This is a genomic window from uncultured Tateyamaria sp., from assembly GCF_947497045.1.
Taxonomy (GTDB): domain Bacteria; phylum Pseudomonadota; class Alphaproteobacteria; order Rhodobacterales; family Rhodobacteraceae; genus Tateyamaria.
The window spans coordinates 561,505-617,591 of sequence record NZ_CANMEU010000002.1 but is presented as its reverse complement, the minus strand read 5'-3'; the positions used below and the strand labels follow the sequence as shown (position 1 = coordinate 617,591).

The following is a 56,087-nucleotide window of genomic DNA, read 5'->3' as shown; positions in this document are numbered from 1 at the left end:
GGTCATTGGGACGGCGAGGAAGAGGCGCGCTGGATCGGGGACGAGATCGAGGCCGCGCAGCGGGGCACCCGGGGCATGGACCCGGTGTCGCTGGACGAAATGGCAATTCTGGTCCGCGCCAGCCACCAGATGCGGGCCTTCGAGGATCGGTTTCTGACCATCGGATTGCCCTACCGCGTGATCGGCGGCCCGCGCTTTTACGAGCGGATGGAGATCCGCGATGCGATGGCCTATTTCCGCGTCGTCGTCAGCCCCGAGGATGATCTGGCCTTCGAGCGGATCGTGAACACCCCCAAGCGCGGCCTTGGCGACAAGGCGCAACAAACCATTCAGATCACCGCCCGCGCCAATGGAGTCTCATTGGTCGAGGGTGCGCTCTTGGCGGTCGAGCAGGGTTTGATCAAGGGCAAGGGCGGGACTGAGTTGCGCAGCCTGGCCGAAGGCATTTCCAGATGGCATGCCAAGCTGCGCGGCCCCCGGATCGAGGTGGCAGAGGATGACAGCGTTCTGGATGACGGCGTGGTGCCCTTGCGCAGTGAATACGGCCCGCCCCCTGTCAGCCATGTGGAGCTGGCCGAGATCATTCTGGACGAAAGTGGTTACACCGCCCATTGGCAGAACGACAAGACGCCGGAGGCACCGGGGCGGCTTGAGAACCTCAAGGAGTTGGTTAAAGCGCTTGAGGGGTTCGAGAACCTGCAAGGGTTCCTCGAACATGTGTCGCTGATCATGGACAACGAACAGGATGAGGCCGGGGCCAAGGTGTCGATTATGACGCTGCATGCGGCCAAGGGGCTCGAATTTCCTTGCGTGTTCCTGCCCGGATGGGAGGATGGCCTGTTCCCCTCGCAGCGATCCATGGACGAAAGCGGGATCAAGGGCCTCGAAGAAGAGCGCCGCCTGGCCTATGTCGGCATCACCCGCGCCGAAGAGGTCTGCACAATCTCGTTTGCCGCCAATCGGCGCGTGTTCGGGCAGTGGCAATCGTCGCTGCCGTCCCGCTTTATTGACGAGTTGCCCGAAGCGCATGTGGATGTGCTGACCCCGCCCGGATTATATGGTGGTGGATATGGTGCGGCGGCGCCCTCCATGGGGGAATCCCGGCTGCATCAGGCGGCGGCAGATGCGAATGTTTACAACTCACCCGGCTGGAGGCGTCTGCAAGCGCGTGCGGGCGATCGCCCCATCGGTCAGCCCAAGGAAAGCCGCAACACGGTGATAGACCTTGATGCGGTGTCCAGTTTCACCATGGGCGAGCGGGTGTTCCACCAGAAATTCGGCTATGGTGCGGTTGTGGGGATCGAAGGCGACAAACTGGAGATCGAGTTTGAAAAGGCCGGTCTGAAGAAGGTTATTTCGAAATTTATCACGGGGTGTGATGACATTCCGTTTTAGATTGCTTTCACGAAGGTGAAAGCAATCAGTGGCAAGGACTGCTTTTTGCAAAAAAAAGCTGTCGGCCACTTCCTATCGTTCGACCTCAACCCATCGCGATCACGGGCAGGATTTGCGCCTTGGCAAGTTGGAACGTGGTGATTGGACGCTGCGGAGTGGCTGACAGCTTTCCTTCGAAAGCAGTCCTTGTCACCCTTCGTGTTCACCTTCGTGAACACAACGTAAAAAACGGCGACCCCAGGGAGGAGGGGCCGCCGCTCTGGCAACATCGCACCAGTCAGGGAGGAGGAGGACCGGATCGCGATGTGTCTCGTGATGCACCCTTAAGGGCGCGGAATGAAAAGGTGCGGCGACGTCAGGGAGGAGGAGGACGCCGCCGCAAATTTACAGATGCCCCAGGGAGGAGGAGAGGGACATCTGATCTCGATGTTCAGTGCGCAGCGCTGCCGTAAGCCGATTCCCAGGCGACACGCTTGAGTTCGGAGCGGTGCATGCCCAGATCAGCCAGCTCGCGGTTCGACAAGGCATCCAACTCGCCCAATGTGGTGCGATAGATGCGGTTTTGCGCACGCCGCTCGGCTGCTGTTTCCAGAATGCGCGCGGCTGCACCAAGGATGCGCTCAACCAGATCGCTGCGGGTGTTGATGTCGTTGTAATAGGCCATGTGTGTTGCCTCGTTTTCTAAACTTGCTCAATTTCGTTGACCCAAACATAAGTGAATGCTGCGTCTGCACAATACTTTCTGCGGCAATGCTGCTATGCAGCAATTGCATAGGGTTGCAGTTGAAATCTTGTGCGACCCGCCCAATAAACCGGCGCTGATGTCGCGGCTGTGTCGGCGCCTCTTGTGTGCGCCGCGAAATCTGCCAGTTAATGTGGCACCCGAGCGGAGAAATGCACCATGCCTGTGACCAAAGACGATATCCTCGCCACGTTGGCCCGTATCGGCATGCCCGATGGGGGCGACCTTGTGAGCCGTGATTTGATTCGTGCGGTCTCGGTTGACGGGAATCAGGTGCAATTCGTGATCGAAGCGCCCAGCCCCGAGATTGCGGCCCGGATGGAGCCGATCCGCGCGGCTGCCGAACAGCTGGTGCGCGATATGGACGGTGTGGCGCAGGCTCGTGTGGCCCTGACGGCCCACGGTCCAGCCGCAAAACCGGCTGCACCGCCCAGCCTCAAGATCGGCGGCCACCCCAAGCCGCAAGAGGGGCCGACCAAACCCACCGGCGTACAGCGCATTCTGGCCATCGGGTCGGGCAAGGGGGGGGTGGGCAAATCCACCGTCTCTTCCAACCTTGCCGTGGCGCTTGCCAGACAGGGACGCAAGGTGGGCCTGCTGGATGCAGATATTTATGGTCCAAGCCAGCCGCGCATGATGGGGGTCAACAAGCGCCCCGCATCCCCGGATGGCAAGACGATCATCCCGCTGCATGCCCACGGCGTCACGCTCATGTCCATCGGCTTTATGATGGAAGAGGGCAAAGCGGTCGTTTGGCGCGGCCCAATGCTGATGGGCGCGCTGCAACAGATGCTGGGGCAGGTGGAGTGGGGCGAGTTGGACGTGCTGTTGGTCGATTTGCCGCCCGGGACGGGGGATGTGCAGTTGACGCTGTGCACCAAGTCCGAACTGACGGGTGCCATAGTTGTATCGACGCCGCAGGACGTGGCCCTGATCGACGCGCGCAAGGCGCTGGACATGTTTGCGACGCTCAAGACGCCCGTTCTGGGTCTGATCGAAAACATGTCGATGTTCATTTGCCCTGATTGCGGGTCACAGCATCAGATCTTTGGTCAGGGCGGTGTCGCGGCGGAGGCCGAAAAGATGGGTGTGCCGCTGCTTGGCGCGCTGCCCATTGACCTCGACACCAGGCTGGCCGGAGACGGAGGCACACCGATTGCCGCAGGGGACGGGCCGATGGCGGACGCCTATGCGCAGATCGCGCAGGGGCTGATCAAAGGCGGCGTGGCCTGACCGTGGTTGCCAAGCCCATGGGAATTCATGGGCAATAGGCTGCGTCTGGCCGTTAGATTCGAATCAAATTCGAGTGAATCGCGTGTTTTTGATGAAAATAGCTTAAGAACAAAGCATAAACGTACAAAAAACTGCGCCCTATATCGCATTTTTTTGGGAAAATGTGGGATAAGCTGGGCGTGCAAAGGTGAGCACAACATATAGTGGCTACAGTTTGACCGATAACCTTATAGGCTTAAATAGGCTGAAAATTACAGCCTTTAAGGTGTTGGATATGGCCGACTTCATCCCATTGCACTTCAATGACTCCTCAAAAAACCATTGCGTACCATGTTATCCCATGGCATCCCTAATGCATCAGATGAGAACGAGACACGGGGCAGCAAACGACCCCACGCAGACAACAAAACTCTAGCAGGTTTCATACAGGCACCTCGCTTTCATCAGACCAGAGATCCGGCGCGCGAGCGAGCAGACATCCCCCCAGGTGGCGCGCGCAGCTGGACATCCCGCAAGTCGGGACGAGGGCGGCGGGTTGATCAGTGGCAGCAGATCAACCCGCCGTTTCCATTTCTACAGCACGGATGGGGATCATGTGCTGACGTTAAAAAGGGACGGGCCAAACGGTGGCACGCAGGTTCAGAGGCGAAAGCGACCACAAGGTGGACGCGAAGGGCAGGGTGTCTATCCCGGCCTCGTTTCGTCGTGTGATCGAAGCGGGCGACCCGGACTGGACCGACGGCCTGCCGCCGCGCATCATCATTGTCTATGGCGGCGACACCCGCGCCTTTCTTGAAGGCTTCACCATCGAGGCGATGGACGAGGTCGACGACAAGATTTCCAAACATCCCCGCGGCTCGGCCAAGCGCAAGGCGATGGAGCGGCTGTATAGCGCGCAATCCATCGAGACGGTTGTGGATGACACGGGCCGCATTGTGTTGCCCGCCAAGTTGCGCGACAAGATCGGGCTGGATGGCATGGCCCGCTTCGTCTCTTCCGGGGATACGTTCGAGATCTGGCGGCCCGAAGCCTATGACGCGAGCATCGCAGCCCTCGATGATGACGGGTTCGACCCGGATCTTGATCCATCCGTCTATCTTGACGGGGACATGGGCTGAAATGTCGGCTGGGGGGCCACATATACCGGTACTGATCGACGCGATCCTGTCGCATTGTGCGCCTATTGAGGGGCGTTGGCTGGATGGCACGTTCGGGGCTGGTGGCTATACCCGCGCCTTGCTTGAGGCCGGGGCCGAACAGGTGATCGCCGTGGATCGTGACCCGCTCGCCTTTGACATGGCCGTCGATTGGGCGATCGCATACGGCGACCGGCTGGTCATGCAGCCTGGCGTATTTTCCAACCTTGATGCCTATGCTGATGGTCTGGACGGCGTGGTTCTCGACCTTGGTGTCAGTTCCATGCAACTGGATCAGGCAGGTCGGGGGTTTTCCTTTATGAAGGACGGCCCCCTTGACATGCGGATGAGCCAGGACGGCCCGTCCGCCTCCGATATCGTGAACAGCGCCGAGGAAGAAACCCTCGCCGATATCCTGTTCCACTACGGTGAAGAGCGCGCCAGCCGGCGAATCGCGCGGGCCATCATTGCGGCGCGCCCCGTCACCACCACGCTTGAACTGGCTAGGGTGGTCGAAAAATGCCTGCCGCGCCCCAAGCCCGGACAGTCCCATCCTGCAACGCGGAGTTTTCAGGCGCTGCGCATTGCGGTGAATAATGAATATGGTGAGCTTTATCAGGGGCTTATGGCCGCTGAACGTGCGCTGGCAGAAGGTGGCAAGCTGGCTGTTGTCACCTTTCATTCGGTCGAGGACCGCATGGTCAAACGCTTCCTCACCGCGCGGGCGGGCAAGCAGGCCAATGCCAACCGCTATGCCCCCGAGACCACGAAAACTGCCGCCCAATTCACCGTCAAAAGCCGCAAGGCCATTGGTCCGGATGCGGCCGAACTTGCCGCCAATCCGCGCAGCCGCTCAGCCAAGTTGCGCATCGCGACCCGCACGGACGCCCCGGCGGGGGATATTGACGCAAAATCCATTGGAATGCCGCAGATCAAGGGGACGCTCTGATGCGCACCATACTTTATATATTGACGACACTGGCCGTGATCGGTCTGGCCTTTTGGGCCTACCGCGAGAATTACGCGACGCAAGAGTCGCTTGCCAAAACCGACCAGTTGCACCGCGACATACGCATCACCCATTCCCGTCTGGCTGTGTTGCGCGCTGAATGGGCCTATCTGAACCGCCCCGACCGGCTGCGCGATCTGGCCGACATCAACTTTGATCGCCTTGGCCTGTTGCCCTTCCGCCCCGACCAGTTTGGGCGTGTGGACGAGGTCGCCTATCCAGCCCCACCTGCGCTGATCCTCGAAAACGCAGTCGAGGTGTCCGGTGAGCTTGAGGAAGAGGAGCAGCAGCCATGATCCGCACCCCCTTGCGCCCGCTGGCCCGTATCCTGCCGGCCCGCGAAGCTGGCGAAAATCCGGACGCGATTGAACGCGAAAACATCCGCGCCCGTCACGAGGACATGCGCGATCACGCCCGTCAACGCGCCGAAGGGCGGCTTTTGGTGCTGGGCCTGTTCTTTTTCTGCGCCTTTGGCGTTGTGGGCCTACGCATGGGCATGCTGGCAACATCCGAGCCGGTCGAGCCGCGCACCGCCGCCCAAGGGGCCGCCATTTCGGCCTCGCGCGCCGACATTGTGGATCGCAACGGGCATCTGCTGGCCACGAATTTCGAAACCCACGCGCTGTATGCCCAACCACCCCACATGGTGGACCCGGTGGCCTCGGCCAAGGGGCTGGCAGCCGTGTTTCCCGACCTCAAAGAGGCGGACCTGATCAAACAGTTCACCGGCAAGCGCAAGTTCCTGTGGATCAAGAAGAAAATCAGCCCTGAACAGATGCAATTGGTGCATGAAATCGGCGATCCCGGCCTGTTGTTCGGCCCCCGCGACATGCGCCTTTATCCCAACGGCACGCTGGCCGCCCATGTGCTGGGTGGTGCGTCCTTTGGCAAGGAAGGCGTGAGCGCGGCTGAGGTTATCGGCGTTGCAGGCGTTGAAAAGCAGTTTGACGACTATCTGCGCGATCCCGCCAACGGACAAAACCCGCTTGAGTTGTCGCTGGACCTGACAGTGCAGGCGGCCTCCGAACGCGTGCTTTATGGCGGCATGAAGATTATGAACGCCAAGGGTGCGACCTCCGTTCTGATGGATGTACACACGGGCGAGGTGATTTCAGTCGTGAGCCTGCCCAATTTCGATCCCAACAATCGCCCCCGCCCGGCCACCAAGGGCGATCAAAGCGACAGCCCGCTGTTCAACCGATCAGTGCAGGGGGTGTATGAGTTGGGCTCGACTTTCAAGATATTTGCCGCCGCGCAGGCCATCGAGCTGGGCCTCGTGTCCCCCTCGACCGTCATCGATACCTCTGGTCCGATGCGCGTGGGCGGCTTTCCTATAGGTGAATTCCGCAACAAGAACTACGGCAAGCTGAGCGTCAGTGACATCATCGTCAAATCCTCGAACCGGGGGACGGGTCGCATGGCCTTGCAGATCGGTGTGAAGCGCCAGCAGGAATTTCTGAAATCCCTCGGCTTTTTCGACGCGACCCCGTTCGAGATTTTCGAGGCGCGCACCGGCAAGCCGCTGTTGCCCAAACGCTGGACCGATCTCAGTGCGGTCACGATCAGCTATGGTCACGGGCTGTCCACCTCGCCGATGCATCTGGCGGCGGGCTACGCGGCCATCGCCAATGGCGGCTTCAAGGTGGACCCGACCATCCTCAAACAGACCGGCCCTCAAACCAAGGAACGGGTGATGAGCACGGGTGCTGCCAATGCGGCGCGCGATATGCTGCGTGCGGTAGTGACTTCTGGCACGGCCAGCATGGGCGAAGTGCCCGGCTATGCGGTGGGCGGCAAGACGGGCACCGCCGACAAACCCAAGCCGCGCGGCGGGTATTACGAGGACAAGGTGATTGCCACCTTCGCCACCCTCTTCCCTGCGCATGATCCCAAATACGTGCTCGTGGTGACGCTGGACGAACCGGTCGAGACATCTGGCGACAAGCCGCGCCGCACCGCCGGGTGGACGGCCGTGCCCGTCGCGGCCGAGATGATCGGACGCATCGCCCCGCTCCTGGGTCTGCGGCCAACCGTTGAACCGGGCAGACTGGCTGATATAACGCTCACCAGCAGCAACTGAGGTGCCGTGCGCACCCGAGCCAAAAAAGGCCAAAGCAGATATGGGTGCGCAGACACGATCACTTTCAACCTTGGGTCTGACCGCCCGCGGTGGGGCAAATCCGGACATCACCGGCATTGCCGTGGACAGCCGCGAGGTCAGGGACGGGGTCCTGTTTGCCGCCATGCCCGGTGCGCGGGTGCATGGGGCCGAATTCATCCAATATGCGGTGCGCATGGGGGCCGTGGCCGTGCTGACGGATGCCGAAGGAGCCGAGATCGCCGCTGATGTGCTCGACGGTATCGCAGTGGTGATTGCGGACGCCCCGCGCGAGGCGCTCAGCCGTACCGCCGCGCTTTGGTTTGGCGGCCAGCCCGAAACGATGGTCGCAGTCACCGGCACCAATGGCAAGACGTCGGTGTCCACCTTCGTGCGCCAGATCTGGGTCGAGATGGACCTGGCAGCCGTCAACCTCGGCACCACCGGAGTCGAGGGGGCATGGTCTGCGCCGCTCGCCCACACCACGCCCGAGCCGATCACGCTGCACCGCACGCTGGCGGAGGCCGCCGCCAACGGAATCACTCACGCCGCGATGGAGGCATCCTCCCACGGGCTTGATCAGCGCCGCCTTGACGGGGTGATGCTGAAGGCCGCCGGGTTCACCAATTTCACCCAGGACCATCTTGATTATCACCACACCTTCGAGGCCTATTTCGATGCCAAGGCGGGCCTGTTCGCGCGGGTACTGCCCGAAGACGGTACGGCAGTGATCAATATGGACGATGCGCGCGGTGTGGACATGGCCGCCATCGCGCGTGCGCGGGGCCAGACCGTGTTGAGCGTAGGCCGGGACGGGGGCGATCTGCACCTGTCGGCGCAACGCTTTGATGCGACGGGGCAGGATGTGCGCTTTGAGTACGCAGGCAAGGCTTATACGGCACGCCTGCCTTTGATCGGGGGCTTTCAGGCCGACAACGTGATGCTGGCGTGCGGCCTCGTGATCGCCTGCGGTGCGGAGCCTGCGCGGGTGTTCGAAACATTGCCGTATCTTGATACCGTGCGAGGCCGTATGCAACTTGCCGCACGGCGCGAAAACGGTGCGGCGGTCTTTGTCGATTACGCCCACACGCCTGACGCGGTGGCCACGGCCCTGTCGGCGATGCGCCCGCATGTCATGGGCAAACTTGTGACCATCGTGGGCGCAGGCGGGGACCGCGATGCGGCCAAGCGCCCCTTGATGGGGCAGGCCGCCGCGCAGCACGCCGATGTGGTGTTCGTGACCGACGACAATCCGCGCAGCGAAGACCCTGCGTCGATCCGCGCCGCCGTGATGGAAGGCTGCCCCGATGCCACCGAAGTGGGCGACCGGGCCGAGGCGATCCTGCGCGCGGTTGACATGCTCGAACCCGGCGACGCGCTGCTGATCGCGGGCAAGGGCCATGAAGTCGGGCAGATTGTAGGCGACGATGTGCTGCCTTTTGACGACGCAGAACAGGCAAGCGTGGCCGTCGCTGCGCTGGAGGGACGACTGACATGAGCCTTTGGACCTCGACCGACGCTGCCGCTGCAACAGGCGGACGCAATACCCGAGACTGGAGCGTAACCGGCGTCTCCATCGACACGCGCACCCTGCAACCGGGCGACCTTTTCGTGGCCTTGCAGGCGGCACGCGACGGGCATGATTTCGTTGCCGCAGCGCTCAACGCCGGGGCCGGGGCGGCCCTTGTGAACCATGTGCCTCAAGACGTTGCCGATGATGCGCCCTTGCTGGTCGTGCCTGATGTCCTTGCCGCATTGGAAACGCTCGGTGCTGCGGCTCGTGCTCGCACAGACGCACAGGTGGTGGCGATCACAGGCTCGGTTGGCAAGACCTCGACCAAGGAAATGATGCGCGCGATCCTGTCGGATCAGGGGCGCACCCACGCCTCTGTGGCCAGCTACAACAACCACTGGGGGGTGCCGCTGACGTTGGCGCGGATGCCCGCCGATACCGAATATGCGGTGATCGAGATCGGGATGAACCACCCCGGCGAAATCGCACCATTGGCCAAGCTTGCGCGGCCTCATGTGGCGATGGTCACCACCGTGGCCGCCGCCCATCTTGAGGCGTTCGACAACATCGAAGGGATCGCGCTGGAAAAGGCGTCGATCATCGAAGGGCTCGAATATGGGGGCACGGCGGTGCTGAACAACGACTGCTCGACGGCTGCGATCCTTCAGGCCAAGGCCCATGATGCGAAACGTCGCGACATCGGGTTCGGGGAACACGGCTTTGATTTCGTTCTGAAATCCGTCGATCTGCAACAGGATACCACAATCGTGAGGGCCGAAGCCCATGGCCAGCCGTTGCTGTTCAAGGTCGGCGCGGTGGGCAAACATTTCGCCATGAACGGGCTCGGGGCTTTGGCCGCCGCAGAGGCATTGGGCGCGGATCTGGCGCTGGCTGCGCAATCTCTGGGCCGTTGGACTCCCTATGAGGGACGTGGGGCGCGCGAAATCATCACGCTGGACCCGGTCGAAACCCACCTCACGCTGGAGCTGATCGACGACAGCTACAACGCCAACCCGACCTCCATGGCGGCCTCGCTCGACGTTCTGGCGGCGGCCCAGGTGACCCATGATATCGGGCGGGTCAGCAAGGGGCGACGCATCGCATTTGTGGGCGATATGAAAGAACTTGGCCCCGACGGGCCGGACATGCACGCCGAACTGGCCGAATTGGACGCGGTCGCGGCGCTCGATACGATCCACTGCATCGGCCCGCTCATGCAAAACCTGCACGAAGCCCTTCCGGCGCAAAAACAGGGGATGTGGGCCGAAACCGCAGCCGAGATGGCACCCCGCGTGGCCCGTCGCCTCGACAGCGGCGATGTTGTGCTGGTCAAGGGCTCGCTCAGCATGAAACTCGCGCAGATCGTTGACGCGATCCGCAAAATGGGCCATCCGGGGGCAACGGGCGCAGACCCACAAGATAATGAGTAGGGACAGCAGCAATGCTCTATTGGTTGACGGCACTTTCCGATGGCGGGGATTTTTTCAACCTGTTCCGCTATATCACGTTCCGCGCCGGGGGCGCGTTTCTGACGGCACTTTTGTTCGGGTTCATCTTTGGGCGACCCCTGATCAACGTGCTGCGTCGGCGTCAGGGCAAAGGCCAGCCGATCCGCGATGATGGCCCCGAGGGGCACTTTGCCAAGGCCGGCACGCCGACCATGGGCGGGCTGCTGATCGTGGGCGCGCTGGTCACATCCACCTTGCTTTGGGCGCGGCTGGACAATCCATTTGTGTGGATCGTTCTGGGGGTCACGCTGTCTTTCGCCCTCATCGGATTTGCGGATGATTATGCCAAAGTGTCCAAACAGACGACGGCGGGCGTGTCTGGCCGGGTGCGTCTGCTTCTGGGCTTTCTGATTGCGGCGATTGCGGCCTACCTCTCCACTCTGGCGCACCCTGATGGGCTGCAAAGCCAATTGGCCGTACCGGTGTTCAAGGATGTGCTGATCAATCTCGGCCTCATGTTCATCCCCTTCTCGATCATCGTGATCGTGGGCTCGGCCAATGCGGTGAACCTGACGGACGGGCTGGATGGATTGGCGATCATGCCGGTGATGATCGCGGCGGGCACGCTTGGGGTGATCGCCTATGTGGTGGGGCGTGTGGACTTTACCGAAGACCTTGGGCTGCACTATGTGCCCGGCACAGGCGAGTTGCTGGTGTTCACGATGGGGATCATCGGTGGGGGGCTCGGGTTCCTGTGGTACAACGCCCCTCCGGCGGCTGTGTTCATGGGGGATACAGGCTCACTGGCCCTTGGGGGCGCGCTTGGCGCAATCGCAGTGGCCGCCAAACATGAAATCGTATTCGCCATCGTTGGTGGCGTATTCGTGGCCGAAGCGCTCAGCGTGATGATCCAGGTGATCTATTTCAAACGGACCGGAAAGCGCGCCTTCCTCATGGCTCCGATCCACCATCACTACGAAAAAAAGGGCTGGGCCGAGCCGCAGATCGTGATCCGGTTCTGGATCATCGCACTTATCCTCGCCATGATCGGCCTTGCCACACTCAAGGTGCGGTAATGCGCGCCTCGCCCCTTCTTTTGACCAAAAATACCGCGGGGAGCGCGAGGGGCTGGCCCCTCGTTTCCACCCGGACCAAAGGCGCGCCCTTATGATCCCGGTGCGAGGCCTCACAGGCGCACGCGTCGCCGTATTGGGGCTCGGGCGCTCAGGGCTGTCGGCGGCACGCGCGCTCGCCGCAGGCGGGGCGCAGCCCATTTGCTGGGATGACAATCCGGACGCGCGGGCGGTGGCGGAAGCCGAAGGGTTCGCCTGCACCGACCTCAAAAAACAAAACGCCTTCGATGACATCGCCCGGCTGATCGTCAGCCCCGGCATCCCGCACCTTTACCCCACACCCAACCAGGTGGTGGCTGCGGCCCTCGCCGCCGGTGTCCCGGTCGACAACGACATCGGGCTGTTCTTTCAATCCTTTGCCACCCCGGAATCGAGCGCGCTCGACACGCCCCCGCGCGTGATCGCGGTCACCGGATCGAACGGCAAATCCACTACGTCCGCGTTGCTCCATCACATCATGGAGGTCGCGGGCCGGCCCAGCCAACTGGCTGGCAATATCGGGCGTGGGGTGCTTGATCTGGATACGCCCCATGACGGTGAAATTATCGTGCTGGAGCTGTCGAGCTATCAGACCGATCTGGCCCGTGCGCTGACGCCGGATGTGGCGGTCTTCACCAACCTCAGCCCGGATCATCTGGACCGACATGCAGGCATGGGGGGGTATTTCGCAGCCAAGCGCCGCCTTTTTTCCGAAGGTGGACCCGACCGCGCCGTGATTGGCGTGGACGAGGCCGAAGGGCGCTATCTCGCCAACCAACTGAGCGAAGGGTGCGGCGATGATCGGGTGATCCGCGTTTCGGTCGAGGCCAAGCTGAACGGCCCCGGCTGGCAGGTTTTTGCGCGCAAGGGGTTTCTGTCGGAAACCCGCAAAGGGCGGCAGGTGGCTTCGATTGATCTGCGCGAGGTCCCCGGATTGCCGGGTGCGCACAACCACCAGAACGCGTGCGCGGCCTATGCGGCGGCGCGCGCGGTGGGCGTGGCCCCGAAGGTGATCGAGGGCGCGTTCCGCACCTTTGCCGGGTTGCCACATCGCAGCCAGCTGATCGCCGAGGCGGACGGCGTGCGCTATGTCAATGACAGCAAGGCCACGAACATGGACAGCGCGGCCAAGGCGCTGGCCGCCTTTCAGAATGTGCGCTGGATTTGCGGCGGGTTGCAGAAAGAGGGCGGGCTTGGCGGGCTGGCTGAGGCGGCGGCAGGGTCGGTGCGCAAGGCCTATGTGATCGGACGCGAGGCGGCGCAGTTCGCCATGCAACTGGATGTCGAAGCGCAAGTGTGTGGTACGATGAAGGCGGCCGTCGAGGCCGCCATGGCGGATGCGGAACCCGGCGACGTGGTGCTGCTGGCCCCTGCGGCGGCGAGCTTTGATCAATATGACAGCTTCGAGCGACGGGGCGAGGATTTCGTGGCTGAAGTCACCAGCCGCCTCTGATCCAGCGGAGCGCGCTGACGCGCACACGACATTCTTGATCTGGGATAGTCAGCTGCTGGCTCACCAAGACAGAAATCTGTCTCGCATCCACCCTTGCCTGATCCCGTGCCTGCCAGATGACGTCCCGCCCCTCAAGGAAAATAGCCGTCTCCCCGTTCCGGGGGCCCTCGGCGATTTGCCTTGATGCGCGCGCCTTCATCTGACCGTTCGGGTGCAGGCAACGGCGGCTCCGAGACAGAGATCAGTCCTCAAGCGCGCTCGCACAGGCCATGGCCGAGGACCAGGCCCATTGGAAGTTGTACCCGCCGAGCCAGCCCGTCACATCCACCGCCTCGCCAATGAAATAGAGGCCCGGTGTGGTCCTGGACTCCATCGTCTTGGAACTCAGCCCGTCCGTGTCCACACCGCCGCGTGTGACTTCAGCGGTGCGATACCCTTCGGTGCCGTCAGGCGTGAGCGCCCAATGGGACAGATCATGCACCAGCGCGTCAATCCGTGCATCCGAGACATCGCCCAAGCGCCCCGACAGGTCCATCTGTGTGCTCAGGTGATCGACGAGCCGGGTCGGCAAATGCCGCGCCAATTCGGTGGTCAGTGCCTTTTTCCCTTCCGTGCGCCGCTTGTCGCGTAAGGCGGACCCAAGGTCCGCCTCGGGCACCAGATGCAGGCGGATCGACTGGCCTGCATCCCAATAACTCGACGCTTGCAGGATCGCAGGGCCGGACAGGCCGCGATGGGTGAACAGCACTGCCTCGTCAAAGGCGGGGCCATTGGCTGTCACTCGGGCCGGGCAGGCGACACCCGAAATGTCAGCGAACCGGCGATCAGCGAAGGTGAAGGGCACCAATGCGGGTTCAAGCGGGGTCAGTGCATGCCCAAACTGGCGCGCGATGTCATAGGCAAAACTGCTTGCGCCCATTTTGGGGATGGATTTCCCGCCCGTGGCGACCACCACATTGCGAGCGGTGATTGGCTTTGCCTTATCGTCCTGCGTCACGGTGGCGGTGAACCCGTCCGCCGTCTTTGCAAGATCGCTGACAGAGGTGCGCAAGCGCAGCTCCGCACCCGCGCCTCGCATCAGCCCGTGTAGCATGGCGATGATCTCTTTGGCCGATACATCGCAGAATAACTGCCCGAGCGTCTTTTCATGCCACGCGATCCCGTGGGCATCCACAAGCGCAACAAAATCCCACTGCGTGTAGCGCGCCAATGCGGATTTTGCGAAATGCGGGTTTTGCGACAGGAACGCCGCAGGTTCACAATACATGTTGGTGAAATTGCACCGCCCACCGCCTGAAATGCGGATCTTTTCTCCGGCCGCTTTGGCGTGGTCCACGACCAGTACACGCCCGCCAGCGTGGGCGGCGCACATCATGCCAGCCGCGCCAGCCCCGATGACAAGTGTATCGTAGTCCATGACCCGTGCGTGCAGGATTGCACAGAAAGGGTCAAGGCGCAGGGGTTGCGGCGCGGCGGCGCAGGCTTACGTCCTGAAGCAGCAAAAAACCCGAAAGGAATTCGAGATGACCGCATTGGCCGCAGGCAGCGTCTTTCCCAGGACCGAAGTTCACACCCTTGCCGGGGACACCACGACATTGGGCGACCCGCAGGGCGGGCACGACTGGCAGTTGGTGATTGTGTATCGCGGCCTGCATTGTCCGCTGTGCAAACGCTACCTCGCGGAATTGGAAGGGATGCAGACCAAATTCCACGACCTTGGCGTTGATGTGGTTGTCGTGTCGGGCGATCCCAAGGACAAGGCCCAGACCATGGCGGATGAGCAAAGCCTCACAATGCCAGTGGGTTACGGCCTGACACTCAAGCAGATGGATGCTCTTGGCCTGTATGTGTCGGATCCGCGCGGCCCGCAGGAAACCGACCGCCCCTTTGCCGAGCCGGGGCTGTTCGTGATCAACGCTGATGGCGTCATCCAGATGGTGGATGTGTCGAACGCCCCCTTCCTGCGCCCGGGGCTTGAGGGGACGCTGAATGGCATCAGGTTCGTCCGCGAAAATGACTACCCCATTCGCGGCACGCATAAAGCCGCCTAACCACCGTGCGGGCCAGCCGAACAAGGGCTAGCCCGCGCCACATTTTGCCGCTATGCTTGCGCGACGGCACTTCGGGGATACACCGAGGGCCAGAGGCAGTGACAGCAGTGAGGCGGCAGATCATGACAGAAATGGTCTATGGCGCGGTTCCTATCCGGGACGGCGAACCCATTCTTCCAAAATGGTGGCGCACCATCGACAAATGGTCGCTCAGCTGCGTGCTGATCCTGTTTGCGATCGGGCTGTTGCTTGGGCTTGCGGCCTCGGTGCCACTGGCCGAAAAGAACGGCTTTCCCCCCTTTCATTATGTGATCCGACAGGCGGTGTTCGGGGTGGGTGCGCTGATTGCGATGATCCTGACGTCGATGATGACGCCTGTGCTGGTGCGTCGCCTGGCGGTGCTTGGTTTTGTGGTCGCCTTTGTCGCACTGGCGTTGCTGCCCTTCTTTGGCACCGACTTTGGCAAGGGTGCGATGCGGTGGTATTCGCTTGGCTTTGCCTCAATCCAACCCTCAGAGTTCCTCAAGCCCGGCTTTGTCGTGGCCGCCGCCTGGATGATGGCCGCAAGTCAGGACATCAACGGCCCGCCGGGCAAGGTTTGGTCGTTCGCGCTGTGTATTTCCATCGTTCTGATGCTCGCCCTGCAACCCGATTTTGGTCAGGCCTGTCTTGTCCTGTTTGGTTGGGGTGTGATGTATTTCGTGGCGGGCGCGCCCATGGTCCTGCTTGTCGGCATGGCCGGCATGGTCGTGTTTGCGGGCACCATCGCCTATTCCAATTCCGAGCACTTTGCGCGCCGCATTGACGGCTTTCTGAGCCCGGATGTCGATCCGCGCACACAGCTTGGCTATGCCACCAACGCCATCCAGGAAGGTGGGTTGTTTGGTGTGGGCGTGGGCGAGGGGCAAGTGAAATGGTCGCTGCCCGATGCGCATACGGATTTCATCATTGCCGTGGCGGCGGAAGAATACGGGCTGATCCTCGTTTTGTGTATCATCGCGCTTTATACTGGCATCGTCGTGCGTTCGCTCTTGCGCCTTGTGCGCGAGCGGGATCCGTTCATTCGCCTTGCGGGCACGGGGCTGGCCTGCATGTTCGGGGTGCAGGCCATGATCAACATGGGTGTGGCTGTGCGCCTGTTGCCCGCCAAGGGCATGACCTTGCCCTTCGTGTCCTACGGGGGCAGTTCGGTGATCGCCTCGGGCATCGCGGTGGGCATGCTGCTCGCCTTCACCCGTACCCGCCCACAGGGCGAGATTTCGGACCTTCTGGGGCGGCGCAGATGAGCCAGCCCTTGCTCCTCATCGCGGCGGGCGGCACGGGCGGGCACATGTTCCCGGCCCAAGCCTTGGCCGAAGCGATGCTGGCGCGTGGCTGGCGGGTCAAGCTGAGCACGGATGCGCGCGGCGCGCGCTATACCGGTGGCTTCCCCCACACGACCGAGATCGAACAGATATCCTCCAGCACCTTTGCGCGCGGCGGTTTGCCGGCCAAGGCCGCGACCCCGTTTCGGATCGGGGCGGGGGTGGTCAGCGCGGTGTTCAAGATGATGCGGGACAAGCCTGCGGCTGTGGTCGGCTTTGGCGGCTATCCAACGATCCCGGCGATGGCGGCGGCCACCCTGCTGCGCCTGCCGCGCATGATCCATGAACAAAACGGCGTCCTTGGCCGGGTCAACCAGGTCTTTGCGTCCCGCGTGGATGCGGTGGCCTGCGGGACATGGCCGACCGAATTGCCGGAAGGTGTCGAGGGCATCCATGTGGGCAATCCTGTGCGCGGCGCGGTGCTGGAACGGGCAGGGTCTGGGTATATCGCGCCCGGTGATTACCCGATGGAGGTGCTGGTGATCGGCGGCTCCCAAGGGGCTCGCATCCTGTCGGATGTGATCCCGCCCGCGATTGCGAGCCTGCCGGTGGATCGGCTCAAAAATATCCGTGTCAGCCATCAGGCGCGCGGTGAGGATGAAGACCGCGTGCGCGCCTTTTACGACGAACATGGGATTGCCGCAGATGTGCAGCCCTTTTTCAAGGACGTGCCGCGCCGCATGTCCGAGGCGCAACTGGTGATCAGCCGCGCGGGGGCATCTTCGGTCGCGGATATCTCGATCATTGGGCGTCCGTCGATCCTCATCCCCTATGCCGTGGCCACAGGTGATCATCAGACCTTGAATGCGCGCAGCCTTGTCGATGCGGGCGCCGCCATCCTGATCCCCGAAAGTCAGCTCAGCGTGGATGCCGTTGCGGCACAGATTGCAACCGTCCTCGACAACCCCGACGGCGCATTGCAGATGTCGCGCGCCGCACAAAGCGTCGCCAAACCCGACGCCACCGAAACACTGGCCGCCATGGTCGAAATCCTAGCCGAGAAGGGCCAGACATGAATGCTGCCACCAAACTGCCCGGAGACGTGGGCCCCATCCATTTCGTCGGCATCGGCGGTATTGGCATGTCAGGCATTGCCGAGGTGCTGCTGAACCACGGCTACCGCGTGCAGGGTTCTGACCTCAAACGCTCGCCCATCACCGACCGGCTGGCTGAACTGGGCGCGCATATCTTTGTCGGCCAGACGGCCAGGAACGTCGAAGAGGCGGCTGTGGTCGTCATCTCATCCGCTATCAAACCGGGCAACGCGGAACTGGATGCGGCCCGCGCGTTGGGTCTGCCCATTGTGCGCCGTGCCGAAATGCTGGCCGAACTGATGCGCCTGAAATCGAACATCGCGGTGGCCGGAACCCACGGCAAGACGACCACGACCACCATGGTCGCCGCATTGCTGGACGAGGGCAATTTTGACCCCACGGTCGTCAACGGCGGCATCATCCACGCCTATGGTTCCAACGCGCGCAAGGGCGAGGGCGAGTGGATGGTCGTCGAGGCCGACGAGAGCGACGGCACCTTCAACCGCCTGCCCGCCACCATCGCCATCGTGACCAACATCGACCCCGAGCATATGGAACACTGGGGCACCATCGAGAACCTGCGGCAGGGCTTTCTTGATTTCACCTCGAATATCCCGTTTTACGGCGTCGCCGTGTGCTGCACCGATCACCCCGAAGTGCAGGCGCTGGTGGGCAAGATCACCGACCGGCGTGTCATCACCTATGGCTTCAACGCCCAGGCGGACGTGCGCGCAATCAATCTGACTTACAAGGCGGGCGTGGCGCATTTCGATGTCGCGCTTCAGGGCGAGGATATGGTGATCGAAGGCTGCACCCTGCCGATGCCGGGCGATCACAACGTCTCGAACGCGCTGTCGGCCGTTGCCGTTGCCCGCCATCTGGGCATGAAGGGCGAGGAAATCCGCACCGCGCTGGCCAATTTCGGCGGCGTTAACCGCCGCTTTACCCGCGTGGGCGAGATTGAGGGGGTCACGATCATTGATGATTATGGTCACCACCCGGTGGAGATTGCCGCCGTGCTCAAAGCTGCCCGCCAAGCCACGACAGGTCGCGTGATCGCGGTGCATCAGCCGCACCGCTTCACCCGGCTGCACCATCATTTCGATGAGTTCTGTGCCTGTTTCAACGATGCCGACGTGGTCGGGATTACCGACATCTTCTCGGCTGGCGAGGACCCGATTGAGGGTGCATCGCGCGATGATCTGGTTGCGGGCCTGATCCGCCATGGTCACCGCCATGCGCGCGCCGTGATGGGCGAGGACGATCTGGAACGGTTGGTGCGCGAACAGGCACGTCCCGGTGACATGGTGGTCTGCCTTGGGGCTGGAACGATCTCGGCCTGGGCCAATGCCTTGCCGGGCCGCTTGCAGAAAGGGGCCGCATGATCCTTGCGTTCGCCTGTATCGGATGGGTCTTTGCTGCCACTTTGGTCGCAATGCTGCCCATGCGTCGCCAATATATCCCCGGCATCACCCTGTTGATTGCCGCCCCTGTCCTGATCCTCTGGATCGGGATCAGTGTTGCATGGTGGGCGGGCGCGCTGGCGCTGGCCGCATTCGTGTCGATGTTCCGCAATCCGTTGCGCTATTTCTGGGCCAAGGCCCGTGGTCAAAACCCCCAACTTCCGCCGGAGCTGCGCCCATGAGCCTATCCCTGATCCTTGCCTGTCTCTGGGGCCTTGCCGCCAATGTGATGGCGATGTTCCCAAGTCGGGACAATCACTGGACAAACGCCTATGGGTTGATCGCCATCGGCATCCCGATTGTGGGCTATGTCACATGGCAACACGGGCCGTGGGCCGGGCTGCTGGTGCTTGCGGCGGGGATGAGCATCCTGCGCTGGCCCGTCATCTATCTGGGCCGCTGGATCAAGGGACGGATCGTGCGATGACCGGGCTTGCGATCACATCTGTTGCCGTGGGCTGCGTGCTTGCGTTCATACTGGTGCGCCGTGGCCGCCCGCTGCTGGTGCTGGCGGGGTTCCTGATGCTGATCAGTCTGACGCTCTATACCAGCTTTGCGCCAGCGGGCCTCCACCCCGGTGACGGGGTCGGCTTTATTCTGCTGTCCTATCTGATTGCGCCAACGGCTGCGACCGGGCTGGTGGGTGGCGCGATCTTTGCATGGCTGCTGCGGGACCGTACCCGGGCGACTTGACCGCGCCTGCGCAACAGGCCAAGGGTCGCCACATGCGTTATGATCTGCCACAGGTGCGCGGCACCCTGACCCCGAACAAGGACCTCTCGACCCTCACATGGTTGCGCGTGGGCGGACCGGCAGACTGGCTGTTCCAGCCCACTGATGTCGCGGATTTGCAGGCGTTCATGGCCGCACTCCCGCCCGAGGTGCCGGTCTTTCCCATGGGGGTTGGCAGCAATCTGATCGTGCGCGACGGGGGCTTGCGCGCTGTCGTGATCCGGCTTGGGCGCGGGTTCAACGGCATCACCGTCGAGGGTGAGACCGTCACCGCGGGGGCCGCCGCATTGGATGCGCATGTGGCACGCCGGGCGGCGGATGCGGGTGCCGATCTGACCTTTCTGCGCACGATCCCCGGCTCGATTGGAGGGGCGGTGCGGATGAATGCGGGTTGCTATGGCAGCTACACCGCGGACGTATTCGGGGGGGCGGAGGCGGTGCTGCGCGATGGCAGCCTGATCCGCCTTGGCCCCGATGACATGAATTTCCGCTATCGCCAGTCCGATCTGCCCGAGGGTGCGGTGCTGACCTCGGTCACGTTGCGTGCGCCTTTGGCCGAGGCGGCGGTGCTGCATGCGCGGATGGAGGATCAACTGGCCAAGCGCGACGCGACCCAACCCACCAGGGATCGCAGTGCAGGTTCGACCTTCCGCAACCCGGCGGGCTTTTCATCGACGGGCCGCGCGGATGACGTGCATGACCTTAAGGCGTGGAAGGTCATTGACGACGTGGGCCTGCGCGGTGCCATGCGCGGGGGGGCGCAGATGAGCGAGAAACATTCCAACTTCCTGATCAATACCGGAGGTGCCACCGCAGCCGATCTTGAAGGATTGGGCGAAGAGGTGCGGAAAAAGGTTTACGATTCCAGTGGTATCACGCTAGAATGGGAAATTATGCGCATAGGTGAACCGGGGCAGTAAAAAACCGGCACTATGGGCAAGGCGGGCCGAACATAAAAATCAAATATCGGCGATAACCAATGAGGGCCCGAAAACGGGCTCCGAGACGAGAGGCACATGGCGGGTCAGTCGAGCAGGACGTCCCAAAAAGTGGTTGTATTGATGGGTGGCCCCTCGGCTGAACGCGAGGTGTCCCTGTCCAGCGGGAAACCCTGCGCAGCCGCCTTGAGGGACCGGGGATATGAGGTGGTCGAGGTCGATGCAGGCCCCGATCTCGCTTCTGTTCTTGCATCCGAAAAACCAGTCGCGGTTCTGAATTGCCTGCATGGGCGGTGGGGTGAAGACGGCTGCGTGCAGGGCATGCTCGAATGGCTGGGCATTCCGTATTCGCATTCCGGTGTGCTGTCCTCGGCGCTGGCCATGGACAAGCAGCGCACCAAGGACGTCTATATCGCCGCCGGTCTGCCTGTCGTCAAAAGCATCATTGCGCCCGCCTCAGACGTGCGTGCGCGCCACGTGATGCAGCCCCCTTATGTGGTCAAGCCCAACAATGAGGGCTCAAGCGTTGGTGTCTATCTCGTGCATGAGGCGGCCAATGGTCCCCCGCAACTCAGCCTCGACATGCCTGCCGATGTGATGGTCGAAGCCTTTGCGCCGGGGCGCGAGTTGACCACGACCGTGATGGGCACGCGTCCGCTCGGTGTGACCGATATCATCACCAACGGCTGGTATGACTATGATGCCAAGTACAAGATGGGCGGGTCGCGCCATGTGATCCCTGCCGATGTGCCCACCGAAATCACCGAGCTTTGCCTTGATTATGCGGTTCGCGCCCACAACGCCCTGGGTTGTCGCGGTGTCAGCCGCACCGATTTCCGGTGGGATGAGGACAAGGGCGCGGACGGGCTGATCCTGCTGGAAACCAACACGCAGCCGGGCATGACGCCCACATCCCTGACCCCGGAGCAGGCGCTGGCCGCGGGCATTTCCTTTGGTGAGCTGTGCGTGTGGATGGTGGAGGACGCCTCATGCCATCGTTGAACCGCCGCCGTAGCCCCAAGGCCGACCCGGCCCCCTCGCGGTGGTCTTACCGGATGCAGCGGCTGATGTTGACGCCGCTGTTCCGCCTGACCTTGCGGGCAGGCTTGCCCTTTGCGGTCTCACTTGGGGCGGCCACGTGGTTCCTGTCGGATCCGGACACCCAGGCCGCAATCCGCGACACGGTCGCCGAGACGCGGGCCAGCATCGAGCAGCGCCCCGAATTCATGGTCAATCTGATGGCCATTGACGGGGGTGACCCGGAACTGGCCGATGCGATCCGCACCGCGATCCCGCTGGATTTCCCGATTTCGTCTTTTGACCTCGATCCGGCTGCGATGCGGGCGCGGATCCTTGAAATGCCGCCCATCCGCGAGGCGAGCGTGCGCATTCGCCCCGGCGGTGTGCTGCAAATCGATCTGATCCCGCGCGTGCCTGTTGCGATCTGGCGCACGCCCGAGGGTCTGACACTGATCGACGAAAGCGGTGTGCATGTTGGCCCCATCGCGCGCCGTGGTTTGCGGCCCAACCTGCCTGTGATTGCAGGCGACGGTGCCCCGGCCCATGTGCACGAGGCGCTGACGCTGGTGCGGGCCGGGGCCCCGTTGGGCAATCGACTGCGCGGCCTTGTCCGTCTTGGCGATCGGCGGTGGGACGTGGTGCTGGATCGCGACCAGCGCATCATGCTTCCGGTCGAAAACCCGGTGGGGGCGCTTGAACGCGTGATTGCCCTGCACGGTGTGGACGAAGTCCTCAGCCGCGACATCGCCCGCATTGATCTGCGTCTGACAGGCCGCCCGACCGTGCGCATGAACACGACCGCCACCGAAGAATGGTGGCGTATCCGACAGTTGAATTCCGGGACCGAGTGACAGTTATGACCGATCTATATGACAGCCAACGCAGCATGCGGAACATGCGCAAGATCGCGATGCAGCGGGGGGTTGTCGCCATTCTGGACGTGGGCAGTTCCAAGATCGCCTGCCTTGTGCTGCGCTTTGATGGCACCACCAAACTGGGCGAAGAGGGCGAGATCGGGTCATTGGCCGGGCAGTCGGGATTCCGGGTCATCGGCGCGGCCACCACCCGCTCGCGCGGGGTTCGTTTTGGCGAGATCTGCGCGATGCAGGAGACCGAACGTGCCATTCGCACTGCCCTGCAAGCAGCCCAAAAGATGGCAAACATCCGTGTTGATCATGTGATCGCCTGTTTCTCTGGGGCCGAGCCGCGCAGCTATGGTCTGGACGCGCAGGTCGATCTGGAAGGGCAGGTGGTGTCAGAACAGGATGTGGCCCGTGTCTTGTCGCAATGCGATGTGCCGGATTACGGCGAAAACCGCGAGGTGCTGCACGCGCAGCCGGTGAATTTTGCGCTCGATCACCGCTCGGGCCTGTCGGACCCGCGCGGGCAGTTGGGTAATGCGTTGGCCGTGGACATGCACATGCTGACGGTGGATGCGCCCGCGGTGCAGCATCTGGCCCATTGCGTGAAACGCTGTGATCTGGAGCTCGCCGGGATTGCATCCTCGGCCTATGCGTCCGGGATTGCTGCGCTGGTTGAAGATGAGCAAGAGCTTGGCGCGGCCTGTATCGACCTTGGTGGCGGTTCTACCGGCGTGTCGATCTTTATCAAGAAACACATGATCTATGCGGATGCGGTGCGCATGGGCGGCGATCACGTGACCTCGGATATTTCGATGGGCCTGCAAGTGCCCACGGCCAATGCCGAACGGATCAAGACATTCTACGGCGGCGTTCAGGCCACGGGCATGGATGACCGTGAGATGATCGAGATCGGTGGGGATACCGGTGATTACGAACATGACCGTCGCACAGCCAGCCGCGCCGAGTTGATCGGGATCATGCGTCCTCGGGTCGAGGAAATTCTGGAAGAAGTCCGCGCCCGTCTGGATGCCGCCGGGTTTGACCACCTGCCAAGCCAGCAGATCGTGCTGACGGGCGGGGGCAGCCAGATCCCCGGCCTCGACGGGTTGGCCAGCAAGATTTTGGGCCAGCAGGTGCGCCTGGGCCGTCCGCTTCGGGTGCACGGACTGCCGCAAGCCGCCACGGGGCCGGGATTTGCCAGCGCCGTGGGCCTTGCGCTGTTTGCGGCCCATCCACAGGACGAATGGTGGGATTTCGATATCCCGCATGATCGCTATCCGGCGCGGTCGCTGCGCCGGGCTGTAAAATGGTTCCGGGACAACTGGTGAGCGCAATATCTGGATGTTCGGTGGACATAGAGTGAACGACAGCAAGAATTTGCCCATATTTTGCGGTAAATCCGCGTTTTAAGGGTGACGTTGGGGCCACAAAACAGTAGGATTGTGGGAATTTAGGCACAAAAACACCCGCGAATGCGGCAAACCAGACAGGCGGACTGATCCATGACCTTGAACCTATCGTTGCCCGGACATGACGAGCTGAAACCACGCATCACCGTGTTTGGCGTCGGTGGGGCAGGCGGGAACGCCGTCAATAACATGATTGAAAAACAACTGGATGGCGTCGATTTCGTCGTTGCCAACACCGATGCGCAGGCGCTGCAACAGTCCGCCGCGACGAACCGGGTGCAGTTGGGGATCAAGGTCACCGAAGGCCTCGGGGCCGGGGCGCGCGCCTCTGTCGGGGCCGCGGCGGCCGAAGAATCAATTGAGCAGATCGTCGATCATCTGGCGGGTGCGCATATGTGCTTTATCACCGCTGGCATGGGCGGGGGCACCGGCACAGGTGCCGCGCCGATCATCGCCCAGGCCGCCCGCGAGTTGGGTGTGCTGACCGTCGGTGTTGTGACAAAACCCTTCCAGTTCGAAGGGGCCAAGCGGATGAAGCAGGCCGAAGACGGTGTCGATGCCCTGCAAAAGATGGTCGATACGCTGATCATCATTCCCAACCAGAACCTGTTCCGTCTGGCCAATGAAAAGACGACCTTTACCGAGGCGTTCTCGATGGCTGACGATGTGCTTTATCAAGGCGTCAAAGGCGTGACCGACCTGATGGTCCGTCCGGGCCTGATCAACCTCGACTTTGCGGACGTGCGTGCCGTGATGGACGAGATGGGCAAGGCGATGATGGGCACGGGCGAGGCGGACGGCGAAGATCGCGCGATCCAGGCCGCCGAAAAGGCAATCGCGAACCCGCTGCTGGACGAAATCAGCCTGCGCGGTGCCAAGGGCGTTCTGATCAACATCACCGGCGCTCACGATTTGACCCTGTTCGAACTCGACGAAGCGGCCAACCGCATCCGCGAAGAGGTCGATCCGGACGCCAACATCATCGTCGGTTCGACGCTGGACACGGCGATGGAAGGCATGATGCGCGTCAGCGTGGTTGCCACGGGCATCGACGCCAGCGACGTACACTCCGAAATGCCGGTGCCGCGCCGGTCGATGGCTGCACCATTGGCGCAATCGGTCGCGGCCGAAGCGCCCGCACCCGCTGCACCGATGGCAGAACCGGCATCTGCTCCCGTGGCCGCAGCCGCCGAAGAGCCATCGCTGTTTCAGGAACTTGATGTGAACGAGGCCGCCGCACAGGACATGGCCGAGGATATCTTTGCGGATGACACACCCGTCGCTGCCGAAGATGACCTGCCACCCCCGGCCTATCAGCCGCAAGTTGCCGCGTTCGAACCAACGCCCGAACCTGAAATGCAGCCTGCTGAAAACTTCGTCGCACCGCGCGCGCCGGCCCCCGGCACACCATCGCCCGAGGCGTTGGCCCGTCTGCGCGCCGCCACGCAAAAGGCCGCACCCGCACCGCAGCCCGCCCCGGCGGCACAACCCAGTGCGGAAAAACCGCGGTTCGGCATCAACTCATTGATCAACCGGATGACGGGCACGCCCGAAGGGGCTCCTGCGCCCGCGCCGACGCGCCAACAGCCGCCCGTTCAGACTCGTGGGGCGGCTCCGGCCCCTGCGCCTGCGCCTCAACCAACCGAGGCTGTAGACCCGGAACAGGAGCGGATTGAAATTCCGGCCTTCCTGCGGCGCCAAGCCAACTAAATTTTGGTCACGAACAAAAGAGAGGGTCGCCAAAGGGCGGCCCTTTTTCCGTTTATAAACAATGGTTTGTATTTTCGTGCGCGTTATGTCGCCTTGATATGTTGCACATGTTTCAGACCGTTGCAAAGATTGAGTTGAGTGTTTTGCTGCACCGCAATAACTGTCAGTCAGTCAGAAATTGCGAGTGGGTGGGTCCAGTGCAAGCGACAGTCAAAGGGCCAGTGAGTTTTACAGGGTGCGGCTTGCACTCGGGTAAACCTGCGCACCTTACGATTCGTCCGGCCACCGCCGAACATGGGATCTGGTTTCGCCGGACAGACATCGAAACCGGCGACACGATGATCCCCGCGCGCTATGATGTGGTCCACCAATCCCCCCTTTGCACGACGCTTGTGAACGATGCTGGCGTGTCCGTTGGTACAGTCGAACATATAATGGCGGCCCTCGCAGGCTGCGGCGTGCACAATGCATTGGTCGAAGTGAATGGCCCCGAGGTTCCGATCCTTGATGGGTCAGCTGTGCCGTTTGTGCGTGGCATCATGCAGCGCGGCCTGCGCCGTCTGGGTGCCCCGATCCGGGCCATCGAAATTCTGAAATCCGTGACCGTGACGCAAGGGGATGCAACTGCGACCCTCGCCCCGACGGACGTGATGCGCATCGATTTCCATATCGATTTCGAGGACAGCGCCATTGGCCGTCAGTCCAAGTCGCTGAACATGTCCAATGGTAGCTTTGCGCGCGAGTTGAGCGACAGCCGTACCTTCTGCCGTCAGGATGATGTTGAGCGGATGCAGGCCAGCGGTCTGGCTTTGGGTGGTGCGCCCGGTGTGAACGCGGTCGTGTTCAACGGCGACCGCGTGTCGAGCCCCGGCGGTTTGCGCCATTCGGACGAACCCGTGCGCCACAAGATGCTGGACGCGTTGGGAGATCTGGCGCTGGCCGGTGCCCCGGTGATCGGTCACTACACAGGCATCTGCGCAGGGCACACGCTGACCAATCAGTTGTTGCGCAAGGTTTTTGCGACCCCCGATGCGTTCCGGATGGTGACCTGTTCGGACAAACAGGCGGCAATGCTGCCCGGTGCAGGCCTCGTTTGGGACGAGATTCCGGCAGTTGCCTGAACGAGGGCGAAAACGTCATTTTATCCTTGGTTATGTTTGTGGTACAGACAGGCAAACAGCCTGGAACAGGGCGATGTTGAGCGTTTCTTGGGGGTAGCAGGGTATGATCGGCGGTAAATCCTTTTTCCGGTTCACGATGATCCTAGGGGTCACGGCAATGTTGTCCGCGTGTGGGGGCGGCAGCGATCGTCCCACGACGGGCAGTTTCTTCAATCGCCAGGAGGTGCCGCTAGAAACCTTCGCGGCCGAGCAGATCTTTGAGCGTGGTGAGTTCGAACTGGAGCAGGGCAATCCGACCGAGGCGGCCTTCTATTTCTCCGAGATCGAGCGGCTTTATCCTTATTCTGACTGGGCGCGCCGTGCGCTGGTTATGCAGGCCTTTGCGCATCACCGAGACAAGGATTATCCCAACAGTCGGTCCGCCGCACAGCGGTTCATCGACTTTTATCCCGATGATGATGACGCCGCCTATGCGCAATATCTGCTCGCGCTCAGCTATTATGATCAGATCGACGAAGTGGGCCGGGATCAGGGTCTGACCTTTCAGGCGCTCCAATCCTTGCGCGAAGTGATCGAGCGTTATCCCGACAGTGAATATGCGAAATCCGCGATCCTGAAATTCGACCTCGCCTTTGATCATCTTGCGGGCAAGGAAATGGAGATCGGACGCTATTATCTGCGTCGTGACAACTTCACCGCCGCCATCAATCGGTTCCGCGTGGTGGTCGAGGATTTCCAGACCACCAGCCACACGCCCGAGGCGCTGCACCGCTTGGTCGAAAGCTACCTGTCCCTTGGCCTCACAGATGAGGCGCAAACCGCTGGTGCGATCCTTGGCTACAACTATCAGTCGACGGACTGGTACGAGGACAGCTTCAGGCTGCTGACCGGGAAGGGCCTGAAACCGCGGGTGCGCGGCAATGGTTGGCTGGCGCAGGTTTATCGTCAGACGGTCCAGGGTCGCTGGCTGTAAACAATGGGGCGGGTGTCTGCCACCTGATGGGCTGAACAGATGCTGCGCGGGCTTGATATCTCGGACATGTTGATCATTGACCGGTTGGAGCTTGTGTTCCAGCCCGGTCTCAACGTGCTGACGGGAGAGACCGGAGCGGGCAAGTCTATCCTTTTGGATTCGCTTGGCTTTGTGCTTGGATGGCGGGGCCGGGCCGAACTGGTGCGGCAAGGGGCCAAACAGGGCGAGGTGACGGCGTGGTTTGACCTGCCTGACGGCCATCCGGCCCATGCCGTGCTGGAGGAGGCGGGGCTGCCCACCAGTGACGAATTGATCCTGCGCCGCGTGAATACCGCAGATGGGCGCAAGACGGCTTGGGTCAACGACCGGCGTTGTTCGGGCGAGGTGCTGCGCGCCCTGAGTGAGACGTTGATTGAATTGCATGGCCAGCATGACGATCGCGGCCTGCTGAACCCGCGCGGTCACCGTGCGATTCTGGACGACTTTGCGGGTCTTGGGGCTGCCCGGTCCCGCACCCGTCAAACATGGCGTGCCATGGGCGAGGCGAGGAAAGCCCTTGCCGCAGCCGAGGCCGAGATGGAGGCGATCCGCGCCGAAGAAGAGTTTTTGCGCCATGCGGTTGCCGAGTTGGATGCGCTGGATCCACAAGCCGGGGAAGAGGCCGAACTCGACACCCGCCGCCGCATGATGCAAGGGGCCGAGCGCATCCGCGAAGATGTCCAGCGTGCGCAACAGATCCTTGGGCAGGGCGGGGCGGAGGGTGCGCTGAGTGACGCCTTGCGCTGGCTTGACGGGGTGGCAGAGCAGGCCGAGACCCAGCTTGACGCCCCGCTCGCCGCCTTGGCCCGTGCGATGGTCGAAGTGGATGAAGCCAGTGAGGGGATCGCCCGCGCCCTTGATCAGATGTCGTTCAACCCCAGTGAGTTGGAGGATGCGGAGGAGCGCCTGTTTGCGATCCGCGCCCTGGCGCGCAAGCACGGCGTGGCCCCGGATGATCTGGCCGTCTTTGCCGATGGGTTGCGCACCAAGCTGGCCGCCCTCGACGCGGGCGACGCCGATCTGGGTCGCTTGCGGTCAGAACTGCGCAGCGCCGAACATACCTATGATGCCGCCGCCCGCACTTTGCATGAGGGTCGCACCAAATCCGCCAGGGCGCTTGACAAGGCGGTCATGGCCGAGCTTGCCCCGCTCAAGATGGAGCGGGCGGTGTTTGCGACCCAAATCACCGAAGAAACACCCGGTCCCGATGGGCGTGATGCGGTCGCCTTTACCGTGGCCACCAACCCCGGTGCACCTGCGGGGGCGCTGAACAAGATCGCCTCGGGCGGCGAACTCAGCCGCTTCCTGCTGGCGCTCAAGGTGTGTCTGACACGCGAGCAGTCGGGCCTGACGATGATCTTTGATGAAATTGACCGCGGGGTGGGCGGGGCCACGGCGGACGCGGTGGGGCGGCGGCTGGCATCGCTGGCGCAGGGCGGGCAGGTTCTGGTTGTCACGCATTCACCACAAGTGGCCGCCCTTGGCGCACATCACTGGCGGGTGGAAAAGCAGGTGGCGAAGGGCATGACCACATCGCGCGTGGTGCCGCTGGCCGATCCCGACCGTATCGACGAAATCGCGCGTATGCTGGCGGGTGACACGATCACGGATGAGGCGCGCGGGGCCGCCCGCGCCCTGCTGAGTGGTTAAGGCAACGCCACAGGCCGCGCGACAAAACGCGGGCTATCGCCGCCTCGGGACTTGCCCTAAGACGGAACGGTAAATGTCATTGCGATCCGCGCCCCATGTCCCCTTTTCAGCGCCCCATCTTTGCCAAACAGCTTGACCATGCGCTCAGCGCATTTCGCGATGGCTGGCATGTGCTGCGCCAACGCGGCCCAAGTCAGATCCAGTTCTGGTTCATCGCCCTTGCCATCGGGATAGCGGCCGGTTTTGCCGCGCTGTTTTTCCGCAAAGGGATCGAGGCGTTGCAGGCCTGGCTATACGGGACGGAGGACGTGCAATACCTGCACAGTTTTGCCTCGTCGCTGCCGTGGTATCTGGTGCTGATCATCCCGATCATCGGGGGGCTGGTGGTGGGGGTGGTCCTGCACAAATTCACGACCGACGGGGTGGCCCGATCTGTGGCTGACGTGATCGAGGGCGCTGCCTTGCGCGATGGCCGGGTCAGCACGCGGGCCGGGGTGGCTTCGGCCTTTGCGAGTTTCATCACATTGTCCTCGGGTGGTTCCACGGGCCGGGAAGGGCCGGTGGTGCACATCGCTGCCGTGATTTCGACCAAGGTGTGCCGCTGGATCAAGGCGGATGGGATTACGGGGCGGGACCTGCTGGGATGCGCGGTCGCCGCTGCGGTCTCGGCCAGTTTCAACGCGCCCATCGCCGGGGCGCTCTTTGCGCTTGAGGTGGTGTTGCGCCACTTTGCGGTCCACGCCTTTGCGCCCATCGTGATTGCGGCGGTGGCGGGAACAATCATCAACCGGCTCGAATTCGGGGACGTTACCGAGTTCATGCTGCCCGAGGCGAACGAATTGGTATTCTATCAGGAACTGCCCGCGTTTCTGTTGCTTGGCCTCATGTGTGGGCTGGTCGCCGTAGTGCTGATGCGCGCGATCTTCTGGACGGATGATGTCGGCTCCGCCTTGCAAGCGCGCACGGGGCTGCCCCGGTGGTTGCGGCCCGCGATTGCTGGGGCGTTGTTGGGGGGGCTTGCGATATTCTATCCCCATATCATTGGGGTCGGGTACGAGACCACGTCGTTGGCGCTGACCGGAAAGCTGGCACTGAACGAGGTGGTGGTGTTTGTTATTCTCAAGACGGCAGCGGTGGCGATCACCATGGCGGGCCGCATGGGGGGCGGGGTGTTCTCGCCGTCATTGATGATCGGGGCGTTGTCGGGGCTTGGCTTTGGCCTCGTGGCGACCAGTATTTTCCCGGAAGTGTCGGGGTCCGTCACGCTTTACGCGCTGGCGGGGATGGGGGCGGTCGCGGCGGCGGTTCTGGGTGCGCCGATTTCCACGACGCTGATCGTGTTCGAACTGACCGGGGACTGGCAGACGGGCCTTGCTGTGATGGTTGCGGTGTCGATGTCGACCGCGCTGTCGTCGCGGCTGGTCGATCGCAGTTTTTTCCTGACCCAGCTTGAGCGGCGGGGCGTGCATCTGGCCGCCGGGCCGCAGGCGTATTTGCTGGCGATGTTCCGGGTCAGTGGCGTCATGCGCAAGATGAATGACGCGCGCGCCGCGGATGAGGCCAAGTGTTGGGAGATGATTGGCGACGGGATCTATGTGGATGCGACAGCAACGCTTGAGGTGGCGCTGCCAATCTTTGATCGCACGATGATACGCTTTGTTCCGGTGGTGACGCTGACGGGGCAGAACGCAGCACCCGAATTGCGCGGCGCATTGTTCCATGTGGATGCGCTCAAGGCGTATAACCGGGCGCTTGCGGCCACAGCGGCCGAGGAACACAGCTAGGCCCGATGCGCGGTCTGTTTTGCTGACGCAAAAGGCACCCGCCCACCGACCCTTCCGTCAATTGCATGTCAGATCTGTTCGACCGCGATACCGTTGCCAACGTAAAACGCGAGATGGTCCTTGATCCGGGCAACACCCTCATTGGGGCTTTCATAGCTCCAGACCATATTTTCCAGCGTTTGTGATTTTGTCACCACCGAGAAATAGGCTGCATCTCCCTTATGGGGGCAATGTGTCGTCTTGTCGGTGCGGTCCAGAAAGGCCATCGCGATATCATCGCGCGGGAAATAGATCACAAACGGATAATCACCCTCGGTCAGTTCAAGGGCCTGCGTGCTTTCGCCCAAGACAGCCCCGCCCGCGCGCACAGTCCATGTGCCGGGTGCTTTGCGGATCGTGATATGATCAGCCATGAGGTCTCCTTTTTCGAGGGTTTGTGATGTGATGACGCGCAGATGTAACAGAGGAATGTCGCTGCGACCAGAGCTAGAGCGGCGCGCAGGCCTGTTCCAGCCAAGCGCGCGCCTGATCCGAGACACGAGGGCCGATTTTCTCAAGTGTTTCAGCGTGGTAGGCATTGAGCCATTGGCGCGTTGGCTGATCCAGCATATCGATCACGATCAGCCGTCGGTCAATGGGCGCAAAAGTCAGCGTGCGCCAGTTCAGCATGTCGCGGTGCGCATCTCCACCCACTGGCGGGGTGGCTTCTTGCGCCACGATCAGGTTCTCGATCCGGATGCCAAACGCCCCTTCGCGGTAATAGCCCGGCTCGTTTGATAGGATCATGCCCGGTTGCAGCACCACCGTGCCGACGCGGCTTAACCTTTGAGGGCCTTCATGCACGGACAGATAGGCACCAACGCCGTGCCCCAACCCATGATCAAAATCCTGATACGCGTACCAAAGAGGGGCCCGCCCGATGGCCTCGATATCGCGGCCCGCAAGCCCTTTGGGCCAGTTCAGTCGTGACATGGCGATCATGCCCATCAGCACGCGGGTAAAGGCGGTGCGCGCCTCATCCGGTGGGGTGCCGATTGCAATGGTGCGGGTGATATCCGTCGTTCCATCCAGATATTGCCCGCCACTGTCGAGCACAATCAGGTGCCCGTCCTGCAGCAGGCTGTCGGTTTCTTCGGTCACGCGGTAGTGCATGATCGCGCCATTGGGTCCGGTGCCCGCGATGGTCTCAAAGCTGATGTCCTGAAGCGCGTTGTCGCGGCGGCGATAGGTCTCAAGCTGGGTGACAACCTGCGTTTCGTGCAGGCTGCCGGGGTCTTGGCCGTCAAGCCAGCACAGCAGTTCAACCACCGCCGCCCCGTCGCGCAGATGTGCCTCGGCGCTGCCTGCGATTTCGGCATCGTTCTTGCAGGCCTTGGGCAGGGCACATGGGTCATCGCCCCATTGCACCCGATCGCCCACCGCATCGGCTACAACCACGGGCACCGAGGATTTGTCGAGCAGGACCGGTCCCTCAAGCCCGGTCAAATGATCCAGAAACGCCCCGGGGGCATGACACATCACGTCGGCCCGGAGATGATCGCGCACATTATCCAGCTTGGACGGGTCCATAAACAGATCAACCGCACCCGAAGCGTGCAACACCGCGAACCCTTGGGCAATCGGGTTGCGCGGGATATCTGCGCCCCGAATGTTGAGCAGCCAGCACAGGCTGTCAGGCAAGGTGATCACCGCCGCAGTGGCCCCTTGGGCGCTCAGGGCTTTGCCCAGCCGGGCGCGCTTTTCACCATGGGATTCGCCCGCAAATTCAATGGGGTGCACCTTGGCAGGTTCAGCTGCGGGGGCGGGTTGATCCAACCAGATGCGATCCACGAGGTTGGGACTTTGCACCAACTCCACGGCTGACCCCTCAAGGGTCTCGTGGGCTTGTGCGATCTGTCCGGGGGTGTGCAGCCACGGATCAAAGCCGACGCGGCCCCCATCGGGCAATTGGTCGCGCAGCCAGTTGGCCAGCGAGGTTTCAGGCCATGGTACGGGGGTGAAATCGGACGCGACCTGCGCCTTGACCTGAGTGCGGTAGCGTCCGTCGATGAACACACCTGCGATGTCTTTCAAAACCGCACAGAACCCGGCAGATCCGGTGAACCCGGTCAGCCATGCCAGCCGCTCATCTCGGGCCGAGACATATTCGCCCTGATGCGCATCTGCGCGGGGTACCAGAAACCCATCCAGCCCTTCCGCTTCCAGTTCGCCGCGCAACATGGACAGTCGTGGCGGACCCTGCTCAGGCCGTGCCGTGACCTCAAAGCTCTGAAACATGATCCACCTTCATCTTGCCAAATAAACTCCCCCAGAGGGCCGATCTCAGCTTGCGCGCCGCATCCCCATTACGCGCGCCCGTGCCCGCGGATCGCTGTCAAAAAGCGCAGCCAACTGCTCGGTCATCGCCCCGGCAAGCTGTTCCACATCCGTGATCGTCACCGCACGATCATAATAGCGGGTGACATCATGCCCGATCCCGATGGCCAGCAACTCGACCGCCTTCTTGCGCTCGACCATGGCGATCACGTCGCGCAGGTGTTTTTCAAGATAGTTGGCGGGGTTCACCGACAGGGTACTGTCATCCACAGGCGCGCCATCCGAAATCACCATCAGGATCTTGCGCGCCTCGGGGCGACCCATCATGCGGCGATGGGCCCATTCCAGTGCCTCGCCGTCGATATTTTCCTTGAGCAAGCCCTCTTTCATCATAAGGCCCAGATTGGGGCGTGCGCGCCGCCATGGGGCGTCGGCGGATTTATAGATGATGTGGCGCAGATCGTTCAGACGGCCGGGCTGGGCTGGGCGGCCTTCGTTCAGCCACGCCTCACGGGCGAGGCCCCCTTTCCACGCGCGGGTGGTAAAGCCGAGGATTTCGACCTTGACGTTGCAGCGTTCCAGCGTGCGGGCCAGAACGTCGGCACAGATCGCGGCAATCGAAATCGGGCGACCGCGCATGGAGCCGGAATTGTCGAGCAGCAGCGTCACGCAGGTATCACGAAACTCGGTGTCTTTCTCGACCTTGAAGGACAGGGGCGTGGTGGGGTTCGCCACAATCCGCGCCAGACGGCCCGCATCCAGCGTGCCTTCTTCCAGATCGAACTCCCAGGACCGGTTTTGCTGGGCTTGCAGGCGGCGTTGCAACTTGTTGGCCAAGCGGCTCACGGCCCCTTTCAACGGCTCAAGCTGTTGATCCAGATAGGCGCGCAGCCGTTCCAATTCGACGGGCTCAGCCAGATCAGCGGCGGAAATCTCTTCGTCATGGGTGTCGAGATAGACGCGGTAGTCGGGATCGGCCTCGGACACGGGTTGTGGGGCAGGGGGTTCAAGCGGGGCCTCGCCATCGGGCATCTCCGCTTCTTCGCCCATCTCCTGATCGGCCATGTCATCCATGGACACCTGTGCCTGGCTCGCATCCTGTTGTTCTTCTTGCGAACTTTCCGGTGTGCCTTCGGCCTCTTCATCGTCCTGATCGTCCTGGCCGGTGCTGTCGGGATCCTGATCCTCGTCCTGGCCTTCTTCGGCCTCGTCTTCCTGATCCTCGTCGATCCGGTCAGGGTCATCGCCCAGTTGATCGCCATAGCCAAGGTCGGTAATCACCTGCCGGGCAAACCGGGCAAAGGCGGCCTGATCATCGAGAATTTCATCCAGGTTCTCAAGGGTGCCGCCCGCCTGATCCTCGATAAAGCCGCGCCACAACTCCATCGCGTTCTGTGCACCGCCGGGCAGGTCGCGACCCGTGGCAAGGTGGCGCACAAGATAACCCGCGGCGGCGGCCAAAGGCACATCGCTGGCTTGCTTGCATTGTTCATAACCCCGGCGCATCGCATCATGGCTGATCTTGGCGTCGATGTTTCCGGCCGTGCCCGGCATGTCGCGCGCGCCCATCGCCTCGCAGCGCGCGGTTTCCATCGCCTCATAAAGATCGCGTGCCATTTCACCTTGCGGGGAATAGCGCGAATGGGTCTGCCCGTTGTGATAGCGGCGGTGGAGCGCAAGTGCATCCGCGGTGCCGCGGGCCAGCATCACCTCGTCGCGGGTCATGCGGCGGCTGACTTGGGGCAGACGCATCGCATCGCCCGACACGCCCGAGGGATCGACCGAATAGCTGACGTTCAACTCGGGGTCATTGGCCATGACCTTGGTGGCCTCGGCGAGCGCCTTTTTGAACGGATCGGCGGGGTTGTCGTTTTGCGTGCTCATTGTCCGACCTCTTTTAAAACGCCCGCTGATATCAGTTCAAGACGCAGCGCTTCGCAGTGCAGTGTCGCATCCACGGTGGCGTCCCATTCGGGGCCTGTCATATTGCCGCCTGTTGCAAGCAAGGCATCGGCTCTGCTGTCCCAGTCTGTGCGGCCTTGATGCCGCGTCACTTCTACCTGATCGCGGTTGTCTATGTGCCTGACGATCTCGGCGAATGTCGCCTCATTCTTGGCAATGACAACGCTCATGTCCGAATATTCAGCGGCGCGCATGATGTATGCCTCCGCTTGACCGACGCAGTTGGCAAATTCGAGGGCAACATCAGCGATGGCCGCAATGGCGGGCGTCGCGCTAAGCGCGCAAACAGCCATTGCGATCCGCATCACCCCAAGCTCACGCTCGCTGCTGACTCCGGCAGTTCCTCATCAAACAGACGCTGATAGAACTCAGCCACCGTCTGGCGCTCCAGCTCGTCGCATTTGTTCAGGAACGACAGGCGGAACGCATAGCCCACATTGCGGAAAATTTCAGCGTTTTGCGCCCACGCGATCACGGTGCGTGGCGACATGACTGTCGACAGATCGCCGTTCATAAACGCGGTCCGGGTGAGATCGGCGACGGTCACCATCTGCTTGACCGTCTTGCGCCCCTCGGCGGTGTTGTAATGGGGGTTCTTGGACAGCACGATGGCTGTCTCTGCATCAATACTGAGGTAATTGAGCGTCGCCACAAGCGACCAGCGGTCCATCTGGCCCTGGTTGATCTGTTGCGTGCCGTGATAAAGGCCGGTGGTGTCACCCAGACCCACGGTATTGGCGGTCGCAAAGATGCGGAAATAGGGGTGGGGTTCGATCACCTGGTTCTGATCCAGCAGGGTCAGCTTGCCGTCCACCTCCAGCACACGCTGGATCACGAACATCACGTCCGCCCGGCCTGCATCATATTCGTCAAACACGATGGCGGTCGGGTTGCGCAAGGCCCAGGGCAGGATTCCCTCTTGGAAATCAGTAACTTGCTTGCCGTCTTTCAACTTGATGGCATCCTTGCCGATCAAGTCGATGCGGGAGATGTGGCTGTCGAGGTTCACACGCACCGCAGGCCAGTTCAGACGGGCAGCGACCTGTTCGATATGGGTCGACTTGCCCGTACCGTGATAGCCTTGGATCATCACCCGGCGGTTGTGCGAAAACCCGGCCAGAATGGCCAGCGTCGTGTCAGGATCAAACTTGTAGGTGCTGTCGATGTCAGGCACGCGGTCGGAGTTTTCGGCAAACCCCCTGACCATCATGTCACTATCAATGCCGAAGACGTCGCGAACCGAAATCTCTTCGCTTGGTTTTGCATTGATATCCATCGCGCCGTCGGCCATCTCGACTATCCCTTATAAATCGTAAGGCGCGCCATGCAGCGGCGCGCCAGTTGTGGTGCAACATAACGCGGCCAAGGGCAAGGGGAAGGGGAAAATCAGGTCTGCAACATTGCGTGTTTCCGCACAAGCACTTGGGGCACAGGCGTGGATTAAACGTGCTTTCAAGGGGCGGGCGGCGGACTAGTCCAGTTGAGAAAAACGCTATGCCAGTGGGCGCGGAGGCGCGGCCCGCTATTTGAAATTCCGGCTTTCCTTGATCTGATCCCAGGCCCACACGACCTCTTGCAGCTGTTCTTCCTGGCTGCGATCGCCGCCATTCATGTCCGGGTGCAGCACTTTGATCAGGGCCTTGTAGGCTTTGCGCACCTCGGCCTTGGTCGTGCATTGGGCGGCGTCCAGAATTTCAACGGCGCGCTTTTCGGTGGGGGGCAGCTTGCGCCCGCCGCCGGGCTTGTTGCGGCCCGGGTTCTGGGTGGAGTTGTTGCCCAGCACCTGATGGGGGTCTTCGATACCCAAACGGGCCCATGCGCGCGCCTCGGGGTCGGTCATGGGTTTTGTCGCGCGTTCCCACACCTTGTCCTTTGATTGTTGGGCGTTGATTTCGGCCTCGGTCGTGCCGTCAAAGAAATTCCATTTCAGGTTATACTCGCGCACGTGCTGCTGGCAGAACCAGAAAAAATCATCCAGCACATCGGGCGCTTTGGGCGCGCGGAACTTGCCCGCCTCTTCGCAACCGTCATGGTCGCACTGGCGCACAGAGGTCTCGGACGCCCCGGACATACCGCGCCGTCCGCGCGGGTTTTTCTTTTTCGCCGACGAGACGGACATGTCAAAACCAAAGGGATCAGATTTGCGCATAAGGGAGGTCCTTTCCGACTCGAGGACAGGAGTTTAGACTTGTGGGGTGAGAGTGGAAGGGGGGCAGGAAAAAAAATGTCAGTTCGGCAGGAAATAGAAGATCAATTGCGCGCGTCGTTTGATTTGCGCGAGGTCGAGGTTGTGGATGACAGCGCGTCCCATGCGGGTCATGCAGGAGCACCCGCAGCGGGTGAAAGTCACTTTAACGTCATGCTGCGCACATCTGAATTCAAAGGGAAATCCCGGATCGCGCGGCACCGCGCGGTTCATGCAGCCCTTGGGGCTGACCTGATTGGTCGCATCCATGCCCTGGCGCTTGACCTGGGCGATTAGCCGTCGGTTTTTTCACCGTCCGCTGTATTGCGCTGTGTCGCAAGATTCTTGAGCGACGTGGTCATGCCCGCCACCTCGCTGGTTTCTTCGACGCCGTTGTCGGGCAGCATATCGGTGGCCCCTTTGCCGGGCGTGAATGTGTCGTCTGATTTGGCGTCTGAACCTTCGGGCTCTGCGGCAGTGGCGTCCTCGCCTGTACCCGCGACCTCGGGCACCGGAACCAGAGCGGGTGGGGGCAGCAATTCCGATTCGAAATCGTCCATCGGGTCGGCCACGGCGCGGCGGAACACCATGACATTGCGCCACTCGGTCGTGGATCCGGTCAGGCCCGCACGTTCGGTGGAGGGCAGGGTTTCGGCGCGCTGAAATTCCCAGCCCTCGCCGCCCATCTCGTTCATCAGGAGTTCAAGCGCGTTGGCAAAGCGCCCTTCGGGCCCTTTGACGCCTTTGCCTTTGACCCCTTTGGTGGGGGCGGGCACGACTTTGTATTCCCAACCGGACATGCTTGACCCCTTGTGTCGGATGCGTGTCGCAGGCGTATAGCGACACGGGCGCGCGGTGAAAAGGGGTATGCGCAGTGCTCAGCGCCGCTTGATCCCGATGCTGGCCCCCATCCGCTCGGGGCGGGGAAAAGAGGCGTGCGCGCTTGCAAGGGCGCTCACCTTCGCCAGCACATCGGCGGGCATCGGGGCAACACGCGGCCCCGATTGATCCACATGCAGTGTCATCGCCTCACCACAGGCGGCAAGCCATCCGTCCGCATGCCAGATTTCCTGATAGGAGTGGAAGCGTTTGGCATCAAAATCAACGAGTTGGAAGGTGACAAAGACCGGATCGTTCACATGCAATTCGCGTACATAACTCAGATGAAATTCCGCTGTGTAGGTGGTGCATCCCGTCTGCTCCAGATAGTCGGGCCCGAACCCCATCAGCGGATAGACCTGATCGGCCCCTTCATCAAACAACACGTTGTAATAGGCCATGTTGAGATGCCCGTTATAGTCGATCCATTCGGGTTTCACCGTCATCTGTTCGGATCGAAACGGGGTGGTCATGGGCGGCTCACAGCATTGCAGTTTTGCCGAGCCTAGGGCAGAGCAGGGGGCAAGACCACCCATCCCGGAGCGGATATGACCACTGACGACGTGCAGGCCCAGTACGAGGCCTATCCTTACCCCGAGCGCAAGCCCACGGACGAGCGCAGGCGGCTGATCACCGGCTCGCCCTCGCTGCCGGTCGAGATGGATCACTGGCTGTGGGGCGGGTCGCGGGACTGGTCCGTGCCCCTGCGCGCGCTGGTGGCGGGCGGGGGCACCGGGGACGCGCTGATCCAGCTGGCGCAGATGCTGAGCGATGCGGGTCGTCCTTACGAGATCACCTATCTGGATATGTCTGTGGCGTCCCGCCGCATTGCCGAAAAACGTGCCGAGGTGCGCAAGTTGAGCGGCATCACCTTTGTCACGGGATCATTGCTGGACGCCGGGGATTATGGCCCGTTCGACTACATCGATTGTTGTGGCGTGCTGCATCATCTGTCCGACCCGCAAGCTGGATTTGATGCGCTGGCGGGCGCGCTGGCCCCGGATGGCGGGATGGGGTTGATGGTCTACGCGCCCCATGGCCGATCCGGGGTCTATGCTTTGCAAGCCGCGTTCGGGCAGTTGTTTCAGGGGCTGGAGCCGCGCAAACGGCTCAAACGTGCCAAGGTGGTGTTTGCGTCACTGCCCGAGGGTCACCCGTTTAAACGCAACGTCCGGGTGGTGGATCATCAGCAAGGCGATGCGGGGTTTTACGATCTGCTGCTGCACAGTTCGGACGTGCCGTTTTCGATTGCCGATCTGATAGGCGCGCTTGAGGCGGCAGGGCTGGACTTTTCCGGCACGCCGCAGCCGATGCTGTATGATCCCGCCCCGTTGGTGGGTGAGATGCCCGGGATGGATGCGGTCGCACGGATGCAACTGGCCGAAGACCTGCGCGGCACGTTCAAGACCCATGTGATCTATGCCCGGCCCAGGGGACAGGTGATCGCACCGCCCTATGGTCAGCCCGAAGCAGTGCCGCATCTGCGCGATGTGTCGGGCACACAGCTTGCGCAACACGTAGCCGAGACGGGGCGGATCACGGTGGACACGGCAGGCGAGGCGTTTGTGTTCAAGGTGCCGCGCGCGGCGGCCTCGGCCATCGCGCTGGTCGATGGGCGGCGCAGCCTGGCGCAGATCGCCAAAGGCTCCGGCCTGTCCGGGTTCGATGAGGTCTGGCCACAGGTCGAGGCAGCACTTTGTGCCTCTGGCATGATGCACTATTCGCGCTTGCTGGTGTGATGGGTGAGGTGGGCAATATTGCCCACCCTACGTCAACCGTTCAGCTTTTTGGCAACCAATTCATTGACGGCCTTGGGATTGGCCTTGCCGCCCGTTGCCTTCATCACCTGACCCACGAACCAGCCCGCGAGCTTGGGGTTTTCCCGCGCCTTTTCGACCTGGGCGGGGTTGGCCGCGATGATCTCGTCCACCGCCGCTTCGATCGCGCCGGTATCCGTCACCTGTTTCATGCCGCGCGCCTCGACGATGTCGGCGGGGTCGCCGCCTTCGGTATAAACGATCTCAAACAGGTCCTTGGCGATCTTGCCCGAGATGTCACCCTTGGCGATCAGGTCCACGATGCCGCCCAGTTGCGCGGGGGATACGGGGCTGTCGGTGATATCGCGGTCGTCCTTTTTGAGACGGCCAAAGAGTTCGTTGATCACCCAGTTGGCCGTCTGTTTACCGTCGCGGCCCTGCGCCACCTCTTCGAAGAAGGCTGCGGTGTCCACTTCCGCCGTCAGCACTGAGGCGTCATAATCCGTCAGCCCGAAATCGCCCATGAACCGGGCCTTTTTGGCGTCGGGCAGTTCGGGCAGGTTCGCGGCGATCTCGTCCACCCAGGCCTGTTCGATCTCCAAAGGCAGCAGGTCGGGATCGGGGAAATAGCGGTAGTCATGTGCCTCTTCCTTGGAGCGCATGGACCGCGTCTCGCCCTTGTCGGGATCATAAAGCCGGGTTTCCTGTTCGACCTTGCCGCCGCCTTCGACGACGGCGATCTGGCGGCGCGCCTCGACTTCGATGGCTTGCTGGATAAAGCGCATGGAGTTCATGTTCTTGATCTCGCAGCGCGTGCCGAGATGGGAAAAGTCCTGGGTTTCCTGATACTTTTCGTAATCGCCGGGCCGACAGATCGACACGTTCACATCCGCGCGCATCGCGCCGGACTGCATATCGCCATTGCACGTGCCGAGGTAGCGCACGATCTGGCGCAGCTTGGTGAGGAACGCCGCCGCCTCTTCGGGGCCGCGAATGTCGGGACGGCTCACGATCTCCATCAACGCGACGCCCGTGCGGTTGAGATCGACAAAGGACATGTTGGGATCCATGTCGTGAATGGATTTCCCCGCGTCCTGCTCCATGTGGATACGCTCGATGCGCACGAGGCGCGCCACGCCCGCGCCCATCTCGACCAGCACTTCGCCTTCGCCGACGATGGGGTGGTACAACTGGGAGATCTGGTAACCCTGCGGCAGGTCGGGGTAAAAGTAGTTCTTGCGGTCAAAGGCCGAGGTCAGGTTGATCGCCGCCTTGAGGCCAAGGCCCGTGCGCACCGCCTGTTCGACGCAATATTCGTTGATGACGGGCAACATGCCCGGCATGGCTGCGTCCACAAATGCGACATTGGCATTGGGTTCGGCCCCAAACCGGGTCGAGGCCCCCGAGAACAGCTTGGCATTGCTGGCGATCTGGGCGTGCACTTCCATCCCGATCACGAGTTCCCAGTCGTGTTTCGCCCCGGCAATGGTTTTGACTTTGGGGGTGTCGTAAGTGAGGTCCAGCATGGTCTCGTCCCGTGTGATCGCGCCGCTTTCGGTTCGGGATAGATCAGGGCGTGATGCGCCGCAAGAGGGCGCGACGATTGCACACCTTAAGTGAGCCGCAATTTATGGCAGAGTATAGCGATGCAGATTGACGAAATCCCAACGCCCGAAGGCAGCCTGATCGCTGAGTACGCACGTCGTGCAGGCCACTATACGGATTGCTTTGAAACGCCTGTGGCTGTGCCGGTCTTGTTGCCTGATTTCATCACCGCCTTTTACACCCAGCCCCTGTTTCGTGCCGAGCGGGTTGTGCTGCGCCTGCTGGCGCGTACGCCCAGCACAGATGCGGAGGTGGCCGCGCTGGCGACCGGGCAGGGCGACACATTCGCGGTCTGGCGGCTCGAAGCACGCCGCGACGATCAGATTTTACTGGCCGAGCGGTCGGGGCGCACGTTGTCCTGGTTGCAAGCCGCGCCAGATGCGCTGCGCTTTGGGTCGGTCGTGGTGCCAGTGCCTGGACGGGGTGGCGCGCCCACGCTTGGCCCAGTGTTCCAGAGTCTTGCGGGCGCGCACAAGGTCTACTCCCGCGCGTTGCTGTCGGGGGCTGCGCGCAGGGTTACCCGCTGACGTTCTTGCAGGAAATCGGGGGTGGCCACGACGACCTATCATCGCGGCCCAGAGGGTTACATCGGTGATGCTATGGGTGCGCATTGGGCCTAAGGGTCGATGCGAGAGAACACACTGGATACGGGCGCGGCGCGGATTGCACATGATGTGCTGCAAGGTGCGCCGCCCGACCGGGCACCTGCCTGACGCCGTGATCATCCCCTAAAATCTGGACAACGTGCGCGGCGGTTAGCCTGGCCGCATCTCGGCCCCTTTGTCGGTGAAGACCACCCGGTTGCCCGCACTGAGTTCGCGGCGGAACACACCCGTCAGATAACGCAGGGCGTCCGCATAGCCCGAAGCGGCAAACGTATCGGCGCAGCGCACCCGCAACGCATTGTCAAAGCCGCGCGCGGCATGGGCCCATAGCATCGGATGCAATTCGGTCAGATGATCACGCACGATCCACACTGCGGCCTCCGCGATCTGGGCGCGCACATAGTCGGTCTCATCATGTCCGGTGGGCATGGAGCCCATCGTATTGGCGCAATAGGCCGCGAGCAGGTTGACGGTATGCTGATCGGGTGCATGGCGCAGGATATCGTGCAGCCCGTCGACGAAGAACGCGATGTCAACGCGCAGGCAGGCCTCCGTATCGACAGAGATCGCGTCCAGCATCATCCAAGTGTATCCACCGGCCCCCCAGATGTCATGGGTCCGGCCCGCCACGCGCCGCGCTTCCAGCTCAAGCCGGGCATAATCACCATGCCAGCGGGGCAGCAATTGCGCGCCGAAAGCCCGCAGCGCCTGCGCATTTTTCGGATCAAGGTCGATCCAGGTTTCATATTGGGTGACGGTGTGGCGCACGGCCCCGCCCCGGCCAGATGACAGTGCACAGGCGGTTGCCGCCAGCAGGGGCGATCCGGCAATGCAGTCGGCGCGGTCATTCACGATGTCAGCGGCCCGATCGAAATGGGCAGAAAAGGCTTCGCGATTGCGGGCGGGCACTTCGATATCCCAGCCTGTCCCGCGCCACGCCCAGCCAATGTCCATATGGGCCTGTGCCACGATTGCGGACAGGATCGGGTTCGTGGGGTCCCCGGCCAGCACCTGTTCAAGCGCTTCGATCCCGGCCAGCAGAGGGGCCCCCGGCGTGGGCCGCCCGGACAGCAGCGCGTGCTCGGCAGCACCGACCACATCGGCGCGCGCGCCATAGGCCATCAGCTCGGCTACGGGTTTGCCGCCCGGGGTCTTGCGCCGCGCGCTGTCAGCTTGCGCGATCTCCTCCGTCAGCTGCCCCCAATCTTCGGACCGCGCAAGTTTCAGGCCGCGCGCCTGATGGGCGTCGCGGGTGCGTTCCTCGGCTGTGGGATCGGGGCAAGGGATCGAGAGGGCATCATCCAGAACAGCCGCAACCTGTGCCGGGGGCGCTTTGGGCCGGGCCTGCCGGACATGTTGCAGAACGCCATCATGCGCCATGTCCAGACGCGTGAGCGAAAATCGATCACGTATATGCACCAAGGGTCCCAGAATGCGTTCTGCAAATGCCATCATCAACCATCCAAACTGTTTACCCGTCCTAACTGCGCGCAAATTGGGTCACAATTCGGGCAGGGTGGCGTCAAGTTCACGAAGTTTCGGCGGTCCATATGTGCACATTCCCGCGCAGGTTTTGACAATAATCGCCATGCGTGCCGATTGTCGCTGATGGGGCCTCAAATGGGCGAAAAGGTGCGTGCTGCGTGCTGGACAGGGGCGTGCGCACGCCAACATACTGCGCGCCCATGAGATATGTTGTTACCCTCGCCGCGCTTTGCGCATGCTTTGCTGTGTTCGTGCCGCCTGTGCAGGCGCAGGACGCGCCGTTTGACGGGCTGCGCCCGCCCGCCCGTGAGGGCAACGTACCCCGCACCCGGTGGACCCATCAGCCCGGTCATGTCTTGTGGAATCGCGCGGCCAATTCGGCCCTCAAGACCCACGGCCGCCCGCTGGTTGACCTTGTTCCGGCGGACATTGAGACCTGGTGCCCGCGCTATGAAACGGCGTCGGACCGGGATCGGCGCGCTTTCTGGATCGGGTTTCTCTCCGCCCTCGCCAAATATGAAAGCACCTATAAGCCCCGCGCGGTGGGCGGTGGCGGCAAGTGGTTTGGGTTGTTGCAAATCCTGCCGGCCACGGCGCGGGGATACGAGTGCAATGTGGGGACGGGTGAGGCCCTCAAGAACGGGGCTGCGAACTTAAGTTGCGCGGTGCGCATCATGGCGGTGACCGTGCCGCGTGATGGTGTGATCTATGGCCCCGGCGGGCGCGGGGTTGCGGCCGATTGGGGGCCGATGCGATCCAAGGCGAAACGTGCGGATATGGCCGGGTGGTTGCGCCGCCAGACCTATTGCGCCCCGATCGATGCAGTGCGGCCCCAATCGCGCCCGCGGGTGTTGGCTGCTTCTGAGTAGGGTGGCGCGTTGAATCGCCATTATTTCTCAATGAGGTAGGGGTTCATTCCGTGATCTGATCTTTGATCGTGTCCCATATTTCGGGATAGGTCAGCAGCAGCAGGTGTCCGTGCCCCTCGACCAGCTTCAGGTTGGCATCTGGCAAGGTGTCGGTGAAGCGTTTGGTGGCTCTTGGTGGAAAGACCGGATCGACCGCACCATGGTAATAGGTCAGTGTTGCCCCATTTGCAGCGTCCGGATCAGGATTGGTCCACCGTCTGAGTGCGCGCGTGTGACGTCGTCCCAACCCCTTGTCCGGCAGCGTGATCCGGTCATCATTGGCCGCGACCAGGGCGTCAGCGGCTTGGGACGTTGTGGGGCTGACATCAGCGTCCGGCCCATATGCCAGCCTGCGATAATATGCGAGCCAGACCTTGCGCGGGTTCAGGCTGCCTGTGCGGGCGGCGGCGGCCACTGTGCCGCCTGCGCCGCGCACCCCGGCGAGGATTGGCTGGGGGGAAGGCAGTGCTGAGGATATCGCGTGTACGTACACATCCGTATTGGGGCTGATCTGGCGGATGCGCTTGGCCGCCTCCAGCGCGATGACGGCCCCTGTCGAATGCCCGATCAGGTCGATCCGCGTCAGCGCGTGATCACGGGTCAGCCGCGCGATGCGGGCTGCGGCCTTGTCGATCACCACCCACTCGTTATCGGGCCGCCCGTCAAAGCCGGGCAGGCGGTAATATGCGACGGCGCGGGTTCTGGTCCTGAGGCTTTCAAGCGGGGCAAGCACCCGAATGGAGGTGAACGCGCCGGGCACCCCGATCACTGCGTGGTTGGCTGTGTCAAACGCGCCGGGTGCGAAGGTTAGCGGGTCGGTCGTGTTGAATTGCGCGGGCACACCGCAGCCTGCGCCCCAAAGGAGGGCGGCAAAGAGGGCCGCGCGCTTCATCCCAGAAGTGAGAAGTGGTGGCGTTGCACATCGATTGCGCGCAGTTTCAGTGCGGCCTCGAATGTATCTGAGGGGGGCGTGGCCTCAAGCGGGATACGGACCTTGCGCCCGGAGGTCAGCACCGCACTGGCCCGTACCGAAAAGTCGAGCCGGGTGTCGAGCCGGATGTGGCTGATCTTGTCCCAGATAATGTCGCCGGTTTGCCGCCCCGCAAACCAGCGCAGCCCCTCGGTTTCCAGTGACAGGCCCGCCCGTCGCCCCGAGAACAGGTCATATAGGGCAGGGGCCGTTGCCAGTGCGATCAGCGCCATCAGCCAGAGTGCCGCGTCCAGATAGGCGATGGCCAGCAGGATCGCGCCCCACACCCCAAGCACCGTCATCAGCGTGCGTCGGTTGCGCCCCGTGGTTTCGTATCGGTAGGGCGTCATGCCGCCTAACGCCCGCCGGTCACATCAAGGGTGGAGCCTGTCACATAGCTGGCCTGATCCGAGGCCAGCCAAAGGATGGCGCGCGCGACCTCTTCGGCGGAGCCTTCGCGTTTCATGGGCACCATATGGGCCAGCTTTTGGGCGCGGCCTGGTTCGCCCCCCTTGGCGTGCAGCCCTGTATCGATCAGGCCGGGACGGACCGACATCACCCGGATACCGTCCGCTGCGACCTCGTCCGAGAGCCCCTTGGTGAAGGTGTCGATCGCCGCTTTGGAGGCGGCGTAGTCGATATACTGGTTTGCCGATCCGAGCCGTGCGGCGGCGGAGGAGACGTTGATGATGGCCCCGCCCGTGTTTCGCATCCGTAAAACAGCTTCCTTAGCCACCAGCATCGCCCCGATGACGTTCACGTTCATCATCTGCGTGAGCCGCGCGTGTGTCATGTCCGTCAGTCTGGCCGATTGCGCCACGATCCCCGCGTTGTTGATCAACGTGTCGAGCCGTCCGAACGTGTCGTCGAGTGTTTTGAAGATGGCCGCGATATTGTCGGGGTTTGACACATCCCCTTGTGCCAGCACCGCTTTGGCCCCTGCGGCTTCGGCCTCGGCCTGTACCGCCCTGGCACCGTTCGTATCGGTGCGGTAGTTCAGGACCAGATCGTAGTCGGGGGCGGCCAGCCTGGCGCAGGCGGCTCCGATTCCGGCGGAGGCACCTGTGATAAGGCAAATGGGGCGTTGGGTCATAGGCTGGGCCTTTTGTCAGTTGAGGGTGGGGTCGGGGTGAACCGTGCGCCGAGTGGTTCCGGGGTGTCGAGGCAGCTCAAAGGGTGCGGCACGGTCTTGGCGCGCCGTTTCGGGGGGACTGTCGCGGTATCAGGCATCAGGCGGGTTTCGCCTGCGGCGGGCGGGTCAAGGGGGCCAGCCCCCTCGCGCATGCGCGCTCACCCCCGCGGTATTTTTGGTCAAAAGAAGGGCAGGTGGTCATGCTTCGCGAATCCGGGTGATCATTTCGGTGGTGTCGCGGCTGAGGTTGGGTGTGCTTGCGATCCGGTCAAGTTCCTTGCTGATCATTGATTGGCGGATCGCGTCATAGCGCCGCCATGTCTGGAACGCGGCGCACATCCGCGCGGTGGTTTGTGGATTGAGCGGGTCCAGCTGGATCAGCCAGTCCGCCAGAAGCCTGTAGCCCGACCCATCCTTGGCGTGGAACCCTGCGTGGTGTCCGGCCAGCGCGCCGAGCGTGGCGCGGAACCGGTTGGGGTTTTTCCAGTTGAAATCGGCATGCCGTGTCAGCGCCTTGGCGGTGTCGGCGGCATCGTCGGGTTTGGCCTCGGTCACTTGCAGGCCGAACCACTTGTCCATCACCAGCCGGTCGTCTTTCCACTGCGCTTCGAATGTGGCCAGCGCCGCGTCCCCCCGGCCTGCGCGGATCAGGTTGGCCAGTGCGGCGAGTTGCTGGGTCATGTTGTCGGCCGCGTCATATTGCGCCTGTGCAGTGTCCCCGCCATCCTGCCGGGTGATCAGCGACAGTATCGCGTTGCCCAGGGCGCGTTTGCCGGCTTGTGTGGCGTCGGGGCGGTAGGGGGGCGGCACCTGTTGTGCTGCGTACAGCCCCGCAAGGTCGTCGCGCATCTGATCCGAGAGCGCCTGTTTGAGGTTGGTCACCGCCGTCCAGATCGTGTCGGGGTCGGGGATGTGCCCGTCGCGGTGCAGATCGGCAGCGAGTTCGGATTGCCCGGGAAGGCCCAGCATCAGCGCGCGATAGGCCGGATCGAGACCGTCGTCAAGCAGCACTTTGGCGATCCCGTTGAGCCACGCGGTATCAGGTCCTGTTCCCTTGGTCAGCGTGTTCATCAGCGAGGTGCGGGCGAGGTTGCGCGCGGCCTCCCATCTGGTGAAGGGGTCCGTGTCATGGGCCAGCAGAAAGGCGTGATCGGCGTCGTGATCCAGCACGATGGGGGCCGAAAACCCGCGCAGGATCGAGGGAATCGGTTTGGCCGCCTGCCCGGGGAATGAAAACGTCTGGCTGGCTTGGGTCAGTTCGAGGACCTGCGTGCCCATCGCCTCGGACCCATCGGGGGTCAGCAATCCGACCGCCAGCGGGATCACTTGGGGTTGCGGATCGGCGGTGGTCGCCGAGGGCGGTGTGGATTGCGCAAAGGTGAGGGTGTAGGTGCCGTCCTCATAGTTTTCAGAGACAGCGACGCGCGGCGTACCAGCCTGCGAATACCACCGTTTGAATTGGGTGAGATCGCGTCCTGTTGCGTCCGTGAACACCGCCAGCCAGTCTTCGATGGTGCAGGCCTGACCGTCATGGCGTTCGAAATAAAGGTCGAGGGCCTTGGCATAGGCTGCATCGCCGACAAGCGTTTTCAGCATGCGGATGACCTCGGCCCCTTTTTCATAGACTGTCGCCGTATAGAAGTTGTTGATTTCCTGAAAGCTTTCGGGGCGGACAGGGTGGGCGAGGGGCCCTTGATCCTCGGGGAATTGGCGGCCCCGCAGGTCGATCACGTCCGAGATGCGTTTGACGGGTTCAGAACGCATGTCAGCCGTAAACTGGCTGTCGCGGAACACGGTCAGCCCTTCCTTGAGGCACAGCTGGAACCAGTCGCGACAGGTGATCCGGTTACCGGTCCAGTTGTGGAAATACTCATGCGCGATGATCGCCTCGATCCGTTCGAAATTCATGTCAGTCGAGGTTTCGGGGCTGGCAAGGACTGCGGAGGCGTTGAAGACGTTCAGCCCCTTGTTTTCCATCGCGCCCATGTTGAAATCGTCCACGGCCACGATGTTGAACACGTCCAAGTCATAGGCCCGCCCATAAACCTCTTCGTCCCAAGTCATTGACGCCTTGAGCGCCTCCATCCCGAAGGCGCATTTGCCCTCGTCGCCGGGGCGGACATAAAGGGCGAGGTCCACGTGCCGCCCCTCGGACGTGGTGAATGTATCGCGGTGGGCGACCAATTCGCCTGCCACAAGCGCGAACAGATAGGCTGGTTTGGGCCATGGGTCATGCCACTCGGCCCACCCATCCCCCGACGCGACCGGGTTTCCGTTGGACAGCAATGTTGCGTGGGGCCCGTTGATGCGCACCGTGAACGTGGACATGACATCGGGGCGGTCGGGGTAGTAGGTGATCTTGCGAAACCCCTCGGCCTCGCATTGGGTGCAGTACATGCCGTTTGATTGGTACAGTCCTTCGAGGGCTGTGTTGGCGATGGGGTCGATCTGGACCTCCGCCTCCCACAGAAACGGCATGTTGGGCACGTCGCAACTCAGCCCCTCCGCCGTCAGGGTTGGGGTCACGGCTTCTCCGTCGATCTTGGCAGAGATCAGCGACAGGTTCTCGCCGTGCAGAAAGAATGCGTTGTTCGTTGCATCCGGGTTGGGCGCAAAGCGGATGCGCGAGGTGACGCGGGTTGCTGATGGGGCCAGATCAAAGGTCAGATGCACCTCTTCGACGGTGAAGCCGAACGGGGTATAATTGGCGAGATAGATCGTCTGAGGGGCCGCGTCGCGCATCATGTATCGCCTTTTCATGGAACCAAACCGGATGACAAGAGGTTAGGCCCATGATGCCGGGGCTTCAAGGTCACCCGCCGCTGCAGTTGCCGGATGGATCCACCTTGTCAGCGTCTGGCACAGGGCTTGAAAAGCGGGCAGCGAACGCCCGCCTGTCTTTGCGGGGCATTGGCTGTGCGGTGATTGCAATGGCATTTGTTCTGATTGACGTTTCGGCATTCGTGGGGGGCGGGCAGATGACGTCGCACGCAGTCAAGCTGTGGACGCGCCTTGGTGCTTGCGACCGTTATGGGCGGCGTAGATGCTGCGGGCCTGATGGTTGAAAACTGTGATGGCAACACCAGTTTGGCGTAGAAGTGATTGATCCGGTGTTGCCTGTTTTGGCGACGCCGGAGTTTTGATGTGATCAAGCGGGTTGGGCACGGACCGACGCGGTGCAATCAGAGGGGTCCTTTGAGTATGGCCAGGATGCGGAAGACATCGGAGTTGCCGCAAAAGATGTGCCTGATCTGCGCGCGTCCGTTCACATGGCGCAAGAAGTGGGCAAAGGTCTGGGACGAGGTCAAATACTGTTCGGAGCGGTGTCGCCGGGCCTCCAGGACGTGAAAAACTGCCTATTGTGCTGGTGTGTGGAGGTTTTGGTAAAATTATATGACCAATGTTGTTTACGATAGGAAACTTTTTCTCTAAGTCTCGGGCAACGCCAGAATCCGAAGTCAGGAGATCCGACCATGACAACATACGTAGAACGCGCCGATTTGACCGTTGCCGAGGTATTGGCCCAATTTGTTGAAAGTCAGGCATTGCCGGGCACAGGTGTCGGGTCGGCAGACTTCTGGGCCGGGTTTTCGGCCATTGTCCACGATCTTGCCCCCAAGAACCGTGCCTTGCTGGAAACGCGGGAAACGATGCAGGCCAAGATTGATGCCTGGCACGTCGCCCACCGCAGCGGCCCCCATGACGCCACCGCCTACGAGGCGTTCCTGCGCGAGATCGGGTATTTGGTACCCGAAGGCCCCGATTTCGAAATCGAGACGCAGAATGTCGACCCTGAAATTGCCCACACACCCGGTGCACAGCTTGTCGTGCCGATCACCAATGCGCGTTTTGCGCTGAATGCGGCCAATGCGCGCTGGGGTAGTCTTTATGACGCGCTTTATGGCACGGATGCGCTGGGCGATCTGCCAAGCGGCAAGGGCTATGACAAGGACCGCGGCGCCCGCGTCGTTGCGTGGGCCAAGGGCTTTTTGGACAGCGCGGTTCCGCTGAACGGGGCCAAGTGGGCGGAAGTCGATCATCTTGGCGTCGACGGGCACGCGTTGGTGATCAAGGCTGGTGGGCAGACAGTCACGCTGGCTGATCCCGCCCAATATGCAGGCCATGCGGGTGGCGATGAATGGACGCATTTCCTGTTCAGGAACAATGGCCTTGGCATCGAGATTCTCGTCAATCCGAACCACGAGATCGGGGCCACGGATGCCGCAGGTATCGCGACCGTCAATCTTGAGGCTGCTTTGTCCACCATCATGGATTGCGAAGACAGTGTGGCGGCTGTGGATGCCGAGGACAAAGTGCTCGCCTATTCCAATTGGTTGGGCCTGATGAAGGGCGATCTGTCCGAGACCTTTGAAAAGGGCGGCGCGTCCGTCACACGGCGGATGTACGGGGATTTCACCTACACCGCCCCCGATGGCAGCGATCTGCCGATCAAGTGCCGCAGCCTGATGTTGATCCGCAATGTCGGCCACCTGATGACCAACCCTGCGATCCATGACCGCGACGGCAACGAGGTCGGCGAGGGGCTGATGGATGCGATGATCACCACCCTGATTGCGATGCACGATCTGGCCAAGACCGACGGGCCACGCAACTCGGTTGCCGGATCGGTCTACGTGGTGAAACCCAAGATGCACGGGCCTGCCGAAGTCGCCTTTGCGGACGAAATTTTCACCCGCGTGGAAAAGGTGCTGGGCCTGCCCGCCAACACGGTCAAGCTGGGCATTATGGACGAGGAGCGGCGCACCTCTGCCAACCTCAAGGAATGTATCCGCGCCGCCAAATCGCGCGTGGCCTTCATCAACACGGGCTTCCTTGATCGTACGGGCGATGAAATCCACACCTCGATGGAAGCAGGACCCATGATCCCCAAGGGCGAGATGAAGGGGGCTGCGTGGATTTCGTCCTATGAGGATCGCAATGTGGACATTGGCCTCGCCTGCGGTCTGAAGGGGCGTGCGCAGATCGGCAAGGGCATGTGGGCCATGCCTGACCTTATGGCCGAGATGCTGGAGGCCAAGGTGGGCCACCCCCAAGCGGGCGCGACCTGTGCGTGGGTGCCCTCGCCAACCGCAGCCACCCTGCATGCGACCCACTATCACAGCGTGGATGTGCTGGCCCGTCAGGACGAGATCGAAGCGGGTGGTGCCCGTGGCACGCTGGCGGATTTGCTGACCATTCCGGTGGCTGTGGGCCGTAACTTCTCGGACGATGAAATCGCGCGCGAGATGGAGAACAACGCCCAAGGCATCCTTGGCTATGTGGTGCGTTGGATTGATCAGGGGGTGGGCTGTTCCAAAGTGCCGGACATCAATGATGTCGGCCTGATGGAAGACCGCGCGACCTGCCGCATTTCGGCGCAAGGCATGGCGAACTGGCTGCACCACGGTGTGGTGAGCGAGGATCAGGTCCTGGCCGCGCTCAAGAAAATGGCGGCTGTGGTGGATCGCCAGAATGAGGGCGATCCGACCTATACGGCCATGGCTCCGGGTTATGACGGGGTTGCGTTTCAGGCCGCTTGCGATCTGGTCTTGAAGGGGCGGGTGCAGCCCTCGGGCTATACCGAGCCCGTCTTGCACGCCCGTCGGCTGGAATACAAAGCGGGCTGAGCCGCACGTGTAGGGCGACAGGCGCGAGGAAACGGCCCTTTGCGCTGCGCACGACTTTTTGGAACGAAGAAGGGGCAGACGGCCCCGCATGAGGAGAGACGAGATGACAATTTCACTGCGCAAGGCGCGTACGATCATTCGCAAGGCGCTTGAGAAGGGCCGCGAGATGGAGCTGAAACCGCTGTCGGTTGTGGTGCTGGATGCGGGCGGCCATGTGCAGGCGTTCGAGCGTGAAGACGGGGCCGCGCCGGGGCGCTTTGCGATTGCCCACGGCAAGGCCTATGGCGCGGTAATGCTGGGCATGGCAGGCACGGCGCAGATGGCGCGAGCCGAACAGCAGGCCTATTTCATGGATGCGGTGAACGGGCTTTTTGGGGGGCAGGTCGTGCCTGTGCCGGGGGGCGTGTTGATGCGCGACAGGAAGGGAGCCGTGATCGGCGCGGTCGGCGTGACGGGCGATACCTCCGACAATGATGCCATAGCTGCCGTGGCGGGGATCGAGGCGGCGTCCCTTTCGGCTGAGATTTAGGCCATATCGCTCTGCGGGTCTGCGCACAGTCATCTGCGCGCGGGCCCCTCTATGCGTTTTGTGGCCTGCGTCCTATAACGGCCGCAACGCTTGCAGTTGACTGAGGATTCCATGGCCCGTCCCATCATCGGTATCATTTCCAACCACCACCTGATCAACGATGAATACGAGGTGCAGGCGGCAGGCCTGATCAATATATCTGCTGTGGCGGATGTGGCTGAGGGACTGCCATTGCTGGTGCCCGCCGAGCCGGACAAGGTCCGTATCGAAGACCTGCTGGCCCATTGCGCGGGCTTTGTGTTCACCGGCGGGCGCGCCAACGTCCACCCCGAAGAATACGGCGAAGAACCGACCGAGGCCCACGGCGCGTTTGATCGTAAGCGGGACGGTGTGACCTTGCCATTGATTCGCGCCCTGGTGGAGCGTGGCCAGCCCTTGCTTGGGATCTGTCGCGGCTTTCAGGAGGTCAATGTGGCCATGGGTGGCTCCCTCTATCCCGAAATCCGGGACCTGCCGGGGCGCACCAACCACCGCATGCCCCCGGATGGCACGCTGGAGGAAAAGTTTGCCCTGCGTCACGACGTGACCTTTACCGAGGGCGGTGTGTTCCACCAGCTGATGGGCGCGCAATCCGTGCCCACCAACACGCTGCACGGGCAAGGGATTAAAAAGGCGGGGCCGCGTGTGGTCGTGGACGGGCATGCGCCCGATGGCACACCCGAAGCAATTTATATCGAAGGCGCGCCGGGGTTCAGCCTGTCGGTGCAGTGGCATCCGGAATGGAATGCGCAGGCCGATCCGGTGTCGCGCCCCCTGTTCGAGGCGTTTGGTGCGGCCTGCCGTGACTGGGCCGACGGGGGCCGCGCGCGCCCTGCGCTGCGCAGCGCCTGAGGGGCGTTAAGCCTGCCTTAACCAAAGTAGGTCTAGCGTGGCAGCATGCCTCGCTACATCCGTTCAAAGCTGCCTGATCATACCTATTTCTTTACGGTACGGGCGGCCCGCCGGGGGGATGATCTGTTTGTGCGCCACGTGGATGTGCTGCGCGGGGTGATGCGTAAAGCGCATCTTGCCCAACCGTTTCAGATAGACGAGATCGTCGTGTTGCCGGATGTGATCTACTGTTTGTGGACCTTGCCCCCGGGTGATGCCGATTTTTCGCGCCGCTGGCGGATGATCAAAAGCCTGTTTTCCCGCGCTGTGCCCGCACCCGAGGATGTGTCGGACCAGCGCTTGCGCCCGGGCGAGAAGGGGCTGTGGCAGCGCCGGTTTTGGGAACACCGCATTCGGGACGGCGAGGATCTGGCGCTGCACCGCCATATGATCTTTACCGCTCCCGTACAGGCAGGACTGGTGAACAGGCCCGAGCACTGGCCCTATTCGTCGATCCATCGCGCGCTGGCGCAAGGCACGGTTGCGCCCTTCGAAACCGTCGGGGCTGGATATGCCCCCATCGGGCGCACGACACGTGCGCCTTACAGCAAACCGCCGCTCGCCTCGTAAGGCGGAGGTGTCCTCCGCCCCCCTACACCGTTTGACCCCCCGAAATCTGGATGCTCTGCCCGTTGATGCTTTGCGATCCCGGTCCGACCAGCCAAAGCGCGGCGGCCGCCACCTCCTCGACCTCAAGCAGGCGCTTGTGCCGATTGGCCTTGACCATGACATCACGCGCATCCTCGGTACTCATGCCGGTGCGCGCGGCAATGGCCTCTTGATTGCGATCCACGATAGGCGTGTCCACATAGCCCGGACAAAGTGCGTTGAACGTATAGGGCGACCCCAGATAATCCTCGCTCAAGCTGCGGATCATCCCGATCAGACCGTGTTTTGAGGCTGCATAGGCGGGCGCGCCGGGCAGGCCGCGCAGGCCCGCAATGGACGAGACGGCTATCACCCGGCCCCAATCGGTCTCGCGCATGGATGTCAGGCATTCGCGGATCGTCAGAAAAGCGCCATCAAGGTTGGTTGCCATCATGTTGCGCCAGAATGCCATATCGGTCTTGTGCAGGCTGCGCCCCTCGGCGATGCCCGCATTCGGCACACAGATCTGAATGGGGCCGCGTGCCTTCACGGACGCTGCGATCACATCGCGAACTGCCCCCTCGTCGCGTACATCCATCGCCGCGCCGAACAGCCCGTCGCCAGCGACCCCGTCCAGCACGGATTGGCGCCGTCCTGTGATCGTGACCTGTGCCCCCTTGGCTGCAAGGGCGCAGGCAATGGCCAGCCCAATACCAGTCCCTCCGCCGGTGACCAATGCGTGCTTGCCGTTCAACATGTCGTCCATCCGGTGGTCCTTTCACAATTCGTTGTACCCAGCTTGCGTGGACGCGGCGATTGGATCAACCTTGATCGGGAAGGTCCTGAGAAAGAGGCGGGCGGATGTTCAAAATGATCGACATACCTCCAGTCTGGCTGATCCTTGCGATTGCGGCGGCCTGGGCGCAGTCCGAATACGCGCCCATGGGCCTCAGCATGGCGCACCCTGTGACCGAGTTGTTGTCTGGGTTGCTGATCGGGGCCGGTGTCGTGCTGATTGCACTGGCGGCGGTGGCCTTTGCCCGCGCCCGCACAACCATTATTCCCCATCAAACCCCGGCGACGCTGATCAGCAACGGAGTGTTCGGGCGCAGCCGCAATCCGATCTACCTGGGGGATGCCTTGATCCTGACAGGCCTGATCCTGCGCTTTGACGCAGTGCCATCGCTGGTCCTGGTTCCGATCTTCATATGGTGGATCGAGCGGCATTTCATTATCTCCGAAGAAAGCCGGATGCGCCGTGTCTTCCGCGCCGAATTTGCGTGCTACGAACAGAAAGTGCGCAGATGGGTTTAAATCTT

At 62.2% G+C, this 56,087-nt stretch carries 53 protein-coding genes (1 of these 53 running past the window's edge); 36 read left to right on the top strand and 17 right to left on the bottom strand.

The window, feature by feature from the left end:
• Nucleotides 1-1,395 carry the 3' portion of a UvrD-helicase domain-containing protein gene (locus tag Q0859_RS06550; protein WP_299148849.1) on the top strand. 1,164 nt of this gene lie to the left of the window's left edge, so only the last 1,395 of its 2,559 coding nucleotides appear in the window; the start codon falls outside the window, past its left edge; its stop codon occupies nt 1,393-1,395.
• Between the two features lie 430 nt (nt 1,396-1,825).
• Here the strand turns inward: Q0859_RS06550 and Q0859_RS06545 are convergent, their stop codons facing one another.
• On the bottom strand, nt 1,826-2,059 hold the full coding sequence (locus Q0859_RS06545; protein WP_299148847.1) for a DUF1127 domain-containing protein: 234 nt from the start codon (nt 2,057-2,059) through the stop codon (nt 1,826-1,828).
• 237 nt (nt 2,060-2,296) lie between these two features.
• On the opposite strand from Q0859_RS06545, the gene Q0859_RS06540 reads away from it, so the two are divergent.
• From Q0859_RS06540 to murD, 9 genes are all read left to right on the top strand, one after another.
• The gene (locus Q0859_RS06540; RefSeq protein ID WP_299148845.1) at nt 2,297-3,370 is read left to right on the top strand and encodes an Mrp/NBP35 family ATP-binding protein; all 1,074 of its coding nucleotides are present in this window, start codon (nt 2,297-2,299) and stop codon (nt 3,368-3,370) included.
• Nucleotides 3,371-3,996: 626 nt separating this feature from the next.
• Nucleotides 3,997-4,488: a division/cell wall cluster transcriptional repressor MraZ gene (gene mraZ / locus Q0859_RS06535; RefSeq protein WP_299148843.1), complete on the top strand. Its 492-nt coding sequence runs from the start codon at nt 3,997-3,999 to the stop codon at nt 4,486-4,488.
• Between the two features lies 1 nt (nt 4,489).
• Nucleotides 4,490-5,455, top strand: coding sequence for a 16S rRNA (cytosine(1402)-N(4))-methyltransferase RsmH (gene rsmH, locus Q0859_RS06530; RefSeq protein ID WP_299148841.1), 966 nt, complete (start codon nt 4,490-4,492; stop codon nt 5,453-5,455).
• Nucleotides 5,455-5,811, top strand: coding sequence for a cell division protein FtsL (locus tag Q0859_RS06525; protein WP_299148839.1), 357 nt, complete (start codon nt 5,455-5,457; stop codon nt 5,809-5,811). The genes rsmH and Q0859_RS06525 overlap by 1 nt, the downstream gene beginning before the upstream one ends.
• Nucleotides 5,808-7,595 carry a penicillin-binding protein 2 gene (locus tag Q0859_RS06520; protein WP_299148837.1) on the top strand — a complete coding sequence of 596 codons (1,788 nt, stop codon included), beginning with the start codon at nt 5,808-5,810 and terminating at the stop codon, nt 7,593-7,595. The genes Q0859_RS06525 and Q0859_RS06520 overlap by 4 nt, the downstream gene beginning before the upstream one ends.
• Before the next feature lie 40 nt (nt 7,596-7,635).
• A complete protein-coding gene (locus Q0859_RS06515) occupies nt 7,636-9,111 on the top strand; it encodes a UDP-N-acetylmuramoyl-L-alanyl-D-glutamate--2,6-diaminopimelate ligase (RefSeq protein ID WP_299148835.1) in 1,476 nt (491 codons plus the stop codon).
• Nucleotides 9,108-10,556 carry a UDP-N-acetylmuramoyl-tripeptide--D-alanyl-D-alanine ligase gene (gene murF, locus Q0859_RS06510; RefSeq protein ID WP_299148833.1) on the top strand — a complete coding sequence of 483 codons (1,449 nt, stop codon included), beginning with the start codon at nt 9,108-9,110 and terminating at the stop codon, nt 10,554-10,556. The genes Q0859_RS06515 and murF overlap by 4 nt, the downstream gene beginning before the upstream one ends.
• Before the next feature lie 11 nt (nt 10,557-10,567).
• Nucleotides 10,568-11,650 (top strand): phospho-N-acetylmuramoyl-pentapeptide-transferase, encoded by a 1,083-nt coding sequence (mraY, locus tag Q0859_RS06505; RefSeq protein WP_299148831.1) that lies wholly within the window; start codon nt 10,568-10,570, stop codon nt 11,648-11,650.
• A gap of 91 nt (nt 11,651-11,741) precedes the next feature.
• Nucleotides 11,742-13,139 carry a UDP-N-acetylmuramoyl-L-alanine--D-glutamate ligase gene (gene murD / locus Q0859_RS06500; protein WP_299148829.1) on the top strand — a complete coding sequence of 466 codons (1,398 nt, stop codon included), beginning with the start codon at nt 11,742-11,744 and terminating at the stop codon, nt 13,137-13,139.
• Between the two features lie 241 nt (nt 13,140-13,380).
• Here the strand turns inward: murD and Q0859_RS06495 are convergent, their stop codons facing one another.
• A complete protein-coding gene (locus Q0859_RS06495) occupies nt 13,381-14,556 on the bottom strand; it encodes an NAD(P)/FAD-dependent oxidoreductase (RefSeq protein ID WP_299148827.1) in 1,176 nt (391 codons plus the stop codon).
• Nucleotides 14,557-14,662: 106 nt separating this feature from the next.
• Between Q0859_RS06495 and Q0859_RS06490 the strand changes: the two genes are divergently transcribed.
• From Q0859_RS06490 to Q0859_RS06415, 16 genes are all read left to right on the top strand, one after another.
• Nucleotides 14,663-15,190, top strand: coding sequence for a redoxin domain-containing protein (locus Q0859_RS06490; RefSeq protein WP_299148825.1), 528 nt, complete (start codon nt 14,663-14,665; stop codon nt 15,188-15,190).
• A 122-nt stretch (nt 15,191-15,312) separates the two neighbouring features.
• Complete coding sequence (gene ftsW, locus Q0859_RS06485; RefSeq protein WP_299148823.1) at nt 15,313-16,476, top strand: putative lipid II flippase FtsW; 1,164 nt, start codon at nt 15,313-15,315, stop codon at nt 16,474-16,476.
• Complete coding sequence (gene murG, locus Q0859_RS06480) at nt 16,473-17,570, top strand: undecaprenyldiphospho-muramoylpentapeptide beta-N-acetylglucosaminyltransferase (RefSeq protein WP_299148822.1); 1,098 nt, start codon at nt 16,473-16,475, stop codon at nt 17,568-17,570. Before ftsW ends, murG begins: the two co-directional genes overlap by 4 nt.
• On the top strand, nt 17,567-18,973 hold the full coding sequence (gene murC, locus Q0859_RS06475; RefSeq protein ID WP_299148821.1) for a UDP-N-acetylmuramate--L-alanine ligase: 1,407 nt from the start codon (nt 17,567-17,569) through the stop codon (nt 18,971-18,973). Before murG ends, murC begins: the two co-directional genes overlap by 4 nt.
• Entirely contained in the window at nt 18,970-19,233 is a 264-nt protein-coding gene (locus Q0859_RS06470) for a DUF2484 family protein (protein ID WP_299148820.1), read from the top strand. Before murC ends, Q0859_RS06470 begins: the two co-directional genes overlap by 4 nt.
• On the top strand, nt 19,230-19,478 hold the full coding sequence (locus Q0859_RS06465) for a DUF2484 family protein (RefSeq protein ID WP_299148818.1): 249 nt from the start codon (nt 19,230-19,232) through the stop codon (nt 19,476-19,478). The genes Q0859_RS06470 and Q0859_RS06465 overlap by 4 nt, the downstream gene beginning before the upstream one ends.
• Complete coding sequence (locus Q0859_RS06460; RefSeq protein WP_299148816.1) at nt 19,475-19,744, top strand: hypothetical protein; 270 nt, start codon at nt 19,475-19,477, stop codon at nt 19,742-19,744. The genes Q0859_RS06465 and Q0859_RS06460 overlap by 4 nt, the downstream gene beginning before the upstream one ends.
• Before the next feature lie 32 nt (nt 19,745-19,776).
• Nucleotides 19,777-20,703, top strand: coding sequence for a UDP-N-acetylmuramate dehydrogenase (gene murB / locus Q0859_RS06455; RefSeq protein WP_299148814.1), 927 nt, complete (start codon nt 19,777-19,779; stop codon nt 20,701-20,703).
• A 96-nt stretch (nt 20,704-20,799) separates the two neighbouring features.
• Complete coding sequence (locus Q0859_RS06450) at nt 20,800-21,723, top strand: D-alanine--D-alanine ligase (RefSeq protein WP_299148812.1); 924 nt, start codon at nt 20,800-20,802, stop codon at nt 21,721-21,723.
• Nucleotides 21,711-22,592, top strand: a complete 882-nt coding sequence (locus Q0859_RS06445; RefSeq protein WP_299148810.1) for a cell division protein FtsQ/DivIB — start codon at nt 21,711-21,713, stop codon at nt 22,590-22,592. The genes Q0859_RS06450 and Q0859_RS06445 overlap by 13 nt, the downstream gene beginning before the upstream one ends.
• Before the next feature lie 5 nt (nt 22,593-22,597).
• Complete coding sequence (gene ftsA / locus Q0859_RS06440) at nt 22,598-23,932, top strand: cell division protein FtsA (protein ID WP_299148809.1); 1,335 nt, start codon at nt 22,598-22,600, stop codon at nt 23,930-23,932.
• 174 nt (nt 23,933-24,106) lie between these two features.
• The gene (gene ftsZ, locus Q0859_RS06435) at nt 24,107-25,723 is read left to right on the top strand and encodes a cell division protein FtsZ (RefSeq protein ID WP_299148807.1); all 1,617 of its coding nucleotides are present in this window, start codon (nt 24,107-24,109) and stop codon (nt 25,721-25,723) included.
• Nucleotides 25,724-25,920: 197 nt separating this feature from the next.
• A complete protein-coding gene (lpxC, locus tag Q0859_RS06430) occupies nt 25,921-26,844 on the top strand; it encodes a UDP-3-O-acyl-N-acetylglucosamine deacetylase (RefSeq protein WP_299148805.1) in 924 nt (307 codons plus the stop codon).
• Between the two features lie 136 nt (nt 26,845-26,980).
• Nucleotides 26,981-27,817, top strand: a complete 837-nt coding sequence (locus Q0859_RS06425; RefSeq protein ID WP_299148946.1) for an outer membrane protein assembly factor BamD — start codon at nt 26,981-26,983, stop codon at nt 27,815-27,817.
• A 39-nt stretch (nt 27,818-27,856) separates the two neighbouring features.
• Nucleotides 27,857-29,506, top strand: a complete 1,650-nt coding sequence (gene recN, locus Q0859_RS06420; protein ID WP_299148803.1) for a DNA repair protein RecN — start codon at nt 27,857-27,859, stop codon at nt 29,504-29,506.
• Nucleotides 29,507-29,601: 95 nt separating this feature from the next.
• Entirely contained in the window at nt 29,602-31,290 is a 1,689-nt protein-coding gene (locus Q0859_RS06415) for a chloride channel protein (RefSeq protein WP_299148802.1), read from the top strand.
• Between the two features lie 68 nt (nt 31,291-31,358).
• Here the strand turns inward: Q0859_RS06415 and Q0859_RS06410 are convergent, their stop codons facing one another.
• From Q0859_RS06410 to Q0859_RS06385, 6 genes are all read right to left on the bottom strand, one after another.
• Nucleotides 31,359-31,703, bottom strand: coding sequence for a DUF427 domain-containing protein (locus Q0859_RS06410; protein WP_299148801.1), 345 nt, complete (start codon nt 31,701-31,703; stop codon nt 31,359-31,361).
• A 73-nt stretch (nt 31,704-31,776) separates the two neighbouring features.
• Nucleotides 31,777-33,567, bottom strand: a complete 1,791-nt coding sequence (locus tag Q0859_RS06405) for an aminopeptidase P family protein (protein ID WP_299148799.1) — start codon at nt 33,565-33,567, stop codon at nt 31,777-31,779.
• Between the two features lie 45 nt (nt 33,568-33,612).
• A complete protein-coding gene (cobT, locus tag Q0859_RS06400) occupies nt 33,613-35,490 on the bottom strand; it encodes a cobaltochelatase subunit CobT (protein WP_299148797.1) in 1,878 nt (625 codons plus the stop codon).
• Nucleotides 35,487-35,762: a hypothetical protein gene (locus Q0859_RS06395; RefSeq protein WP_299148795.1), complete on the bottom strand. Its 276-nt coding sequence runs from the start codon at nt 35,760-35,762 to the stop codon at nt 35,487-35,489. Before Q0859_RS06395 ends, cobT begins: the two co-directional genes overlap by 4 nt.
• 110 nt (nt 35,763-35,872) lie before the next feature.
• Complete coding sequence (cobS, locus tag Q0859_RS06390; protein ID WP_299148793.1) at nt 35,873-36,859, bottom strand: cobaltochelatase subunit CobS; 987 nt, start codon at nt 36,857-36,859, stop codon at nt 35,873-35,875.
• Nucleotides 36,860-37,090: 231 nt separating this feature from the next.
• A complete protein-coding gene (locus tag Q0859_RS06385; protein WP_299148791.1) occupies nt 37,091-37,717 on the bottom strand; it encodes a DnaJ domain-containing protein in 627 nt (208 codons plus the stop codon).
• 75 nt (nt 37,718-37,792) lie between these two features.
• On the opposite strand from Q0859_RS06385, the gene Q0859_RS06380 reads away from it, so the two are divergent.
• Nucleotides 37,793-38,050 (top strand): BolA/IbaG family iron-sulfur metabolism protein, encoded by a 258-nt coding sequence (locus Q0859_RS06380; protein WP_299148789.1) that lies wholly within the window; start codon nt 37,793-37,795, stop codon nt 38,048-38,050.
• Here the strand turns inward: Q0859_RS06380 and Q0859_RS06375 are convergent.
• Together Q0859_RS06375 and Q0859_RS06370 are read right to left on the bottom strand one after the other, a co-directional pair.
• Entirely contained in the window at nt 38,047-38,553 is a 507-nt protein-coding gene (locus Q0859_RS06375; RefSeq protein WP_299148787.1) for a DUF4177 domain-containing protein, read from the bottom strand. The two genes, Q0859_RS06380 and Q0859_RS06375, sit on opposite strands and share 4 nt — an antisense overlap.
• A 78-nt stretch (nt 38,554-38,631) precedes the next feature.
• Nucleotides 38,632-39,105 carry a thioesterase family protein gene (locus Q0859_RS06370; protein WP_299148785.1) on the bottom strand — a complete coding sequence of 158 codons (474 nt, stop codon included), beginning with the start codon at nt 39,103-39,105 and terminating at the stop codon, nt 38,632-38,634.
• Nucleotides 39,106-39,180: 75 nt separating this feature from the next.
• On the opposite strand from Q0859_RS06370, the gene Q0859_RS06365 reads away from it, so the two are divergent.
• On the top strand, nt 39,181-40,371 hold the full coding sequence (locus tag Q0859_RS06365) for a class I SAM-dependent methyltransferase (RefSeq protein WP_299148783.1): 1,191 nt from the start codon (nt 39,181-39,183) through the stop codon (nt 40,369-40,371).
• Between the two features lie 32 nt (nt 40,372-40,403).
• On the opposite strand, the gene gatB is transcribed toward Q0859_RS06365, so the two are convergent.
• On the bottom strand, nt 40,404-41,915 hold the full coding sequence (gatB, locus tag Q0859_RS06360) for an Asp-tRNA(Asn)/Glu-tRNA(Gln) amidotransferase subunit GatB (protein ID WP_299148781.1): 1,512 nt from the start codon (nt 41,913-41,915) through the stop codon (nt 40,404-40,406).
• Nucleotides 41,916-42,035: 120 nt separating this feature from the next.
• On the opposite strand from gatB, the gene Q0859_RS06355 reads away from it, so the two are divergent.
• Nucleotides 42,036-42,521 (top strand): hypothetical protein, encoded by a 486-nt coding sequence (locus tag Q0859_RS06355; protein WP_299148780.1) that lies wholly within the window; start codon nt 42,036-42,038, stop codon nt 42,519-42,521.
• A 228-nt stretch (nt 42,522-42,749) separates the two neighbouring features.
• Here the strand turns inward: Q0859_RS06355 and Q0859_RS06350 are convergent, their stop codons facing one another.
• The gene (locus Q0859_RS06350) at nt 42,750-44,054 is read right to left on the bottom strand and encodes a hypothetical protein (protein ID WP_299148778.1); all 1,305 of its coding nucleotides are present in this window, start codon (nt 44,052-44,054) and stop codon (nt 42,750-42,752) included.
• A gap of 230 nt (nt 44,055-44,284) precedes the next feature.
• Here Q0859_RS06350 and Q0859_RS06345 point away from each other — a divergent pair, with 230 nt between their 5' ends.
• Nucleotides 44,285-44,953: a transglycosylase SLT domain-containing protein gene (locus Q0859_RS06345; protein WP_299148776.1), complete on the top strand. Its 669-nt coding sequence runs from the start codon at nt 44,285-44,287 to the stop codon at nt 44,951-44,953.
• A 43-nt stretch (nt 44,954-44,996) separates the two neighbouring features.
• Here Q0859_RS06345 and Q0859_RS06340 read toward each other — a convergent pair whose 3' ends face one another.
• The 4 genes from Q0859_RS06340 to pepN form a co-directional block, all read right to left on the bottom strand.
• Nucleotides 44,997-45,884 carry an alpha/beta hydrolase gene (locus Q0859_RS06340; RefSeq protein ID WP_299148774.1) on the bottom strand — a complete coding sequence of 296 codons (888 nt, stop codon included), beginning with the start codon at nt 45,882-45,884 and terminating at the stop codon, nt 44,997-44,999.
• Nucleotides 45,881-46,312, bottom strand: coding sequence for a hypothetical protein (locus Q0859_RS06335; protein WP_299148772.1), 432 nt, complete (start codon nt 46,310-46,312; stop codon nt 45,881-45,883). Before Q0859_RS06335 ends, Q0859_RS06340 begins: the two co-directional genes overlap by 4 nt.
• Nucleotides 46,313-46,317: 5 nt before the next feature.
• Nucleotides 46,318-47,055, bottom strand: a complete 738-nt coding sequence (locus Q0859_RS06330; protein WP_299148770.1) for an SDR family oxidoreductase — start codon at nt 47,053-47,055, stop codon at nt 46,318-46,320.
• 237 nt (nt 47,056-47,292) lie between these two features.
• Nucleotides 47,293-49,836, bottom strand: a complete 2,544-nt coding sequence (gene pepN / locus Q0859_RS06325) for an aminopeptidase N (RefSeq protein WP_299148944.1) — start codon at nt 49,834-49,836, stop codon at nt 47,293-47,295.
• Between the two features lie 459 nt (nt 49,837-50,295).
• On the opposite strand from pepN, the gene Q0859_RS06320 reads away from it, so the two are divergent.
• From Q0859_RS06320 to Q0859_RS06300, 5 genes are all read left to right on the top strand, one after another.
• Nucleotides 50,296-50,442 carry a DUF2256 domain-containing protein gene (locus Q0859_RS06320; RefSeq protein WP_299148768.1) on the top strand — a complete coding sequence of 49 codons (147 nt, stop codon included), beginning with the start codon at nt 50,296-50,298 and terminating at the stop codon, nt 50,440-50,442.
• Between the two features lie 125 nt (nt 50,443-50,567).
• Nucleotides 50,568-52,721, top strand: a complete 2,154-nt coding sequence (locus tag Q0859_RS06315; RefSeq protein WP_299148766.1) for a malate synthase G — start codon at nt 50,568-50,570, stop codon at nt 52,719-52,721.
• A gap of 103 nt (nt 52,722-52,824) precedes the next feature.
• Entirely contained in the window at nt 52,825-53,250 is a 426-nt protein-coding gene (locus Q0859_RS06310; RefSeq protein WP_299148764.1) for a heme-binding protein, read from the top strand.
• Nucleotides 53,251-53,361: 111 nt separating this feature from the next.
• The gene (locus tag Q0859_RS06305) at nt 53,362-54,141 is read left to right on the top strand and encodes a gamma-glutamyl-gamma-aminobutyrate hydrolase family protein (RefSeq protein WP_299148762.1); all 780 of its coding nucleotides are present in this window, start codon (nt 53,362-53,364) and stop codon (nt 54,139-54,141) included.
• A gap of 45 nt (nt 54,142-54,186) precedes the next feature.
• Nucleotides 54,187-54,750 (top strand): transposase, encoded by a 564-nt coding sequence (locus Q0859_RS06300; protein WP_299148760.1) that lies wholly within the window; start codon nt 54,187-54,189, stop codon nt 54,748-54,750.
• Between the two features lie 22 nt (nt 54,751-54,772).
• Here Q0859_RS06300 and Q0859_RS06295 read toward each other — a convergent pair whose 3' ends face one another.
• On the bottom strand, nt 54,773-55,534 hold the full coding sequence (locus Q0859_RS06295; protein WP_299148757.1) for an SDR family NAD(P)-dependent oxidoreductase: 762 nt from the start codon (nt 55,532-55,534) through the stop codon (nt 54,773-54,775).
• A gap of 95 nt (nt 55,535-55,629) precedes the next feature.
• On the opposite strand from Q0859_RS06295, the gene Q0859_RS06290 reads away from it, so the two are divergent.
• A complete protein-coding gene (locus Q0859_RS06290) occupies nt 55,630-56,082 on the top strand; it encodes a methyltransferase (RefSeq protein WP_299148755.1) in 453 nt (150 codons plus the stop codon).
• Nucleotides 56,083-56,087 lie beyond the last annotated feature (5 nt).

What these genes read in the sequence shown, in the direction of transcription:
- Q0859_RS06545 (WP_299148847.1), bottom strand. Translation starts at nt 2,059, where the DNA reads ATGGCCTATTACAACGACATCAACACCCGCAGCGATCTGGTTGAGCGC.
- Q0859_RS06540 (WP_299148845.1), top strand. Translation starts at nt 2,297, where the DNA reads ATGCCTGTGACCAAAGACGATATCCTCGCCACGTTGGCCCGTATCGGC.
- rsmH (WP_299148841.1), top strand. Translation starts at nt 4,490, where the DNA reads ATGTCGGCTGGGGGGCCACATATACCGGTACTGATCGACGCGATCCTG.
- Q0859_RS06525 (WP_299148839.1), top strand. Translation starts at nt 5,455, where the DNA reads ATGCGCACCATACTTTATATATTGACGACACTGGCCGTGATCGGTCTG.
- Q0859_RS06520 (WP_299148837.1), top strand. Translation starts at nt 5,808, where the DNA reads ATGATCCGCACCCCCTTGCGCCCGCTGGCCCGTATCCTGCCGGCCCGC.
- Q0859_RS06515 (WP_299148835.1), top strand. Translation starts at nt 7,636, where the DNA reads ATGGGTGCGCAGACACGATCACTTTCAACCTTGGGTCTGACCGCCCGC.
- murF (WP_299148833.1), top strand. Translation starts at nt 9,108, where the DNA reads ATGAGCCTTTGGACCTCGACCGACGCTGCCGCTGCAACAGGCGGACGC.
- mraY (WP_299148831.1), top strand. Translation starts at nt 10,568, where the DNA reads ATGCTCTATTGGTTGACGGCACTTTCCGATGGCGGGGATTTTTTCAAC.
- murD (WP_299148829.1), top strand. Translation starts at nt 11,742, where the DNA reads ATGATCCCGGTGCGAGGCCTCACAGGCGCACGCGTCGCCGTATTGGGG.
- Q0859_RS06495 (WP_299148827.1), bottom strand. Translation starts at nt 14,556, where the DNA reads ATGGACTACGATACACTTGTCATCGGGGCTGGCGCGGCTGGCATGATG.
- Q0859_RS06490 (WP_299148825.1), top strand. Translation starts at nt 14,663, where the DNA reads ATGACCGCATTGGCCGCAGGCAGCGTCTTTCCCAGGACCGAAGTTCAC.
- ftsW (WP_299148823.1), top strand. Translation starts at nt 15,313, where the DNA reads ATGACAGAAATGGTCTATGGCGCGGTTCCTATCCGGGACGGCGAACCC.
- murG (WP_299148822.1), top strand. Translation starts at nt 16,473, where the DNA reads ATGAGCCAGCCCTTGCTCCTCATCGCGGCGGGCGGCACGGGCGGGCAC.
- murC (WP_299148821.1), top strand. Translation starts at nt 17,567, where the DNA reads ATGAATGCTGCCACCAAACTGCCCGGAGACGTGGGCCCCATCCATTTC.
- Q0859_RS06470 (WP_299148820.1), top strand. Translation starts at nt 18,970, where the DNA reads ATGATCCTTGCGTTCGCCTGTATCGGATGGGTCTTTGCTGCCACTTTG.
- Q0859_RS06465 (WP_299148818.1), top strand. Translation starts at nt 19,230, where the DNA reads ATGAGCCTATCCCTGATCCTTGCCTGTCTCTGGGGCCTTGCCGCCAAT.
- Q0859_RS06460 (WP_299148816.1), top strand. Translation starts at nt 19,475, where the DNA reads ATGACCGGGCTTGCGATCACATCTGTTGCCGTGGGCTGCGTGCTTGCG.
- murB (WP_299148814.1), top strand. Translation starts at nt 19,777, where the DNA reads ATGCGTTATGATCTGCCACAGGTGCGCGGCACCCTGACCCCGAACAAG.
- Q0859_RS06450 (WP_299148812.1), top strand. Translation starts at nt 20,800, where the DNA reads ATGGCGGGTCAGTCGAGCAGGACGTCCCAAAAAGTGGTTGTATTGATG.
- Q0859_RS06445 (WP_299148810.1), top strand. Translation starts at nt 21,711, where the DNA reads ATGCCATCGTTGAACCGCCGCCGTAGCCCCAAGGCCGACCCGGCCCCC.
- ftsA (WP_299148809.1), top strand. Translation starts at nt 22,598, where the DNA reads ATGACCGATCTATATGACAGCCAACGCAGCATGCGGAACATGCGCAAG.
- ftsZ (WP_299148807.1), top strand. Translation starts at nt 24,107, where the DNA reads ATGACCTTGAACCTATCGTTGCCCGGACATGACGAGCTGAAACCACGC.
- Q0859_RS06425 (WP_299148946.1), top strand. Translation starts at nt 26,981, where the DNA reads ATGATCCTAGGGGTCACGGCAATGTTGTCCGCGTGTGGGGGCGGCAGC.
- recN (WP_299148803.1), top strand. Translation starts at nt 27,857, where the DNA reads ATGCTGCGCGGGCTTGATATCTCGGACATGTTGATCATTGACCGGTTG.
- Q0859_RS06415 (WP_299148802.1), top strand. Translation starts at nt 29,602, where the DNA reads ATGTCCCCTTTTCAGCGCCCCATCTTTGCCAAACAGCTTGACCATGCG.
- Q0859_RS06410 (WP_299148801.1), bottom strand. Translation starts at nt 31,703, where the DNA reads ATGGCTGATCATATCACGATCCGCAAAGCACCCGGCACATGGACTGTG.
- Q0859_RS06405 (WP_299148799.1), bottom strand. Translation starts at nt 33,567, where the DNA reads ATGTTTCAGAGCTTTGAGGTCACGGCACGGCCTGAGCAGGGTCCGCCA.
- cobT (WP_299148797.1), bottom strand. Translation starts at nt 35,490, where the DNA reads ATGAGCACGCAAAACGACAACCCCGCCGATCCGTTCAAAAAGGCGCTC.
- Q0859_RS06395 (WP_299148795.1), bottom strand. Translation starts at nt 35,762, where the DNA reads ATGCGCGCCGCTGAATATTCGGACATGAGCGTTGTCATTGCCAAGAAT.
- cobS (WP_299148793.1), bottom strand. Translation starts at nt 36,859, where the DNA reads ATGGCCGACGGCGCGATGGATATCAATGCAAAACCAAGCGAAGAGATT.
- Q0859_RS06385 (WP_299148791.1), bottom strand. Translation starts at nt 37,717, where the DNA reads ATGCGCAAATCTGATCCCTTTGGTTTTGACATGTCCGTCTCGTCGGCG.
- Q0859_RS06380 (WP_299148789.1), top strand. Translation starts at nt 37,793, where the DNA reads ATGTCAGTTCGGCAGGAAATAGAAGATCAATTGCGCGCGTCGTTTGAT.
- Q0859_RS06375 (WP_299148787.1), bottom strand. Translation starts at nt 38,553, where the DNA reads ATGTCCGGTTGGGAATACAAAGTCGTGCCCGCCCCCACCAAAGGGGTC.
- Q0859_RS06370 (WP_299148785.1), bottom strand. Translation starts at nt 39,105, where the DNA reads ATGACCACCCCGTTTCGATCCGAACAGATGACGGTGAAACCCGAATGG.
- Q0859_RS06365 (WP_299148783.1), top strand. Translation starts at nt 39,181, where the DNA reads ATGACCACTGACGACGTGCAGGCCCAGTACGAGGCCTATCCTTACCCC.
- gatB (WP_299148781.1), bottom strand. Translation starts at nt 41,915, where the DNA reads ATGCTGGACCTCACTTACGACACCCCCAAAGTCAAAACCATTGCCGGG.
- Q0859_RS06355 (WP_299148780.1), top strand. Translation starts at nt 42,036, where the DNA reads ATGCAGATTGACGAAATCCCAACGCCCGAAGGCAGCCTGATCGCTGAG.
- Q0859_RS06350 (WP_299148778.1), bottom strand. Translation starts at nt 44,054, where the DNA reads ATGATGGCATTTGCAGAACGCATTCTGGGACCCTTGGTGCATATACGT.
- Q0859_RS06345 (WP_299148776.1), top strand. Translation starts at nt 44,285, where the DNA reads ATGAGATATGTTGTTACCCTCGCCGCGCTTTGCGCATGCTTTGCTGTG.
- Q0859_RS06340 (WP_299148774.1), bottom strand. Translation starts at nt 45,884, where the DNA reads ATGAAGCGCGCGGCCCTCTTTGCCGCCCTCCTTTGGGGCGCAGGCTGC.
- Q0859_RS06335 (WP_299148772.1), bottom strand. Translation starts at nt 46,312, where the DNA reads ATGACGCCCTACCGATACGAAACCACGGGGCGCAACCGACGCACGCTG.
- Q0859_RS06330 (WP_299148770.1), bottom strand. Translation starts at nt 47,055, where the DNA reads ATGACCCAACGCCCCATTTGCCTTATCACAGGTGCCTCCGCCGGAATC.
- pepN (WP_299148944.1), bottom strand. Translation starts at nt 49,836, where the DNA reads ATGCGCGACGCGGCCCCTCAGACGATCTATCTCGCCAATTATACCCCG.
- Q0859_RS06320 (WP_299148768.1), top strand. Translation starts at nt 50,296, where the DNA reads ATGGCCAGGATGCGGAAGACATCGGAGTTGCCGCAAAAGATGTGCCTG.
- Q0859_RS06315 (WP_299148766.1), top strand. Translation starts at nt 50,568, where the DNA reads ATGACAACATACGTAGAACGCGCCGATTTGACCGTTGCCGAGGTATTG.
- Q0859_RS06310 (WP_299148764.1), top strand. Translation starts at nt 52,825, where the DNA reads ATGACAATTTCACTGCGCAAGGCGCGTACGATCATTCGCAAGGCGCTT.
- Q0859_RS06305 (WP_299148762.1), top strand. Translation starts at nt 53,362, where the DNA reads ATGGCCCGTCCCATCATCGGTATCATTTCCAACCACCACCTGATCAAC.
- Q0859_RS06300 (WP_299148760.1), top strand. Translation starts at nt 54,187, where the DNA reads ATGCCTCGCTACATCCGTTCAAAGCTGCCTGATCATACCTATTTCTTT.
- Q0859_RS06295 (WP_299148757.1), bottom strand. Translation starts at nt 55,534, where the DNA reads ATGGACGACATGTTGAACGGCAAGCACGCATTGGTCACCGGCGGAGGG.
- Q0859_RS06290 (WP_299148755.1), top strand. Translation starts at nt 55,630, where the DNA reads ATGTTCAAAATGATCGACATACCTCCAGTCTGGCTGATCCTTGCGATT.